The organism is Hallella mizrahii (genome assembly GCF_009695775.1).
Taxonomy (GTDB): domain Bacteria; phylum Bacteroidota; class Bacteroidia; order Bacteroidales; family Bacteroidaceae; genus Prevotella; species Prevotella mizrahii.
The window spans coordinates 1-57,671 of record NZ_VUNG01000019.1; the positions used below are offsets into that span (position 1 = coordinate 1).

Consider the following 57,671-nt stretch of genomic DNA (forward strand, 5'->3'; position numbering starts at 1 on the left):
TAATCGTTTATGTATCAATGATTTATTTGCACTACAAAGATACAAAAACTTTTGGACATTCCTTCTCTTTTCTCTTGATTTTTAAGACTTTAAGGGCGAGCTATTTGCAAGTGGGAAACTTTAGTAATTGAGCTATATTCTCTTTAGTATCAGCAATGTCTTCTTTGTTCTGTCGTAGAGCTGACAAAAAAGTACTGATGCTTCTATATTGATATACAAGAGAATCACCAGCGATTTCTATGGTCTGATTGTTGAAGTCTGTGCGATTTTCTACCACGACCTCATGGTCTACCATTCGCTTGATATAATTCTTCGTGGAGTAATCAAAAGATGAGCCAACATTGATTTTCATCATTCTGATGGCAACATCAGAGTATTTGTGCACGAAAGTTCCAAAGTTCTTTAGCGATCCAATTTCTCTTGGCGTAACGCTACGATTTGTAAACCAGAAAGATTTCTGTTCTCCATCATAATTACAATGGACTCTGGCAATTGGATAGATGTAACTTCCTTTTCTTGCCTTACTACATTTATCTATGTCAGTGACTATATTTAAGAGATCCTCTGTCATTGTTTCTTGGGTTTCATTCTATATTTTGAAGTAGATCCGTTTGCCCCCACCATTGATATCCGTCCTAGGGGCATCCGGATCATTTACTTCGATTACAAAATTACAACTTTTTTCTTGATATCTACCATAAAGTTCCCGCCTATAGTACGTTTTCTGATTGTGGTAACTTGTCAAGAACAGAGAATATCTTTTCTTTTATCTCATCGTAGTTCGCTTTTTCGTAATTAAACGCTTCAGAGATCTGATACCTTTTTGGATTGGTATTCTCTACTTCGCGTACATTCGCTTCGCCAAACACATTGTTAAGTTCTTGAATGTCTCCATCATAGATTACGGATATATAGCATAAGTTGTTGTAGGAGAAATTTACACGCACCTGCCATCCTCTGTATTCCTTAAGTAAGGGAACTCTATAGCCGAAGAAGATGCCATATTTTTTGAAGTCCTCAACCTGTGTCTGGTTATGGTTGCCGCGGATGTTCTCATCAATAAGCGTGAATCCATCATTAAGCATGAGTTGCTTGATGAATTCATTTCTGTTTGTATCCAACAAAATAAGGTTATACGAAGAACCAGTCTCAACGGAGTAATAATTGGAATAGCGCCAATACACTCGCCAAGCACCATTAGCCTGAATCCACCGCTCATACTCTGGATGCTGGTAGAGCCGTTCATGAATTAGACGCTTCCGGTCAACATCCCAGTATGCATCCAAGTTTAGATGACTCGGCTCATTCACTGCCTTATACATCTCCGACAACATCTCTCCTTTAGTGGGCTTGTCGAGAACATCACACATGAAGTCCCTTAAAGGCTGATTGTTGGGAGTAGTCAGCATGATCTTCAATGCATTATACTTTTTCTCCACTTTATCGGTGAAGTACCTGTTGTTGAAATTTTCCCAATTCGTTATTCTGCTGATCAGCGAGCGAAGTAAAATGTAGTCTCCTTCCTCACTATATTCTGCTGTTACACCTTTCTCATCAAACATGTTCTTGACAGTAGCATATCTGTGGGCAAAGATTTCAGGCGTATCACCCTCAGCCTTTAAGAAGAAACGCACCATGCCTTTGCAGAATGGATGCTGTTCTGCTTCAAGAAATAAAGGAAGCCATCTGTCGTCACTAATGATATATCTCGCCTTGATGATCTCTTCCTGGATGGCACCAGATCGCTCGCCATTACTATCCTCATCGTTTGCCTTGCTGCTGTATTCTGACAAATAATGATAGAACTCCTTCTGACTTTGGGCAGCTCCTCTTATAATGCCACTTAAGCTTCTCTCGAGAACTGTCAATGCACTGATGCTATCGATATCCGTGTTGGAAACGACATTCCATACGACTCGCATCCATTTACCAAATGTCTCCAGGTCGAATGTCTCATAAGCTTCGATGAACTCACAGATAGCAGCGAATATTATTCTACGCTGCAAGTTGAATCCCGTGGGTTTCATGATCGAATAGAAATCCCACGAATCTTCTTTCTCTTCTTCGTTCTTATTCCATACTGGTGTCAGCAACGGCTTGATATCCTTTTCGTAATGGTCATACAATGTATCCAGTATCTTTTCCATGTTACAAATATGATCAGGCTGAGCATCAAGCATCGTCTTGTAGTGATCAAAACGGAGATAGTTGTTCAGCTTCTGACTTTCTGATACCTGATGGAAGAAGAGATACATCTTATCTTGTCTCATGGGGTCGCTCTTAACATCGAGAGCATACTTCAAGATATAGGTAGAAGCAAAGTAACGATAGAAGAATCTAAAGTACTTTACGTTGTAGTCTTCATTGTCTTCTATATACTCTGCGCTGTCTATCGTCTCATAATCGTTGTTGTCCCAAAAGAGATCTACCCATTTGCCATCAATCTCAGAAGCAATCTTCAGATAGTAAGGAATACTTCTGCCATTGTATTCTGTAATCTCGTCAAAGCGCCCACTCGTCTTCATGTAATTGATGAGGTCGGCTTTGAAATTTTCAAAAGGTGTAAGAGACAGTCCACGAGCGTTCATTTTGATATACAGTTCTTCCGTGAGCTTGAACTTATCCAGACGGAGTACATAGAACTGGATATTTTCGAGTTGGGCATATAAGTCACTCTTTCCCGCTTTATTATATTTCTCATCAATAGCATTGAGCATGACGAGCATCGAATCTACCGTTGGGTCAAGGTCGAACGACTTAAAGTACCATTTCAGCTGTTTGCGGATGTTTTCGCTCGGTGTTTCTCCCTCGTGATGAACATAATGGTATCGCGACAGTCCATTACAGAAGTCAGTAGATGTGTGGCGGGTCTCATACCGAAAAACCCCAAGCAGTTTGCTGAGGTCTTCAGTTAGATGGTTCTCACGGCAGGCAATATACCATTGAAGAAGCCACAGCGTAGTGGTCCTTTGCTGACCATCCAATATTTCAAACACTTGATGGTCTTTCTTGTCGATAAGGGTACCATAGATAAAGTTGAGTTCTAATGTCTCTCCCGTCAGTAAACTATGGAAGATATCGTCCAATATCCCTTCCCTAACGAATTTCTCGTTCTTTCTGCCTTGTGCGTAAGCTCTCTGGATCCTGGGAATGACAATTTCTCCGGGAAGGTTCTCATTGCCATTCTTGATCTCGTTAAAGAAGCTGAGCAAGCTATATTTGTTATTCATTTTCCAAGCCCTCCTTACTGATATAATCGCCTAAGCTCTTCAGTATGTAATTATGATATTTCACTTTGTCATCATGCCTCCATTTGGTGAGATCTTTGCCGGACTCGTCAAATAGTTTTGCAAAGACATACAGCGTCGTTGACGGCACGAAGATACCACCTTTGATTCTATTAAGAATACGGTTACGCTTTAAGATGAACAGATCATTGTGGTATTGCCTGTTAGTCGTGCTATCAAGAAGAGTTAGGTTGCCGATGCTGTTCTTTTCCTCTTCCGTAGCATCCATGTCCTCGTCCAAAGCCTTTTGTAATGTTGCTATTGCTTCTTTATACTTAGCCTCAGACATCAACAGTTCAACTTCTGTCTTGTCCTCTTCTTTCAATTCATCGCCAAGACCATTTATCTCTGTCTCCAGCCATTTCTTCTGATCTTGTTGCTTTTTCAAAGGATTGGTTGTATATGAGTCAATATGTTCAATATCCCAGTTTTGGCTGACAAACACATCAAATGGGAACTTGTAGATATTGCTGTCATGTGAAGTAGCATTCTTCAATTGCTGATTCATCATGTTGATGTTCAAGAATAGCAGTGCATTGTAGATTCCTTCACGGCCACCTTTATAGCTGTTGGCAATCATACCATGAGGAAACTCCATTTTATTCTCAGAAGGCTGAACTTTCACCCCACGTAGGGTATACTTAACCTGTTCCTTAAGATAACGTATAAAGTCATCTCGCTCTTCCGTGTCATCCATCATGACATAGTGATGGTAGATGGCAGATATCTCAACTCCGCACTGGCTCAGATAACCTACATAGTTATAGATCTCTGGATCATTATACCAGTCCTGCAAGGTTCTAAAACACACAAGGACTTTTTGCCATTCTTCGTGAATCTTTTTATGGAGAGCATTACCCTCTAAACCTTCAAATTTCTGATTATAGTAAATAAAGAGCCTATCCTTGTCTGAAAGTTCCTGGTTCAGTCTCTTCAAGTTCAGATCATCGTTATCCTTCTCAACAGTAGACTGACCTATCCAATTTTTTTCGTCTGTCTTATATTCTATCGAGAATAGATAGTCAATGCGGTTAGGCAGCACTTCGTCAGGTGCTGTCTCTTTCTTTCGGATATAATACCAGAAATCGTCACGATGGAGCTCATTTTCAATATTTTCCCATTCCATGGCGATCTCAATCTGCTTCAGATCTTCCTCTCCGGAACCGAAATTCTTTTTTTGCAGAAACAAGCCCTTTATGAGCTCAGCATTTGTGAGGGCGATCTTTCCGTTGTTGATACGCACGAACTCATCGATGGGATTCTTGGGCTTCCCGTCTTCCTGCTGTCTGCTAAGTTCGTACCAGATAAACTGTACAGAACGCCCCTTGTTGTCACCATCATTCAGAAGAAGTTTTAACAGCTCTTCCGCATACCCTTTCGGACTATTGATACTTGCCGGTTTATAATGCTCATACAAAGCAGCTGCACCTTTCGGCTCACTAAACCATTCATCTATGTGGTGATAAGCATTGATGATATAGGCATAGTCGATGACATTAGTCTTACTAATATCCTCGTCCATTTTATCAAAGAACTGCTCTGATCCTTGACGTGTCTCATATTCCAGATGGAAGAGTTTCTTCCTATAGTCATCATAAAACTCCTTCTCGTCGTGATATCTCAATTTCCTAAGGATATAACGCAAGAGGATATAGATTGTGGTAAGACGTTGCTGTCCATCCACAACTTCCCACTTACTCTCACCATTCTCTTGAACGATGATAGGTTGAAGACAATAGAACTCCCCATCCTCGCCCTCACTTTTGCAGGCAAAGGAGTATAGGTCATTCAGTAAGTCGATGACCTGTTTTTTCTTCCATCGATAGCCACGCTGATAGGACGGGATAACAAATGTCCGCCCGTCCAGCAGTTCTCCTACCGCTTTCCGTTGTATATCATTATTTTGTTCTTCCATTGCAATTTTTCTAATCAAGTCAATTCACCGAATCTAACTTTCTCCCCGCCTCCGCAGGGAGAAAGTTTTATTCATCCTCTATCGTCACATCATATTTGATGCTCTGATTTCTAAAGATCTCTATGGAGGCATCATAGGTGATGTCCGATGTCGTGCAGCGCTCACTGACAGGCTTCGGCACGATGAACCAGCCATTCATCAGTCCACCATCCGGGTAGATGGAGAGCTTCTTACCGGCACACTCGAAAGAGAGTACACGCCAATGCGTCAGACTATGACGATGCTTCGAATCGATGACGAGGTCCTTGCATTTGAGTTTGCTCTCTGCCTCGAAGTCATCAAGCCACTGATTGCTCAGACTCTCAAGCCATTTGTCTCGCTTAGTCCAGTCTGTGAGATTGGCAGTGATACTGTCATCCCGGCCGTTATCATCATGATACATCTCAAGAAGGAATTCCACACTGAAGTCATGATCCAATTTCTTGATGAAATATTCCATCGTCTGAATCGTCAGAGACATTCCCAATATACTCTTCAGATGTTCATCCTGATAGCTGATCTTGATCAGCTCGCCTTTATGCTCGTGGCAGTAGTCTGCAAACTTCTTGAAGAGTTCCGGAGCCTTGCCTTCGATAATTCCAGCAAGTTCGTCAGTCTTGATCTGCTTCTTGTCCTCTTCGCCGAGTTCAAAGATCACAGTGTTGTTCTCCGGAATGCTCATATCTACCTTGGTTGCCAGAGCCAAAGGATTGTCAGCCTTCTGATAGTACATTGTGCCGTTAGCCCAGTGATCATTCATCGTGATATGATCCTGGTTGTTGGTGAAGTAGAGTCTTCCGTCAATATATGCAAGCGGGTATACGCCATCTTCCGCATAAGGATTTTCCATATGCACGACACCCTTTGTCCATCCCTTGATAGACCGGAGCATATTGAGACAAGGCTCCGTTATCTGATCACCAGACCGAAGCTCAGCTATAGACTGCCGTTTGTTTTCTGCTACACAGAATGTAGTCTGCTGGCCATGAGCAGCAAAATAGTTGAAAAATTGTCCTCGCCAACTATGATCAGATGCATCATAATCCCACAGCTCATAATCATCATCCACAAAGAGCACGGCATCGTTGGCCGACTGCGCGAACGCACGCTGCATCTTTGCCAGTGACGTCTCCGTAGCATTCGGGAACACCTTCTCGATATTCTTTGGAAGGCTCTTGCGAGCAGAAATCTCTTCCTCTATCCAGGCCTTTGCTGCTGCTATGTCGATGTAGTTGATATAATAGAGCGTGCTTCTGTCGATCAGCGCATCTTTTGACTTTGATGCTTCCGCAGCCTTCAAGATGCTGAGCGACCGGTCGATAACTGCTTTCAACAGATCCATGGCTGCCAACTGATTCGCATAGCCTGAGCCACCGGGATTAGCATCGAACACGCAGATATGGCCGTTGGGTGTAATGGTGAAATCAATATCATTACGCTCTACATTCAGTTCCTCTGCCAATGATTGGGTAAAGAGTATACCCAACGTAATTAGTAGATTTTCATGGCCATGACGCATGTTGATCCAGTCTTCGTTGAGATGACGGATTCTGATCTCTGTATAATCCGTCTGAATGGTATCTCCCAAGACTACGTTTCGTCTGATAGCATCAGGATCACCACAACCTATACACTTGTTAGGTCTCTTCCCCTTACGAACGAGGGAGAAGTGATAGTTCTCCTTATCGGAGTCTTCCGGAGAAATATTATTCATCTCTGCCGGCAACTTCTCGGGGTTGCTTGAAGAGGCTGCAGCCCAGTTCTCTAACACGGTACGGCCACACTTCGTACAATGGCAATACCCAAAACCAATGCCTTCATTGTAGTACAGAATCTGCCCGTTTCCACTTTCACGACTGCTGCGGGCGTCGAACAAATGAGGCTCAATACGATCTTGCTTCCATTCATCAGCACCTATCAACTGAGCATTGACACGAGTGTATGTATTCTGATCGAGAATTCTGCTTGCCGACTCATTCATATCGGGTATAAACTCAGAAGGCTGCATCAGATCCAAATCAGTCTTTTGATTGACAGGCCACTTCTGCAATCCATCCAATTCATCCTTGGAGTCAATGACAACCTGCTCCCGGTTGAAATAGAGCTTCTTAAAGGTGACATAGGGCTTGAAGAAGTTGGTATACCGGATACCTCTGACAATCCTTACGATTCCATCCCGCGCTATAGGATTGCCGGGTGCATACTGTGACAAGGCCGTACGCAGAGGGTAAGATGGATTAGATGGTGTCACCGTCGTATAGTAGTTTTGTGTTGCCGAGTTGATATCAAACTCGATAATATTCACAGGCATATTTGCATTCGGCGTGAAGCGATGAGTAGCCCAGTAAGAGATAAGTTGGGTGTTCAGTGGCTCGATAAACTTCATCTCAAAGAAAGCCTGTTGCTTGGCACTCTTGGCTTTACGGTAGGGCTCAGCATAATCTCTGATGCGGCGCTCTAATCCAGCATAGCATTTCTCATTGGCTTCTTTGGCCAATTCAACCACACGGTTAGGCTTGCCGTCATAAACGGTATCCTTCAGCAGTGTAATCAGTTTCTCTCTAAGATTGTCACTGAGTGCCTCCATGCATTTGTTATTGAAATACTCATAAGGCGTATCCTTCTCTGATCCAAGACCATCGAGGGGACTTACAATGCTGTGATCGTCTATTCGTTTTACTTTGATATGTGAACTCTCGCCATCTGGAACAAACTCATACCGAGTGTAATAGTTCAATACCTTCTCTGTGATGCTGCCGCCAGCCATCTTAAACACACCAAACTCCCTGACGAGGAAGGCATTAATGTGTCTCTGGATGACCTGGGCACTATGCAAGTCAACAGTAGGACTGGGAACAGCCCGCAAAATGACATTCTGCATGGGATTCAGCAACGTCCTGATTCCGACCGCATCGGAACCACAAAGTGTGATACATCCACTACGTACCTGTCCGCGTCGTCCACTACGTCCGGCACGCTGCTTATAGTTAGATGGATGTGGTGGCACAGAGGTCATCATTACAAGTTCCAAGTCACCCAAATCCACACCCATTTCCATGGTTGTAGAGCATGCAAGGATGTTCAAGGCATGATCCTTGAAGTCTTCCTGTACTTGGCGTGATACCATCTTGTCCACTTGAGCTGTGTGCTCAGCTTGGATGAACAAATCAGGGAACTGATAGATGGTGTTCAGACGGTCTGCGAATACACCACTTTCTCCCCAGAGATCATTGTCCCACAGAAGTTTTCTGTTTTCTTTGGCCCAGTTTTCAACCTTCTCAAGCGATGGCTTCCCTTCTGCGTTTCCTTTATAATAAGGATAAACCACCCATTTATCATGCATCTTCTGGTCCACCTTTACGGGCTCTCCGCCAATGATGTACGGAGAATATTGATGGAAGAGCGTTGCACAAGGGCGCAGACGCTCTACATGATGATTGTCCTTGCTGACATTGGTATCACAAAGCCAGACATCATCATAGAGCTTGAATCCCAGGTTGGCCAGATTCAGACGATACGGAGTATAATGTACGCCATCTTTGACTTCATCCTTATCCTTCACATGTTGCATCACGTTCTTGTCGTCGTCATAGTGAGTACTATGATTCAACAGGCCATACTGATTTGTCAGGGCGTTCCACATGCAGTCAATCACATCCTGTATCGACTTTTTGTAACCCTTGATGGCATCGACGATGGAGATATGTTTATCTCTTGCAATCAGGACAGCTATGAACCGGATCACACGAGAGATGTTCGTACCCTTGTCTTGTACGATCGGCTTATGAACAGGACGGCGCCGCTCCTTCTCTGTAGCAAAACGGACACACTGGAAGATATCCATAGGATCCTTATCATCCATCTTCAGGAAGACGGACTGATTAGAACGCACCGTGAAGTCGAGGAAGATCTGCATCAGGTCATGCCAATCTTGTTGGCTGATGCGATTTTCTTCTGATAATCCGTTGTTGAAAGCTTCAACAGTATCCGGCAACTTATCTGTCAGAACTTTATCCAACTGACTGTAATAAGACGTGAACAGGCCCATGGTCTCAGGTGAGGCTGCCGACAACGGCCGTTTTGAAAGATACTCCGTCATGATGGCAAGAATATACTTCCGCTTCGTCTCCGGCTTAATATTTCCTCGCTCGTCTACCTCCGGACTAAGCTCTGAACGCTCGGCAAACTGAGTACAGAACACGTCTGAGAATTCATCATCATAGAGCAAGTCGAGAATATTTTGCCAGGAAAGATACGGATTGGGCTTCATCTTTGAGAGAAGTTCATCGATGGCTTTCTGATCTTCTCCCTCAAGAATATCGAGACATTCACCTGCTTCGAGTCGCTCAGCACGAGGCAGGGAGCGGTCATTGAATTGTCCCTCGTAATAGGCCTTGGCAGCATCTATTGTCATCTTATCAGCAGAGGCCAATCGGCACAGCTCATGGAAGATAGTCCCATAGACCCACTGTCGTTCCTCCTCCAGATTCTGCTTGATTGTGGAACGGGCGGCCATCTGACGACTGTCTACGAAACTGATATATTGCTGACCATGGTGCATGCAGATCTTGTTCGGATCCTTAGGCTTTGCCTCTGTCATCAGGTCGAGAGTAGATGGGGCTATCAAACGAGAAATGAAGTCAGGAGCTACGCGAAACTTCTGCAGTTTCTTAGCGTCTTGCTCGTCAGGTTGGATGACATCAGGGTTAGCTTCATCCTGTTTGGTTTGCTTCGTCAGTTTTGAACCGCAATAAGGACAACAACACTGCGAATTGGCTATGACATGCCAGCCCTTCTCCGCAGGATTCGAAGCTGTTACATTCAGCATTTTGTTCCCTCGGATGATATAAGGCACATTGTTGTCATAGTCAGTCCCTTCACTCTTTGTCGTACCGAAGACATACAGGGGCTTGCCGCTGTTCTCTTCCACATCAAGATCGAACATGTCGCTGTCATCCGTGGTGATAGGCTGATAAGTGATTCCTTTCTCCTTATCATCTTCCACCTCTTCGGCGATAGCAACATATTCTCCACAATGCTTACAACGGCTCAGTTCCAGCAGTGGTGCCTTGCCTTCAACACCTGCATCGGGACGGTTCTCTGAATAGATCTTGAAACTTCCATCTTCTCTATAGTGTGGGTCGGAAATATCAACGAACAAGCCCTGATTCGGCACGCGATAGAAATAGTGGACCTTCACCCTGAGGTCCGTCAGTTTCTCATCTTCCGCCTTGGAGCACATGCGGTCAAGATGTTCAAGCATCTCTTCAATCGTGCCCTCATGGTCAAAAAGCTCATCCAGTTTGATGTATCCATCCTTGTTATCGTTGATGAGACGGAGCCAATATTTCTTGTCTTCATCCTCCGGAAGTTGGTCTATTCCTTTTCGTTTTCCGTCGACGACTCTCACCTGGTCTTCCTGGAGTCCTGTGATACCAGCGATGAAACGCTTGAGGTCTTCCTCTGCTGCTTTGCCTTTGTTGCTGCCAATGGTTGCTGATGACGTAGCGAATCTCACTTCATCGGTAGACACGCCATAAGCCATCAGTACACGGCGAAGCAACATGGCAATCTCTGCGGCACCGGCTCCAGTGTAAGTATGTGTCTCGTCGAGAGCGATCCAACGCAGGGTCTTCTTCTCTGTCTGAATCAAGGTAGAATCCTTGTCCCTCAAGAGAATATACTCCAGCATCGTAGGGTTCGTCAGAATGATGTTGGCAGGATGACGGCGAAGCTGCTCACGCGTGGCAATGACATGAGGGAACTTCTCTTCGATAATTATTCCTTTCTCATTGCGTTTGACGCCACGGATGGCATCGACCTTGCGTAATACCTTGTCGTAGTTCCTGTCATCAGGAGCCGGAAGCCGTTCCGGAAGGTCGCCATTGTATACGGCAAACTTTAGCTTTGTGCCTTCAAGAAGTTTTTCCATACGTGCCTTCTGATCTTCCATCAGTGCATTGAGCGGATAGAGGAAGATAGCCTGTACCTGCTCATCCTCGTGATGGTCAATGAGGTCCTGAACCAACGGAAGCATGAAGCATTCGGTCTTACCGCTACCTGTACCCGTCGTAACTACAATCGATTTGTATCTTCCATCTTCTGTCCGATCTTTCAACAAGGTCTTCCAGCACTGATACTGATGCTCGTATGGTTTGTAATAGGTGCCCTTGGTCATGGTCTTGCGCCAGAGGTCACCCACCAACTCTTCAGCCTCTTCCTCATGTTCCGGATAGATGGTCTCATAGCTGTTCATACATTGCACGAGCGGCATGGCATCTTTCGGCGCAAAGATATTAGGAATGATCTTCTTGAGTTGACCTATATATCCTTTCTGACTCTCGTTGTGAGCTTCACCACACCACATTGACGACAACGTCTTCTGAACGGCGGTCTTATTATTTCTATAGAGTTCAGCAAATTTAAATTTCTGCTTTGTCATATCTTGTAGTCTTATTTTCTTATTCTAACTTCTAACTCGAAAGGGAACTCCTAACTTTTTTTGAAGGCTTTGGACAGTTCTATGAACTTGAATCGGCATTCATCCCATTCTTTGAGATAGTCTTTCATATCCTGCCCGTGAAGCGCATCAAGATCTCCGAGAATCATTCGAAGTGCTTTCTCTGCAATATCATCGACCTTAGGGTAGGCATTGAACTCCCAATATCTGTCTAAAAACTCATTCAGACATGCCTGTTCACGCTCATCCGTTACTTTGGGAGTCTGACGGAAAAAGTCGATCACGGCATCTTCAATCTTCAGTTTCTCTTCGTCATCATGTATGATACCTTCTATCTGCTCATTCCACTTCTTCCTACTGATCAGCATCCAGTCGAAGTGGAACTCAACGGCAAAGCGATAGAGCTCTCGAACAGTATATTCCGGCAGATGATATTGATATTTCTGCATCAAGGGGAGCAGTAGACGTTTAATAACGTCTCCATCATGGACGATATCGATGAACGGCTGAAAGAGAAAATAGTAGACCTTATGCTGGGCTATCATCTCAAAACAAGCCATAGGGTCTTCCTCTTGATGAATTTCTTCTTCGGCAGTGTCTCCCCAGTCTTCATCTCCCCAGTCTTCACCACTATCATCTGAATCGTCAGCTACATCTATTTCTTTAGGCGATGCATAGTGGCGTGGAGCTGGATTGTCTTTCAGACTCTGGAAAACGATACCTTTATCTTTCATGTCATCTACGCTATCCACCGGCTCCGGCTCGTCGTGATAGTTCCATGCATAAAGATTGTGAGGTTGATCTTCAGGCTTGCATATATAAATGAACAAGTCTTTCAACGGAATCTCCGGTGTCAGTTCCGCAGCAGATTTCTTGAAGAGTGAATAATTGCTAATAGCCATATTCGGATCATCAAACGTCGGAAAGCCATAATAGACGGTACTCCGCTTTGTCAGCCGATAGGTTCGTACTCCCTTCTTGGAGAAATCACGAACAGAGAACTGATCACAGTTGATGAGAGGAATTTCTATCTTCTCGTCAGCCCCATAATACTCAATGACATGATTTCTAATCGTTCCATCACTGTCTGGCTTCTTCTGTGAGAGTTCTTTGAGCAATACCGGCCGATAGACATCGATGAGCACTTTCTCTTGGTCTGTGCCGACTGTGAGTTGTTTAGTGTCCGGCTCTTCCTTATCTAATTTCTTATTAAATTCATCTTGGATATCATTTACACCTTTGAGCGCCGTGCAGATACGTGTATGCTGAAAGTCACGCCAGATAGGGTCCGGAGTGTCAGCGGAAGGAACAAAGGGCACATAGAACACCTTGTATTTGAACACGATGCCTTGGACAGTGACTCTCAAACGGACAACGCCCTGACGTGGCTGCTCTTCGTTCCAATCCATGTATCTGCCATTGGGTTGTAGCCATTCCAAATCATACTTGTTCGATGATACAACCTCGCCTTCATTCGCTTGTCCGTTGGGATAATGCAGCACTTGAAGACCGTCACGCCCGAATAGAACAGGCAGGGTATCAGTAGACACTTCTGCATCTGCCTCGTCTCCATCCTCATCAAGTTCCTTCCATTGATAAGTGACATAGAGGTTCTCCTGATATTTGATGGTCTCAAGATACTTCTTTGTCACCACCTGATAGAGGCCATTGCGGTTGAAGAACGGTGGCAACAACGGTTTGCCGTTAGCGTCTTCGAGCACCACCTTATCGTTGATCGGGCACCAACAATAGTCTTCGCTCTCCTGATCTTGGTTACGATAGTGGGCATATACCACAGGGAGGTCCTGATAGTCCTCTGCAAGATGGTAAGCCGAAGAGAAGATGACGACGGTTGCTGCCTGAGCGTTTCTTCTACTTGACCATTCATTATGAGCTTTCGCAAGTTTGTAGACCTGCAGATAGTCTTTTACCTCAAGCGTCTGAACGGTCCTAAGCGTATCATCATATTTCATGACGACCTGGACCTTGTCGAACCGGCTCGTCGGTACATCGAGACAGTAAGCTTCATCAATCTTGTTGATAGATACGAAGCCGGTGGCCGCACTTCCGGTATTGTGATATTTGAACAAGGGATCCTTGAAAGAAGCCTCTTTCACGCAGTGGCTTCCATTCATGAACCTCAGTGCAAACAGGAGTCTGCCAATCTCTTCCGGATGTGGAACCTTCCATGTATCTTCCAAGCGGTCGTAACCAATGTACTGTCTCTTCTGACCACCAATAGCTTCCGGCTTCAGCTTGACCTTGAGTCGGCGCACCATCTGGTTATTTCGAGCGGTATAGGTCACGATCCACTCAAAGTCAAACTTATCCTTCTTGGCTTTCTTGTCAGCATTCAGAATCCGATCGAGGAGCTGGTTGACAAGAGAGTTCTTGTCAGCAAGATCTGCCTTGGAGAAAGGGAGTTCCTTGTCCTTATTGAGAATACAGTCAAGATATTCATAAAGGCTATGCTTGCGCTGGATAGACTCTTGGAAAGCCACGGCACGGTAGCGGTCTTTCAGTTCACTAAGGTCGATATCCTCACCATGGAAAATCTTGCAGAGCAAGGGTAATAGCTTATCCGACTCTTCATCCTTCTTGATCTCCGCCTGAATAGCAAGACCACCAAGCACCTGCAACGACTCAAGCCAACGGTAGGAGGTCTTGTCTGGATTCTTCGATGCATTGTAGACGAACGTGTGCGTGTCAATGCCTGCAAGGTCATAGAGCTGCTGTAGTTCCTTGGAGTTTAACCGGATGACCTTGTTATCCGCCATCGTCTCTGCGCCTTTATAGCAGCGCTTATACCATTCGGCAAGATAGATGACGAGGATCAGGGCAAAGTCTTTGCTGAGCAGATAGTGGTAGTCGTCTCCATGGGAATGGATACTGTCTTTCAGACGAGTTTCCAAATCATTAAACTCATCCGCTGACAGTCTCAGTTCCCACACGTAGGGTCTGCCGACAGCTATCATGGCTTTCAGCCTTTCTGTCTGTGGCTTCAGACAGTTGAGGAGGTTGATATCTTGTTGCGTTAATGTCATAGCTTTAGTTTTATTCTGCAGGCATCGGATAATGCTTACCTTTGAATCGCTTCTTCAGGTCTTCCAACGACATGCAGTCACCGGGACCACCGATGCGATGAATCATGGAGTGACAGTTAGAGCAGAGCGGTACGAGGTCTTTCTTGGGATCAATCTGGTAGTCACCACCTCGTTGAGAGACAGGGTGACGATGGTGGATCTCTATAAAGTCATCACCCAGCCCGGGATAGGCGATGGAGAAATCGAAGCCGCAGCACTCGCAAACCAAATGGCCATGATGTAGAGAGCGATAATAAGCTTTACATTCTTCCACAGCCTCACGACTACGCTCATAACGGCTTGCATGTTGAAGTTGTACCTCAGCACCTTCATGAAGATCTTTCTCCCCTGGTGTTATCTCCGACTGATCGAAGTTATCGTCACCCTGATCATTACTATTCTCGCCGGGCACTGGCAATGGTTCTGCTACATTGCCATCTGGATATTCACGAGATTTCAAGAAGCGACGATAGTATGTCAGCACCGTCGTGTAACTTATTTCATCCATGTTGCGGTCTACCGCTTTCAGCACAGCGTTTGTCGTGATGTGGTCTTGATAAGTCAGCAACAAACCACCATCATGGACATCATAGAGCGACGTGAACTGATTATCGACATTCTCACGGATGAATGTAGGCAGATCATGCTCAGCTACATTGAGTAGTGCAGCAACACGATGGTCGTCTCCTACGTTCTTCTTGAGTAGATAACGCTTAAACGCGTCATGAAAGGTCTGATATGTTATATCGATTTGTTCCATATTGAGGATTCATTTCACTTCTTAGGGTTGAGTATTCAAGCGAGATTACAGCAGTACTAAAGTGAGATTACAGTAGTACTAAAGAACGATTACTCCAGTATTTCATTGAAGTACTGGTGCAATTCCATTGTTTCTTACTTTCCGTCCCAGTTGATTCGGTCTTCGTAAGCGTCGAATTCGAGATCGTCCGGTGCACCTACTTGCTTCAAAACCTGGCGGATGAAAGCCTGCTCCGAGGGCGGCAAGGGAGTCTCGCCCCGCCGTCGCATGAAGTAAGGGTTACGGCCAAACCGGGCAACGCAAGCATACATGAAACTCTTATATTGGCCGGGATACATCCGTTTCTGGAAGTTCTCAAACCCTCGTGCATAGCGCTGAGGCTGATCATCATAGAAATACTTGCAATTGCCATCCTCAGCAGTGAAATCGGGATTGAGCACATCCACGAGCCATACTTTCGGATCGCGGTGCTGCCACGCCCAAGCGTGAAGGCAATGCTCACGCTTGGGACAGGTAGTTGAGATACACGTCGGATAATACGACGGCTTGGTTGTTAGATCGATGTCCATTGGCTAATCCATGGGTTTAACTGTGTTCTCAATGAAGTTTATTTCATCCTCCGACAAGTGATACTTCTTGTATAACTGCTTATCGATGTCTGCAATAGACTGAGTCCAATCAATATCACTAATTGCAGTGAAATTCTGAAGAGGAACGAATTGGAATACTTTTGCTGTTACCTGCATAGTACCATGACCAAAATATATCAAGGCCCTAGTAAATTTAGTATGGAGATAAGTATGACAATGTTTCATCTCTTCTTCAGAGCTAAAAGGTCCGATGACAATGAAAGTCTCTGTACAAGCAGAACCTGGCAATGACTCTATATCTTCAGGTGGTACAGAAGCATTGGTAGAATATGAAGTCGTAAAGAATAGCTTATACATATCAATCCATTCTACATTTTTATTGATGATGGATTTATTTACATAAGCATATTTTCTTTTAGCCCCTCCTTTGATTCCTTTTACGCCCCAGATAAGAACTGAATTATTATAGGGGGCATTTGATGGATTAGCATCCGGATATCTTTCTGGTTTATTAAAAAGATCTTTCCTAATTCCAAACGGCTTCGTCTTGGAAATAATGGTAGCTAAACTTTGGGAATTTGAGACCACTTTCGATATAATAGGTCCTCTTTGCGCATCACGCACTACTATATCGCTATCTTTACTTTCAAGTTTCTTGAAAGTTTCAGATACATTACCATTCAAATCCTTGAAATGATAAAGCAATTCCCCTGATTTGTTATATTGCTCATCCCAGAGAATATAACAAATGCCACCATCATTATGTGCGTTTTCAAAAATCTCACGATCATTCTCATAATCATAGATTTTTGACAAATGCACATCAGCCATCATTTCCTTCTTGAACTTCCTCAGAACAGGCTTACCACCAATCATCCATTTGGAAGGCATAATTAAAGATAAATAAGATGGTTTTAATGCTTTGGAGACTCGTACGAACTCTTGATAAATTGGATTTGCAGCATCATCGGAAGCACCACTACCATCATTTATTTGATACGGCGGATTTCCTACAATCGCTTTGAATTTCATATTATTGATATCTTCATTGGGAGTAGTAGGAATAGCGTTATAGACCTCCCAGTAGTCTTTGCCACGCACTACTTCCTTACGGAAAATCTCTGGATCGACACGCAAGACATCGATGAGATCACACTCCTTAGTTGTTATTCCTTTTTCTACGTATGGTGTTTTATCTTTGATAATACCGGCATGCGCCAAATCGTCCACAGGGAGGTTCTTGCGGTAACACTTCACGTTCATGCGGACATCCTTGCGGAAGCCTGCCAATGTACGGCGCGTGATGCTGGCTGCCATCTTTGTGCGGCAGATGACAAAGATATTGTCTTCGAGAACATCCTTCCAGATCTCCGTATCATCGTCCGCCTGGCGGTTGTAGCTCTCTGCATCGGTACTCTTTCCACGCTCTCCCGTAAGGTTGAGGTTCTGGAACGCCTGCTGCTTCGACATGCGGAAGAGTGAGTAAGCCATGTAGAGCGGATAGAGACCGGTCTTGGAGTTGATCTCAAGGATACGAGCATAATAGTCGCCAAAAATATCCTTGGTGATGTTCTTCTCCGTGCCGTCTTCCGCTGTCTCTTTCTGCTCCACAAGGCGCGTACTGTTCACATTCTCACCATACTGGTTCTGCTCGGTGTAGTTGCCGTCAAACTCCTCGTTGAAGAAGCAGTAGCCGCCGACGGTATCGCTGAGCTGCATGTTGACGACACGCCACGGCGTCAGCACGGTCTCCTTGTCCGGATTGTGGAAGTAAGAGAAGATCGTTGCAATCTTGTTGATACGGTCCTCGGTATTCAGGTTGTCAGCCTCCTTCACCATAGAGCGGATGCGCTTGGCGGCACCGGTGAAGATAGAGCGGTCGAAACAATCCTTGAGGATGTTGAAGGTCTCTTTCTTGAAACCTTTCGGCATGAACTCTGTCCAGGAAGCATCATCGACCAGGTCGGTGAAGTTGTCGATCGTGATTTCTTCGCCGGCATCATCATTGATCTCAGCGCCATAGACAAGCAAAGGGATACGGATAGCAACACCACGAAGAACGGACATGCGGGCACGCTTCTCCTTGTTCTTTTGGTCGCGCTCTTTCTTGGCTTTTTCCTCATCCTTGTCCGGCTCCTGGTATTCACGCCACAGCACAGGCTTGGAGAAGGATGTCCACTCACCGTCGATCAATTTAGTGTGAGATACGAAGAGGTACTTGAACATCGGAGAGACATTGTTCATCTCGTCGTTCCAACCTTCAGAATTTGTCTTCGGCCGGTTCTCGTCATCCATCTCGCCGGAGAGAACAGGTGTTGAAGGCACTGTATTCGTTGCAGAGAGATAGAAGACATACTTCACCTGCTCGGCATCCTTCGTATCGCCGAGGCCGTTCTTATTGATCGTAATATTTTCCGGTTTCCAGATATTCGGCATGCTGCCTAACAAGTCATGGACATCACCAAGCGCCTTTTCCTGCTCAGGAGTAAGGTCAAGCAGTTTCTCCGGATTGTAGAGGCTGTTGTCGGCATAGCCACTACGCACGGCACGCTCGATATAGACATTGTTGAGTTTCTCGAAGATCTGGTTGGCAGAGAACTGGCGCCCCATCTCACCCTCATCCATAGAGAGCACAGGACAAAGCTTGATGAAGGCTTCGAGATGCTCTTCCTCTTTCTTCTGAGAGAGTTTAAGCTGTTGACCATACTTACCTTTACCGCCGGAGATAACTGCCATCTTCGAGGTCTCAGCCACTGCCGTCAAAGCACGGTCAGGAGCGAAGTCAAAGACATAGCAGTCTGACTTCTGTCGTCCGTTCAGCACGGCATGTGTCTGTACACGGAAGATGGTCTGCATATAGTTGGCAGCTGGCGTATTCTCCGAGCCTTTCATACAGAGCACAGCCGTCCATTCAGGCACAGACACACCGGTTGTCAGCTTACCGCAAGAGAGCGTGATCGTGCGCTTCTTGGCGGTGATATTCTTTTCTGCATTGCCCCGAATGTTATCCAACACGTCAGCAAGTGCACTGCCATTCGGATCCTCGATATTTCCGTCACCGGCTGCGTTGATGATATGGAAGCCTAAGTGTCCTACTTTGCCTCCAAAGACGTCATCCTCCCGAAGTATCTGCTCCATAGCTGCAGCCTCGGGCACACCCGGCAAGAGCCAGAACGTATGGCGGAACTTTTCCCGGAACTCCTTATTGGAGAAGGGGTACATACTTGTATTAGAGGAGGTATGCAATTTCTTTACGAACCGACGGACATCGGCCTCATGAACAAACTTACCCGGAACGATGTCATTGAGTTTCGCTTTCAGCTCCGCTTTTTTCAGCTCGTTCTTCTCACGGTCAATACGCGACTGCATGTGCGTCTTGTCTTCTTCGGTCCAGACACGGAAGAACTCATGGAACTTGAAGGTCTCATTGTTCTCTACCTTTTCATCGCGAACCATCTTTGGCAGCGTGAAGGTAAGGATCTGCATACGCGGGAGCACAGCATAAGGATTGGGATCACCGTAATGCTTATCATCCCATTCCTGTTTAGCACGCTGCTCCATGACATAGTCCCAAGTATAGATGGCATCCTCATCGAACTTGTCAAGCAGGTTGAAAGGCGTACCCGAGAGGGAAAGAATGTTCGGATTCTTCTCCTTGATCTTGTTGAGCACACGCACCCCGGCAGTAGACTCGATGCCTTCGTGAGCCTCGTCGATGAGCACCATGTCCCAATCAGCCGTCATGATCTTCTCTTTCAGAGGATCACGGTGCTTCTCCTTGCCGTGAACGAGCTGGGAAAGACGGAGATACTGCATGGATACAAACAGAACAAGGCGTTTCTTCTCTGCCTTGACATCGGCAGCAAGCGACTTGAACTGACCCAGTGTGATGTTCTGAACATGATTGGGCTTGGAATTCTTAGCGTCAACTTCCTCATCGGTGTCCATACGGGTAGCATAATAGTCATGCTGCTTGTCTTTGAAGATCTTGTCGAAGTCTTCGCTCCAACCCTTGTCGACAACCGGACGATGGGTGATGATGAGTACAGCCTGATAATCCAACCGACGGGCTACCTCAAGCGCACAAAGCGTTTTACCGAAACGCATCTTGGCATTCCAAAGGAAAGACTTGCCAGTCTTATCCTTGAAATGCTTGACCGTTTGGTCGATGGCATCTTTCTGCTCAGGGCGGAAGATGATTTTTCCATGACCGGCACCTTGGCCGTTTTTGATTTCCTTGATAGCTTTCAGAATGGCATCCAAGCCGCAATTGAACCATATGTCAGCTTCCTCTTTGTTTACTTTCTGGAATGATTCATGCGCCACGCCATCGCGCGTCAGTGTACGATAGACATCTTCAGCGCTATAGCATCGGGTGTCAGCAGCATAGGTCGTACACTCCACATACTCCAGATGATAAGTCACACCCTTCATATAGGTACGCTCATCGAGAATCTTACGTACCACGGGATACAACTTATCGTTGGGTAGATTGGCAAGATCATTATCCACAAAGACCTCTCCTACCTTGAGGAGGTCTTTATGCTTCCTGTCACCGATAGAATAGACATACAGGAGGCGGGACTGTGTGATCGTATATTTCATATCTTGATGATTTTTAATTTCTAATCGTCATTTTCTTCGTCAGAGCCTCCGAATGCGGTAACAAAAGGAATCTTCTGCCAGGGACTTGATCCTTGGTCTTCCCATTCATTCACTACCCAGTCTTTAGGTCGTTTCTTGTTCCAGTCGCGGATGAGGCACTTTACACCAATGTGCCCATGTGTATCACCACGTTTACAAGCCGGACATTCTCTTTTCGTCTTGTTGCCCCATAAGTCAGTAGTATAGACATGATCACAAGAGTCAGGTATGACCATCTTCAAGCCATCCATCTGCCAGATGTTCCAGGAGATGATACGAGCTATGCCTATAACAGAAGGTTTAGGAGGAACATTCTTAACAATGAGCCTTCCTTGCTCATCCCTCTCCTTGTTAAACTTATGGATAAAGTTTTCTATATACGTAAAGAGTAAGGCTTCGCGGGCAAGGACAATATTATCTCCTTGCCACTCGTAGCCATAGGTGTGCTTGTAGGCCTCACGGGCCATGTTCAGCCATTCACCGGTGGTCTCTGTATTCTCATTAATTACGCGCAACTTTCGATCAAGAAGTCCGATGCGACGGTCAATAGGGATTGGTTCTCCGGTTGTCGTATCGTAACGGCTGACCAGATACGGAGCTTCTCCACAAGTGATCTCCAAGCGGTTCTCCCGGACATACTTCTTCCAGGTCTTGTTCTTGTCGTCTTCAGGGAACTCAATGCGGCCTTCGGTCGGTATCCATGTATGAACACCATCCTCAAAATGTTCTTCATTGAAGACATTGTCTCGTCCAAACCATGCATCGTCGATCAGGTTGTTCTGAGCGTTGCAGACCCAGGATGGTGTGAACACTTCTGCTTTATCCTTGGATCGGGCTATCTGCAGTTGACGGTCTTTCAAGACACGTGGCATAATGACACGTCCATTCTGCCCCGTGATATTCTCAGGAAGAATCTCATCGTAATATTGATAGCCTTCTCCCTCACGGTCGCTGTAGTCATTGGTTGCCCAGAAAATGTTGGCATGCAGAGATTTATCATTCTTCTCCTTGCGTAGCTTAGCCGACATCGTATGGTCAATCAACAACTGATCGAGCACCTCAGGGGAATATTCATAAATATCTTCCTCTGAGATGTCAACATCAGTGATATGATCGAATAGTCTATATTGCGTCGTTGTCATGCCCCAAAATTAACAAAAATATTTTAATTCAACAATGCTTGGCGAAGAAAATTGCGGTTTATGAATATTATTTCCTTAATAGCTTTTCAAACTTGATTGAATTCTATCTTTAATCTTGTCTCTAAGTTCCTGAGGACCGATCACCTCGACATAGTCTCCCCAGGAGAGGATCTTCTGCTCAAGCTCATAGTTGAGTACAACATCGAGTTCAATCGTTACGCTTTGTTCGTCTTCCGCCACCTTATGCTGACTACCATGCCATGGTTTGGTTGCAACGTATGGGTATTCATTCTTGGGGAACTTAAGCAATACCTTCTCGGCATGCTGTCCTTCCCGTTTTGTCACACCAATGACATCTTTGAAATAATCGTCGAAGTTTATATCGGTGTCACGGAATGGCACTTGAGCAGGCTTGATAGCTAATATGCGATCCAAGGGATAGTTGCTGAGATTGGTGTAGTCACCGGTGCAACAGAAGAGGAACCAACGGTTGTTGTACTCCTTCAGATAGTAAGGGTGAACGATGAGCGTCTGCGGCTCCTTCATCTTGAAGCTCTGATAGCGCAACTCTACGGTCTGCTTCTTACGGATAGCATCGAAGAGCGGTGTGAAGTACTCCATACCTTTATTATATAAGGAGCTCTCAAAGCCTACAGTGGCACGCGCCTGCTTGGCATTGTTCATACAAAGGTTCATGCGTGCACCAAGTTCCTCCATCCATTCGAACTGTGGCATGCCTTTGAAGCGACGAAGGATGCTGAGGGCCTGACTGAGATGCAGGAAGTCATCCTCGGAAAGTTCCTCGGAAAAGATCGAGAACTCAGGATCCTCATAATAATAGGTCATCTGACGACCACGCTTCTTACGGATGATAGTTGTATGATACTCGTTCTCAATGTTCAGCAGATCGTCCATGAGCGTCGTGCGAGACGTGATCTTCGGTTCACCACGAAGCTCAAGCGCCTCGTTGATGAATGCCGTAAGTTCATTGCCCGTATAGGCATGTCCGCTGCGCAGACATCGATCGAGGACGCGCAGCCGCGTGGAATAGTTCTTTGTATTTGGCATAGTTCTTATTTTTTTCTGCAAAGATAAGGTATTCACGTTCACTCTATGCGGACGTGTCCAACTTTTTTCATTTTCTCGGAAAATAATTGCATCTGTCCGTATAGGGCGAACATATGGGTTGTATCTTTGCGGGTGAAAACGATAAAGTATAACTCTAAAAAGTAATTCTATGAAAAAAATCGGTGTTTTACTCTTAACGCTTCTTGTTGTAGCCATATTTGGCTCATGCAGCAAGGATGATGATGTCTCAGTTACGGGAATCAGTCTGTCACCAAAGACTCTAACTTTATTGAAAGGTGAGTCACAGAAACTCAATGTGACAATTACTCCTCAGAACGCCACTGACACAACAGTGACATGGAAGACTTCTGATCCTTCTATTGCCACTGTCAGTACTTCTGGTGTAGTCACTGCTGTCGGAGCAGGCTCAGCTACTATTACAGTTACGTCAACAGACGGACAATTCTCGGCTTCCTGTAATGTAACCGTTAATGTCAATGTGGCAAGCATTACACTGTCTGAGACCTCTTTGAGAATCGAAAAAGGTGATTCGAAGACTCTTGGAGCTACAATCTCGCCGGATGACGCCACTAATAGGACAATCGTATGGAGCTCTAGTAATGAGAAAGTGGCATCTGTTGACCAGAACGGAAAGATAACAGCCTTGGCTGGAGGTTCTGCTACCATTACAGCGACATCTGCGGATGGAAAAGCAAAAGCTCAGTGTGAGGTGAATGTCTTCGTTAGTGTGAATGGAATTTCATTAAACCAATCTACACTGACTTTAATCAGAGGTCAAAAAGAAACATTGGTCCCGACTATCACGCCTTCCGACGCAACAACTACAGATATTGATTGGTCCTCAAGCAATAACCAACTTGCTACAGTTAACAAAGGTGTTGTCACGGCTCTTAAAGCTGGTAAAGTAACTATTACGGCTACGACTGTTGACGGTAAGAAGACAGCATCCTGTGAAATAACCATCAAGCCATCTGAAGTGATTGATTATAACCCCTTTGGAGACGGACAAAATTGGTAGAACTTTTAATATCGAACGATTATGAAAAATATTTTCAGAATACTATTCTCCTCATGCTTATTCATGACTATACTCATGATGATAGGCTGCAGCGAAACCGATGAGCCTTCCATTAGTCAGGCTTCATCATTCAACGACTTGAAATTTGTCGTAAATGTTACTACTGGCAGTAACGGAACACGTGCCGCATCTTCGAAAAAAGACTGGACTGTCGGTGACAAGATCCTTGTAGCCATTGATGGCAATGAGGATGACCTATGTAACCTCCAGTATCAGGGAGATGGTGAATGGGCGGTCACAAAATACAATGACCAGTCCAACTTCCAAAACGACAAAGGAAAGCTGACTGCTGTTCATGCTGATAGCTTATATAAGGATGCCAATACGACCATCACTGGTGGTGACGTTCTCTACACCAAGGAAGGCAGCTATACGAAACATGGTGATGTTGTAGAAATTAACCTCAAAATGAATCAAAGACCTGTAAGTAGAATCGCCATTGTTGGTATGGATAAAAGTTGCTGGATTGATGGATTGGAGGAGTATTCCCATCTGAATAGTTTGGTCTCAATGACATGGGATACAAGTTATCATTCAAATGGCGAACTGTGTAAAGAAGTCTATGGTGATACTTGCGTGTTCTACGGAATACTGCCATCTGAAAATGGTAACACTACAATCAAACTGGTCAATAAAGATGGTGCTACTTATACACGTAGTTTTGAAGGTAAATCTGCGAATGCAGGAGATTATATTCTAATAGGCGGTCCTGAATCAAAGGATGCCGATAAATGGACGAGTCATGTGCCTGTTATTGGGATAGAGGCAAAAGAGAAAACTGTGAATCTTTTGGTAGGTGATGCAGGTAGCGTTAAGGACTGGTATAGTCTGAAGCCTTCTAAACCAACCAACAGCAATGTGACATATACATCTTCAAATGAAAACGTTCTCTCTATTGCTTCCGATGGTAGTTATACCGTTAAAGGTACAGGAAAAACTGACGTAACTATAACAACAGAAGATGGTAATTACTCCTGCAAAATACAAGTCACTGTACAAGATATCACAGATCTTGTTGATTTAGCAGAGACAGGTACCTCTGTTACTATTACAGGCGGTGGTGTCTACTATGGAAGGTATTTTACTGTCACAAATAGAAGTGACTACGATATTACCGTAACCTATCTCGATGGAGATGTAGATGGCGGTAGCGTTGAAATCAAGGCACATGAATCACATGAATTCCAGAACTATTACAGGGTAAGTGGATGGATGAAAACCATTACCTTAAAGTTCACATGCAATGGTAAGCAGTATGAAAAATCTGGTAGCTTCGAGATTTAACAGAACTCGCTCTTAGACTGTTTTTTCTATGAAAGTAGGATTCAGAAAACCTTCTTTGAAAAGAAGTATAAGTGCACGAACCACGGGCCGTTTAAACCGAGCCGTTAAACGAGCCTTCATCCCTGGCTATGGCAAACGTGGCATGGGATGGCTTCATCCGAAGAAGGCTTTATATAATCGAGTGTATCGCCGCACCACTTTTGGTTTAGGTGACCTCATTAAATTATTCTTCAAGTAAGCCTATGGGTAACTTAATCTGTCCTGAATGTGGGTGCCCCGATATTGTAGTTTACGATGACGGCACTGCTGAATGTCAATGCTGTGGCTTCGTGAGCAGCATAGACGTGTTCAAAGATTAATCTAAAAATTTGTTCCTTTAATGTCGGCAGACATTAAGGGGACAAAAACTATCATGATTTTTAGTATTCTTCAGTTTCAACCGGCAAGTCCTTCCATTCAATGGGGAGATCATGCATGACGGCACTCATTTCGCTCAATCCTCCCCCTTCAAAGTAGCTGTTTATTGTTAGAACATCAATTCTCTTAGTTGAAGTCGGAATTTTCTCGAATGTGATAGTTAACATCATACCTTGGTTGTTTTCTATGAGGACATTGTTGCCGAGTTGACCAAAGGAGAAATAGAAAGTTTTATAGGGAACTTGATCGTAACCTTTCAAAATCGCCATAGAAAAATATTTGCTTCGACTTTTGCCAGTGTTACGGACATAGACCGTGATGTCAATGTTACCGTTTTTCAGGTTACCTACGGCTTTCTGAAACTGATATCGATAGCCATCTATATCCATTGTATCGACTACCTGTCTAATGTCGAGTTCCTTCTTGTACTCTGCGTTCCTGTCTGCAAGTTGGTTGAGTCGGTTTTCAAGGTCAGCGACAGTCGACTTAAGTGTACTGTTGTCATTGTTGAGCGTCTTTACCTCTTTTTCCAAGGCAACGACTCGCTGATCAGTCGTGGGTTTAGTGGTTTGAGCCGATACGCTCATGGTCGATAGCAACGCAAGCGTCGCAAAGATGGAAGTAATCTTTTTCATAGTTGGGTTGTTGGGTTATTACTCTAATGCAAAATTAGTGAAAAGATTTAAGAAAAGCTAAGGGATTACCCTATATGGATGTAGGGAATCCCTATTATCTACCTGTTACACGATTATCACGCATCATACACGAAGGTGAACTTCTCTTCGGTCTTCAGCGAGTTGCCAACGGTGCAGCCATTCTTCGTGAATGCCTCAATGCGACGTCGCTGAGCCTCGGGAACTTCACTACCGAAGTGGAACTCAATGGCGATGGCAGTTACACTCGCGTGTCCTTCTGCAAACTCAATGCCTTTCAGTTCAGCATGCCATCCGTCGGCATTGATGCCTGCCTTAGCTGCTCCCATGGAAGCGGTGGTCAAAGCACAGGCCATTAAAGACTCAGCAAACAATTCGACAGGTGTAATCAGCTCTCCTTTACCACCATGGGAAGCAGGAGCGTCTGTATGTGTCTGTTCTTTCTCGTTACTGATTTCCATCCGGAAACCGCCAATGTTCTTAATAGTGATGCTCATAATAGTAGAATTTGGTTTAACTTTATCAGCGACAAATATACGACTTTTATCTGAGATTGAGTTCAAAATTCACTTAATTTTCTCTTCTGCTGCCATCTCGAGACGGTCTTCGTCGTCCTTCCGCTGATAAACAGCGATGATCTTCCCCTGTAGCCGTTCCTTGAGGAGGGTGTTGCGCTGGGTGACTGTGTTGTGGTTGACCGCATACCACAATGCTTTGCGGGTACCGATGAGAATGCAGATCTTCTTGGCACGGGTCACGGCAGTGTAGATGAGGTTCCGCTGTAGCATGACATAGTTGGTGAAGTGGACGGGGATGATGACGATGGGGTATTCCGAGCCTTGACTCTTGTGGATGGTTGTAGCATAGGAAAGGCTCAACTCATCGAGCTCCGAGGATTCATATTCAACAGACTTGCCATCAAAATTGACGGTCAATGTCCGGTCTTCCATGTTTACGAGCGTGACGATGCCCATATCACCGTTGAACACTTCCTTCTGGTAGTCATTCTTGAGCTGCATGACGCGGTCGTTCTTCCGGAAGGTGTAACCGCCTCGCTGCAAGCCTTCACCGACAGGGTTGACAGCCTGTTGGATGGAGATGTTGAGATTGCTGGCTCCAATGACCGAGCGTTGCATCGGTGTGAGAACCTGTATGCTTGTCGAAGGCACATGATAGGCTTGTGGAAGACGGGACTTAACGAGACTGACGATAGTCGAAGCTATCTGCTCCGGATCTTCTGATTCCATGAAGAAGAAATCGGACTGTCTACCATTACTGATGTCGGGGAAGCGCCCCTCGTTGATGGCGTGGGCATTCATGATGATTCGGCTTGTCTGTGCCTGACGGAAGATGCGGGTCAGACGGACAACGGGGACAACATTAGAAGATATGATATCACGCAATACATTGCCGGGACCTACAGAAGGCAACTGGTCTACATCGCCAACGAGGAGCAGGCGCATGCCTTGGGGAAGGGCTTTGAGGAGCGAGTTCATCAATACAATGTCAATCATCGAGCTCTCGTCAACAATCAGTGCGTCACCTTCAAGGGGATTGTCCTCATTATACTTATATCCTTCGGATGGGTTGAAGCCGAGCAGTCGGTGGATGGTCTTAGACTCCATGCCTGTTGCCTCCGTCATTCGTTTGGCGGCACGGCCGGTAGGAGCAGCACAGAGAATCTCCAAGCCCATGGTCTGCCAGGCAGCGATGATACCTTGCGTGACTGTTGTCTTGCCCGTACCTGGGCCACCGGTCAACACCATGACCTTTGACTTCACCGCCTGACGGATAGCCTCCGTCTGTAAGTCGTCGTAGGTGATGCCCGTACGTTTCTGAATCTCCTTGATGTTCGGTTCCTTCTGGAAGAGCGTCTTGGAGGTGTCCTGCATCAGCAGTCGCAACTTGTTGGCCACACCGACCTCACTATAATAGAGTGGAGGCAGATAGATAGCTTCACCTTCTATCTTCAGGTCCTCTGAGGCTATCATCTTGTCAAGCACCTGTTCGATAGAATCCTTGTCAGCTCCGAGCAGTTGGACGCCGGCATCAAGCAGTTGGTTGCGTTCAGCATAGACATGCCCCTCATTGGACAGTTGGTTTAGCGTATAGACGATGCCGCTCTTGCAGCGCCTCGAGTCGTTCTTCGTATAGCCCATCTTCTCAGCAATGCTGTCAGCTGTCTTGAAGCCGATGCCCCAGATGTCATCGGCAAGGCAATAAGGATTGTCCTGTACCTTCTGGATACTTTCCTTACCGTAGGCTTTGTAGATCTTTGCAGCGTAGGCGGTGCTGACGCCGTTACCTTGGAGGAACACCATCACTTCCTTCACATCGAGCTGCTTCATCCACGAGTCGTGGATTTTCTTGATGCGCTTGGGACCGATGCCGGGCACATCACTGAGTTTCTTCGGCTCCTTCTCAATGACATCAAATGTGTCGAGACCAAAGGTAGAGACAATGAGCTTGGCATATTTCGGACCGATACCCTTGACCAGACCGCTACCGAGGTACTTCTCAATACCAAACTCCGTGGCAGGCATGGCTTCCTCATAGGTGCTGACGACGAACTGGGAGCCATACTGCTTGTTGACTTTCCATTCGCCCTCAGCCACCATCACCGTGCCGACGGTCACTTCCGGCATATTGCCGACCAGCGTGACGAGATCGTTGTATCCCTTCACGTTAGCCTTCAGGATGCTGTAACCGTTCTCTGCACTCTGATAGGTGATTCGTTCTATGACTGCTCGAAGCTTGCTCATTGTTAAATGTTCAACCATCTACGTGGTTGTCCATTAATGCTAAGTATATTTGCAAAGATAACGCTAAATTGGCAGACAAACGAATGAATCGTAGCTTTTGTTCCTCTTTATGACATTTGGCATTATGAAGGATGATAACAAGTGTTACCCCGACATTAGGCAGATTACCGTTGGAACAGACTTTGCTTTGTCCTTAATAGAAAATAACCACATAAATATTACGACAATGGATACAAAAGGAATTGAGACAAAGAAGGTGTTCGACTACAAGAGTCTGATCGACTATAAGCCGGGAGAGGTCGATGAGAAGATGGTGACGTTCGTCAAGGGCGGAGGCGTTGAACTGAAGGCTGCTGATGCCGGAACGGATATTGCTGAGCACAGTGTTCCTTATCAGGCTACGCTCTATGTTCTCGATGGTGAGGCAGAGGTGACCATTGACGGTCAGGTATTCAATCCTCACGAGGGACAGCTGCTCGTAGTGCCGGCCAATGCCAAGCACAGTCTGCATGCCAACAAGCGTTTCACTGTCTTACTGTCTGTGATATCAGCATAATAAGCTACGCATAGAGCGTAAAGGCAGAGCCATGTGAGCCTTCACCCTCATAATCGGCTGACATAGGTAAGTGGGAGAGGAGAACGGATAGTTTCTCTTCTTCCACTTTTTCGTTGAGTTCCAAGCGAAAGGCAAAAGAAAGTCGGTCAAAGTGGAGATTCCAAATACTATATCCCAATGCATTGACAGCAGCAGTTATCTCGTCTTGAAGTTGCCAGACATCCTCGTAATTCATGCTCTTATTATGATTTCTGTCTCAATTTCATGTAATGCTTCCGCTTGTCAGCCGATAATTTCTCAAGACTGTAGCGGAGCATGGTACGCGGCATCTCAGCAGCATGCTGGTCGAGGAAGAAAGTAAGACCGGCAAGGTCACGTTTCCCAGCTTCCCGTAACATCCAGCCTACGGCTTTATGAATGAGGTCGTGAGGATGATGGAGTAGGATAGAGGCAATAGCGTATGTATCGGCAGTATCTCCATTGCGGATGAAGGCATAGGTGGAAACGATGGCTATACGCTGCTCCCATAGATTCTTGCTGTGAGCGAGTTGATAGAGCGGCTGCCGGTCTTTGTCTGACAGGTAGGATCCGACAATATATAGGGCGGAGCTATCTACCAAGTCCCAGTTGTTGACAGAAGACGTATGGTTCAGATAGAACTCATAGATCTTCCGCCTTGTTTCTTCTGTTTCCTCCGGTGAATGGGTCTTACTCCATGAACGTTTCTCGGTCTGCTCCATCTGTCCGACGAGGATGAAGATTCCGGCAAGGCGAACCTCATGAAAGGGTGACTGCAGCAGACCGTCGATGTCCTCAAGTGAAGTATCCTTGTGATTGGCTACTACTTTGCGGACATCGGGAACGGAGACGCCGACGAACTGGTCGCCCTCGGCATACTCGCCCTTCCCGGACTTAAAGAAAGAAGCATTATGCTCCTTTCTTACAGGATTGGCATACGCCTCGAGCTCAGAAAGGATTGATTCTACTGTCATAGCTTATTCAGTGCTTTGTTCTCTTCCGCTTTTCAATCTTCGGCGTATCCAACAACTCCTTACGCTCATCATAGATGGAACGATAATGGTCTATGAGAGCCTGGAGAGAGTTAGTACGGTCAGCCGTTTGCTGATATTCAGCAGAACCCTTCTTACCAGCTTTCTCCAAGGCATCAAGTTTGGAACTATAGAGTTTCAAAGCGTTTTCGGCAATCGTAATTTGTCCCTGTAATGCCTTGAGTGCTGTCTGTAATGCTTCGTTGACCATGTTACTTGCTTCCTAAGTCTCTTTTGACATCTTCATCTGATGACTTATCTTTGCGTTCCGGAGCAATTTCTCCGAAGGCAATACCAAAAAGCATTCCTATTGATATACCTAAGGCTATATCCCACTTAGCTATAGCAGCAACGGCTGCACCGAACATTGCACCTAAGGAGATGCCTGTGGCCAGGCTCATTGCTTTGTGTTTCTTTCCTTCTTTCATATTAGCTGTCTATTAGATGAAGATACCTTAATATTATTTGCCTACAAATTTAATTATTTCTTTTGACAAATCCGTGTCATCCAATAGATTTTTGTATCTTTCCTCTATAAAACCTAATAGATTTCCGGGTAGGAGTAACTAAAACAAAGGATTTTGGTCAAGTATTTCTTAAAATGGCACATAACATCCTACACCCACGTTTACGCGGGTGTAGGGGATTATCATACTTTCCTCTTCGAGCTCAAGGCTCAAACTGGCTTCCATGGCCACCCGTGGGATAAGTTAATTTGCCAGCGAGGTCAGAACCATCACAAAGATAATAGCCTTTCCATGAGTGGTATATCGTTGTCACCCGTTTGAAGCGGGCGATTGACGATCTTGTTTTTGGAAGTCTACGTAATCCGTCTTGTCGTGGATTACATGCCATGCGGCAACTAACAACTTTCTTGCCACGGCCACAATGACCTTCATTTTGTTTTTCTTTCTGACTTGTGTCTGGTGGTAGGAGAATCTGCTGAAAAAACAGTTCTTTGTCCTGCTTGCAGCCCATGCGCACTGAATGATGTTCTTACGCAAATAGACATTGCCGTGAGTTATGCGACGTGACTTGAACTTCCTGTTGGACTCGTCGTTTCTCGGTCTCAGCCCACTCCAAGCTGCAAGGTGGTTGGCCGTTTCGAACTTGCTCATGTCCGTTCCGATCTCTGCGATCAATGATGTGGCCGTACGCTCCTTTACTCCTGGTATGGTCTGCAACCGTCTCAACTCGTCAGGATATTTCTCCTGACATATCTCCAACATTCTCTCAAGGCACTCCTGCTTGTGTTCCTCGGCCAGGTCAAGCTCCTCACGCAACTGCCTGAGCACGTCTATCTCCGCTTGTGATATGACACCGGTCAGCGAGGCCAGTATTGTTTCCCTGCCGTGATGTTTGATGATGCGTCCGTGAATTTCCTCTATCAGAATCTCCGGGTCTGTCACACCCTCGGATATTTTCCGCACCACGTCCTTGTAGCTCTTACTGTCCACGTTGGACACATAATTGCTCAGTCGGATATTGCATCGCTGCATCACGGCATCAAGTTTGGACAACTTGCGGACGATTTCCTCGTCAAGGTCGAAGATACGTCTGTCGTACTGGCGGAGTTGCTGTATATCCTCAGGTGGCACGAAACTGCTACTGATAAGATTTTTCATCGTGCACTCGGCAATCCATTGCGCGTCAGCAACATCGCTTTTGTGTCCGGGCAGCTGTTTGATGAAATAAGGGTTGACGAGCTGCAGGTGAAAATGGGGTGCAAGAATTCGCCAAATGGGAATCCAGTAGACGCTCGTACTCTCCATGGACACTTCCTCCACATGATGGGCGAGCAACAAATCACGCATCTGATGCAGTTGAAATGTTAAAACTCCGAAAACTTTCTCGATTAATTCGCCATCCTCGCTCAAAATACAAAGATATACACTATCTTTGTCGAAAAAATAGTGTGAAAGTATGAGCACCCCGAATATTATACAGAAGGAGCAACTCTATTCAGAGTTAATTCCACAAGTCAAGTCTCTGATAGATGGCATTGACAATCATGTCGGTGCACTGGCCAATGTCGCAGCCTTGCTCCATGATACGTTGCCTTATTTCTTCTGGGTTGGCTTCTATATCGTGAGAAACGGTCAACTGGAGCTCGGTCCGTTCCAAGGTCCGGTTGCCTGCTACACTATCAGTAAGGGCAAGGGCGTATGTGGAACGGCATGGGAAAAGGCGAAGACGGTTGTTGTACCCGATGTTGAGCAATTCCCCGGTCACATCGCTTGTTCATCAAAATCCAGATCAGAGATAGTCGTTCCGATACGAAAGAATGACGATATCGTGGCCGTGCTGGATGTTGACAGTACCGGTCTGAACACATTCAGTGAGGAAGACAAGGAGGGACTGGAGAAAATTGCCGAGATCATAAGTGATTTGTTTAACTGCACTTACAATGGCTGAAGTAAATAGAATCAGAATACAAATGTTTAGGAAAATGATGGATAGATCGCCTCTGACCATATTTTTTCTTCTTATGGCGTTCATTTTTCTTTCTTTGTCTACATCAGCGCGAAATTGTTATGGCGCTTGCTTGATAAAGGACGGACAATTCTATGGCATTCATGAGAATAAGTATTTTCCGATGAACAGTGTCATGAAGTTTCCTCAGGCTTTGTTTGTAGCTGACTGGATGAAGAAACACAATATTCGTCTTTCTGACTCCGTCAAAGTTACCAAAGAGGAATTGATAGATGGCACCTGGTCGCCCAAGTTAGGAGACATACAAACATCCAAGTCGTTCACTTATGCAGAACTTCTCAGCTACTCCCTCATGCTCAGCGACAATAACGCGTGTGATGTTCTTTTCAAGCGATGTGGTGATCCGAAAACAGTAGAAGCATACGTCCGGAGCCTGGGATTTAAGAGGATTCATATCCGAAAGACGGAAAGGCAAATGCGTGAGGATCATTCGTGCTGTAGACACAACAAGACTACTCCCAAAGATATGACCTTATTGTTGCAGTGGCTCTCAAGTCACCATTCAGACACGCCGATTCTTCAGTTCATTTGGGAAACGATGATGAAATGTAAGACGGGTATGGAAAGATTGCCCGCAGCAAAACATGAAGGAGCGATGCTATTGCACAAAACCGGTTCGGGATATACCCATAACGATGGAACAGCAGATATTGGTGATGCAGGAATATACTTACTCAGCGATGGGAGCAAACTGCCTATATGTGTATTCGTCAAGGGTGCTTCGTCTGATCATATTATAGCAGAGATCTCTCAGCACCTCCAATACATGGCATTAACTCATGATACGAAGTAATTCATCTATACTCTTCCATCGCTTGATGCGTCAGCTGATGGAGTTCTGAAAGAACCGGATACTTGTGATAGGGAACGATCTTCACCGATACAGAGGTATGTCTTGGGATAAGTTCACGGCAACGGCTGATTAAGTCTGCATTGGCAGTATCGGGCGTAGGTTCCCTGTTGAAATTCTGAAGATAAGATACGTTTGTCATGAAGACGATATCGGAGGATTCCGGTAAAGTCTCCATGGCATGGATCATGGCAGTAAGCAGCATGCGGAACTCGGTGGTATGATCGTCGGAACAGATAAAACTGTCGATAACCTTACCATCAAGTTCGGCACGATAGGCACCGCTACTTACCCGCTCTTTATGGGCATAGTCGCAGCTAGCACCTAACCAAACGTAGTATGTAGTTGGGTTGAACGTCATGGTTGTTCAATCACTTATTTGTATCTTCGTAGTTGTCCCAATTGACATCGCTTTCGTTCCATTTGTCCTTCGGATGGCCTTCAGTCTTCGGATAACCGATAACGATTGTATTGAAGGGAATTAGATGCTGCGGTATGTCGAATAATCGGGTGATGGCTTCAACACGCTCCTCCACAGGGTAGGTGGCTGTCCACACGGCACCGAGCCCTAAGGCATGTGCGGCAAGAAGGATGTTCTCCGTTGCGGCAGATGCATCCTGCGCCCATAGCTCGTGGTCATTGCCGGTCAATGCTTTGTTCATATCACCGCAGACGATGATAGCCAGTGGTGCCTTGGCAGCCATAGCAGCATTGGGCGTAGCAGTCTTGATAGCTGCAAGCTTCTGCCGGTCAGTTACGACATAGAAATACCACGGGCGACGGTCAACGGCCGATGGAGCAGCCATACCCGCCTTGAGCAGAGTAATGATCTTCTCCTTCTCCACAGGCCTGTTCTCATAGCTCCTCACGCTAGTGCGTGTCATGATGTTTTCTATTACTTCTTTTGCATGCATAATTCTTATTTTATCTGGCATTATCCATCAGATATGAGGGCAAGATGCTGTGCTCATTGCTATTCGTTAATATAGCTCTGCTGAATAAAAAGCAGTTGTTCCTCGAGCATTCTCATCCGTCTCATCTCATAGCCGTGTGCCTGTGCTTCGGCGATGGGACGGCTGTAGAGATAATAGATCTCCATGGGGCGACGATGGTCGTAGTCGACCTTCATGCTTGGTGAATAAGGTCTCATCTTACGTGTCATATTCAGCATCCGGTCTGCATAATCTTCATTCAGACCTGCAACGCCACACGCACGGGCTCCCTCGATGACTTCCATCATCAAATCGCGGCACAACGTGTCAGTAGCCTCACAGTCAAGCAACTTGTCAACCTGTGTATTGAGAGCGACGGTGAGGCCGTTGAAGCACATGTTCCATACTGCTTTCTGCCATCGGGCTGTGTCATGGTCAACAAGTGAAGCATCGATGCCTGCATGGTTCATAACATCAGCAAGCTGGTGAAGGCGGTCGTCATCCTTACAATTGTAATTGCCGATATTCAGACGGCCAAGGTCCGTATGGTCAACCACTCCGGGTTTTGTTTTCGTACTGCAAATAAATGCCAACCCCGCCAGCACGCCCGTATGAGGGAATGTCTTGACAAAATCCTCTTCCAGGCCGATGCCATTCTGTATGAGCAGCACCCATGTGTCCTCTTTTAATAAAGGTGACAACAGTGTTTTCAGTAGATGCTCATTCGTCGATTTTAGGGCTACGATGACAACGTCGCACTTAGGCATATCCTGGGCATTGTGATAAGCCTGAACGGAGTCAAGATGAAAACTTCCGTTGACGGAGTTCACCTGAAGTCCGTGCTCACATACATAATCATAGTCACTGTGGAACAAGAAATGCACGTCTTCGCCTGACTTTGCCAACTTTGCTCCGTAATAGGCACCGATGGCACCTGAACCTATAATTCCAAACCTCATATCTGATTTCTTATTTGATCTTTTTCCTTTGCAAAGTTAAGAAATAATCTGAGACGAATGTTTCTCTCAGACGTCTTTTTATGTTTTGTTGAAGAGTCTTGATAGTCAGATTATACCTCGATTTTCACTTGCAGTAGCTGCTAAGTTCTACAAGATTGCCATCGGGATCTCGAAGATAGAGACTCAGCATAACGCCCTTTGATCCATGCCGTTCGTCAATTTCGCTTATGATGGGAGCGTGCTTGGTCTCCAGTTCAGCCTTGACTGGCTGCAGATCTCCATCTACAATTAGGCAGAAATCTTGCGAACCGTATTCAGGATGAATGGCGGCCGGGTGAAACTCGCCCTTACGTGTATGGATAGAAATCTTTCCACCGGGGAAATACAGGTTATGATGCCCATTAGTCTCACGATGTTCCATGCCGAGCAGGCCAACATAGAAGTCAAGACACTTCTGAAGGTTTGACGTCGTGATGACGAAATGGTCTATAGCTTTGAGTTTCATAGCTGGCAACTTACGCCTTCCCCCGCATGCTCGTCAAGAATATCCTTGTACTGAGGATGACGCTGATACCAAGTAAAAGCGTATGAGCATATTGGAAGGACCTTCAACTTATGGTTGATGGCATACTCGTTGGCAGCTTCGACAAGCAATGCTCCGATGCCCATACCCTTCTTGAAAGCCTCAGTGTGATTAATGAACATCACTTGTCCCTTGAACGTAAAGTCTAACAGGCCGACCTGCTCTTCTCCGTCATAGGCAAGGACTTGGCCTTTCGTGTTGTCTGCTACAATCTTAGTTTCCATAAGCGTCATATTTTTTTTGCAAAAATACGAAAAGTTATTCTCACTCCTCAGATATTTGCAGTAAATTTGCAATGAGAAATTTGAGAAGCAATGAGCAAGCAGAGTTTCATCAATGAGATAAAAGAATACAAGAGGAATGGTGGAGTTATAAGCTTCGCCTATGGGGATCATCGTCTTCCTGTTGTCTACCAAGAAGATTCAGATGTTATCCGTGTGAACATGTCTCAATATGATGTTTTCATGCCAGTTGATTATCAGATCAATCTGTTCGACAACCTGGCCAACCTTCAGGACAAGCTGTTGGAAAAGTACCCTCAATTACTTCAATGATATGAAACGCTTAGTCAGAAAAGCCATTGCTACAGATCTGCCGGTCGTGCTCAAACTGATTGAAAGCGGAAGGAAGATCATGCGCGAGAGCGGCAACCCAAACCAATGGGGAAAGAATCATCCTTCTACTGCTCAACTGCAGAAGGACATTGAGGATGGTCATAGCTATCTGTTGATGGATAGAGACAAGGCTATCGCCACCTTTGCTTTCATTCCCGGGCCGGACGTAACCTACGCTAAGATTTATGATGGTGCGTGGAAAGATACCGCCAAGCCATACTATGTCATCCATCGTGTTGCCAGTCTTCCTGATTATCATGGTGTGATGAAAGACATCCTTGACTATTGCTTCAGCATCACAGACAATATTCGAATTGATACTCACAGGGATAACAAGCCCATGCAACATTGCCTTGTAAAGTACGGCTTCCATTACTGTGGCATTATCCATCTGCTTGACGGTGACGAGAGGCTGGCCTACCAAAAACTTCTATAGAATGAAACAAAAACGCCGGTGCAGTCAGCTTCACACTGACCACACCGGCTAGGAGGTTTATATTGAATCGACAATGAAAAAAGGGGCTGACCCCTACTAAAAGAGGACAGTCCCTATGCCACTGAGCAGTGAAGCTTGTCGGTTATGCAACCTCAATCTTCTTAGTCTCTTTCTCAGCCTTCGGCGTACGAGGAAGCGTTACATGAAGCACACCGTTATCAACCTTTGCTTCGATCTTGTCTTTCTCAACGTCATCAGGCAGCGTCAGAGCCTGCTCGTAATTGCTGTATGAGAACTCGCGGCGCAAGTAGTGCTCCTTCTTGTTCTCGTCTTTCTTCTCGTCCTTGTGCTCCAACTTGATGGTCAGGCAACCGTCCTTGTCAACGTTCACCTTGAAGTCATCCTTGGTGGTGCCAGGGGCTGCGAGCTCGACTTCGTAAGCCTTGTCATTTTCCTTGACATTGATAGCAGGTGCTGTGACATTCATGCGCGCCATCCAACTCGTGTTCAACATATCGTCGAAATCATTGTCAAGCCAATTGTTCATGTCTCTTAAAACTGGATACAACATAAGTCAATACCTCCTAATTGTCAATTAATTCTTTGTTTCTCTTGGAGCTCTTCCATCGTCCTCAGGCTCTTTTCGTTGCCCTCGTCCGACGTCCGAACTTCTCTAACCCTCAGTGCAATATGCGTGCCCAAAGGCCAAAGATGGCAAATCGCGCCATCATTGGCAGTAATGCTTAAAATTTTTACATTTTACTGCCAATATTACCTTTCAAAGCCTATCTAATTCCTCTTTTTTTGCTTGACGACCATTACTTTGCCTCTCAGAAGACGCAAATTCCTATCGGTAATTTCACAAAACAGTTGTACCTTTGTACTCAAATATCTGAAACAGACAATGGACAAGACTACGTTCAAACAAGAAATCAGCGACTATACTGCTCGCGGAGGCAAGTTTGCCTTTGCCTTTGGTGACATCCATCTCCTTGTCTTATGTTGTGCACAACATAACCTGTCATCTATCACGAGGCGTTGAACATGTTGGGAGTGAAGATGCCAGCGCATGAGGTGTTTGTTCCTGTTGACTACTCGCGTGACTTGGACGACAACCTCGATGTGCTGATGAACAAACTCTTGGAGAAGTACCCGCAACTCACGGATTAATAAACCACAGACACTTGATAAATACCAGTTTATGAAACACTTCAGACTTTCCGTCCTGTCATTTCTGTTACTTACTCTTGCGCTAATGGCATGTAAGAACAAGACTACGGTCAAACCGACCGACATAATCGGTACATGGATTTATACCGGTAAAGAGCAATGCAATGAGTACAACATAGCAGAAATAGATCTTGACTACAGCAACGATATTTGGGTAAGTCCTATGTTAGGCGACACGATTTACCATTATGAACGATATGCCATTCACGGTGATACGCTTTTGCTGTACGACAAGAACAATGACGCATTGGCACTGAGAATGAAATATCTCGGGGGTGACAGCCTGATTCTTGAAAGCAGAAAGTTGCTCTCCAAAGGTCTGCTCTTTCGTAAAAGAAATTACTTGGATATGAAGCTTAAATCAATAAAAAGAACTGGCTTGCCTAAAGATACCTGCGACATCATCGTCAAGGCTTCTAATCCACGTGATTCGCTTGTTGCGATAAGCAAGAAAGACATGCTAAGGGCCAAGGCTATATTGAAGAAGCATTTTGAAACATTGGCTGCCAACAAGTTAAGCAGCCCTTATTCAAGAAGGCCTTTGCCATTCAATGAATACATACGTCAATATTATGGTCGACGTAGGGACGGTCATCTGCTAATTAATGTGGCTATGATGCAAAATGTGGATTACTTTCCCGATCGCCCCAACGCTTGGTATAAAAATCTGATAAAGCAACCTTACCATGTGTGTGATGGCGGACGATATTATGCGGACGTGCTCATCGATTTAACAACCGGCCTTTTGGTATGGTTCTATGTTCATGGAGAAGCTTAGCAAGTATGCCAGTGCTGGTAAGATAGCAGAACTCTTAGACCTTGACCGCAAATAGTGGACAAGGCTATGAAAGAGCTCAAAGCTGAGGGTGCTATCGTCTCTCCCGTCCGCTGTAAATGAGATACGGCACATAAGAATCACGGCCTCCTGAAATCAGTCATGTTGAAGTGCAGCCCCGCATTCAACATCTGAGACTTGATCTTATCGGCAATCTTCCCGTCGATACCTTCAACGGCACGCAGGTCATCCTCGCTTTTCTTGCACAGATTCGTTGTGTCGTAGAAGCCTCCGTGACTCAGTGCTTGTCGAATGCGCTTCTTCACACTTGGGCTAATGCTCAACCCATCAACGAAGTTGTAATAGGTTGAATACTCAATGTTGATTCTCTTCATAGGCGTTGTTGTCTACGACTTTTAGGTTGTGTTGTAGGTTAACTGTTTGTTTCAGGCTTTGCACCGTGAAGGAGCATCCGTATCATGCTCTCAATCTCGTCATTGACTTTCTTGAAGTTACGGTTCAGCATGATTTCTTTGTCGCGCTGACTTTTGAAGGCATATATCTTTGGCAGCTCCACATAGTGGGATTCCTCACGGCGTATCTTACCCATATCGAAATTAGTCTTGCAGAAATACTTCGTGGTCTTGAACTCTGGGCTATCCTCAAGGTTGATGTTTGCAAAGGATTTCTTCTCCGTGGGCGTAAAGTCGCGGGCAGCCTGTCCGGCGAGCCAGCCGGTGGCCATGTCGGCAATCTTGGCGGCAGGGACGAGGTTGTCCATCTTCTCACTGATAGAGGTACTGACCTTTGAGTCGTTGATGGTGATGGACTTCGATGTCTGCTTAGCCTTGCCGAATACATCATTCTGTGCCCATTCGAGGGTTTCTTTGTTGCGGGCAGCACCCATGAAGATATTGCCGCAGGTGGTGATGATCTTCTGCATGCCGTTCTTGCCATAATCGGCCTCCAACTGAGGTAATTCCTGGAAACCGAGGGTGACAGCCACCTTGTTGCTTCGTGCCGTACCGATAAGGCGGTCTATCTTGTGAAAATAGAGCGTGGGCAGCTCATCGACGATGATACTCACGGGCAGGTTCCCCTTGCTGTTGATACGCGTGACAAGTCGGTTGAGGATGAGGGCGTTGAGCGAGCCGATGACCTGTTCCTTCTCCGGGTCGTTGGCGATGACAAGGTAGCTGGGGTTGGACTTGTCGGAGATTTTCAGGTCGAAGTCGTCGCCGGTGAACACCCAATATGCCTCAGGGGGAAACAAGACGGGCGGCATTGACACGGAGCGTACCCACCATACCTTCCAACTGGTCATTGGCCTTGTTCTTGTAGGCACTTTGGAACGGTGCCATGAGGGACATGATCTTAGGGTCCTGCATGAGAATATCAAACACCTCGCTGTAACTGCGGCCTAAGAAGCTCAGCACATGGGGCATATCGCTGTACTCGCCCGTAATAGTGTCGGGCTCCACCTCGTTGCCATCCTCGTCCTCGTACCAACAGCGATCGATGCGTATCTCCTGCTTGTTGCCGTTGAGATAAGTGAAGCCATCCAAGTCAACAAACATATCATCACTGTCCGTGGAGACATTGTTGCTGTTGCAGTCGATGAAGTCGAGCACCACGTTACCTTGTTCGTCCAAAGCCTTGTAGTCTCTCCAGTTGTGGATGACAAGACGGAGTTTCCTATTATTCCACAGCACGTAGCGGTTCAGTTTCTTGCCGTTCTTGTAGCCTGTCGGGTGGAAGTTGACGAAGAAGTAGATGATGGCGGCAAGGAAGTTCTCAGCGGAGTTTTGGAAGAAGGCTTCTGAGCCGCCTTTCTTCTCACCACCGCCTTTGTTCAGAGAGGCAAGCAGTGTGGCTGCCGTCTCGGAGGCTGCCGCAAGGTCAGGAATGTACTTCCGCTGGATGGGGTTCACACGATTGGAGTACTCCACATCGGTGAAGTTGACGATGCGGAAACCGCAGTTCTTGGGCAGCTTGCCCTGCTTACGGTTCTTGCAGTACTGATAGAAGAGGTTTCGTGCCAAAGCCGGGAACTTATAATCATAGACCATCATGGCAAAACCTTTGGCTGAGTGTTGCCGGATGAACGGGGCGATGATACCGAAGGACTTTCCAGAGCCGGGCGTTCCCAAGACGATGGTGGCACGGAAGGGGTTGATGATGTTGATCCATCCGTGGTTCAGACGCTTCTTATAGTAGTAGACCATAGGGATATTGACACTGTACTCGTTCTCTTCCTTGTTCCGACTCTGCTCGAAGCTCTCGTTTTCAAAGTTCCATTTATCGTCGCCAATCTTCATGCCCAAGTATTTGGCAATGGCATCAAAGCCCTGGTGGATAAGCATCGTGCCGGTAACGGAGCAGAGGACATAGAGGCAACGGTTGAGGGAATAACCGGCGAATGAGCCGTTGAGTGGCATATCATAGAAGATGAAGCACATGACGATCATGGTAGCACCGGCAAGAACGGGATAGAGCACCATTGTCTTGAGGTTCCACTTCAGACTCTTGCGTGCTCTCGTTCCGATGCAGGTAACAGTGATACAGATGAGCTCCATCACCTTGCAGGCAGACACGGAGTCGAAGACCTTGAAGCGGTGAAAGAGCTCAAGGACAAAGGCGACCATGCGGTTGTCGGAGGTGATGGGCAGGTTCATCACAATCTCTATGATCAGTATCAGATAGATGCATGAGCGGAACATGCTGTACATCTGCTGTTGTTCACGGGTTTCTTCCATAGCAAGGGGATTATCAAGAATTTGAGAATTAGAGAATATCGCTCACAGGAGGTTATTTATTTCTCACAGATTGTACTGATAGCACGGATTTTCCCTCGCAAAGGCGCTAAGGGCGCAATGATTCCTCGGGATGCGGAACCTTAGCGATCTTTGCGGCTTTGCGAGAGATAAAGATGTTAAAGCGAGATTTAATGCAGGTTCATCAGCAGATCCGGCGAGAAGGAGTCGGCATTGAGGATGTCACGGTAGTTGATGTCGAGATAGCTGACACGGCCGCTGATCTGGTCCTCAGTTATTTCAAGACGAAGTTTCTTCTCTTCGGGGAAGGTGAGCTTCTTCAGTACGATGACATTGCGGTAGGACTTCGTGAAGTGGTCGGCATGGTTGACCATGTAGACGGGCGTGAGCTCGATGGTCTGTGAGTTCGTAGCTTTCAACTCTTTCTTGTCCATCAGCTTCAGACGGATCTCGGCAATGTCGTACTTGATGTTGCTCCTGTTCTCCAACGAGAAGTCGATGAAGAAGTAGTCGCCGACGGTGTAGATGTTGTTCACCTGCGCACGGATGCCATACTGTTTGCCATGCACACGGAAACACTTGCGGCGGCTCATGAAGATGGACCAGCAGAGACGCGACATATCACCCTGCGTCATGCTCACATCCGGGTTGGTATAGTCGCGGATGTTCTCCTGTCCGACGGTATAGACGGAGTGGGCACGCTTCGGGGCTTTCGTGTAGTAGACGGTGAACTGGGCGATATGACGCTCACCGATGACAGTTACCGTTCCCGCGAGTTCGTTATCCATCAGCGTGGCCTTGGGTTTCAGACGGACGATGTTGTCGGCGCACTGGTTGCCGACGAGATTGTCTGTGGAGATGTCCACGAGCTTGATGTTCTCCGGCATGATGAGGTGTGTCGTCACCTGGTCATTGACGTAGATGACCGTCTTCTGCAGGTTGCGCTCGAAGATGCGGGCGTCATCCTCCGTGAGACGGTGGATGTAGCGGATACGGACGGTGTCGTTTTTCTCTTTCTTCTCACACTTAGTGAGGCCGTCACCTTTAATGGTTGTAACGGTGCTTTCTGCATAGGTTGGCAGGATGGCGACAGCCATCAGTGCCATGATAATAATCTTTTTCATTCGTTCTGTGTGTTTATAAGGTAGACAATGGTGTTGTACTTGATTTTGGCTTTGTTCTTGCGGATGTTTTTCGATACGGCGGAGCTGGCGGACTGATACATGTTTTGCAAGGCCTGCAGGGCGATGATCTCCGGGGACAGACTGCCGGTACCGTTCACGTCGAACTGGACACTTTGGGCAGCGACATTGGAGCCTGCGTCCTTCACCATCTCACGGAAGGTGGATTCGGGAACGTAGAAGCCTTCCATGCCGTCGTTGTCGAAGACGCTGAGGTCGACCTTGATGAACTTGTTGCCGACAAGGATGCTGGTGATGCTCGCCTTGACACGCTGCTGTCCGAAGCCGGTGACGATGCCGTAGAGGTAGGAGCCTTTCTTTAGGCGGATGCCTTTTACTGTTACATCGTCGAGGAGCTTGAAGCGGAGTCGGGTGCCCTCATGTGCCTTGGTCGTGCGGTCTATCATCGCCTTGATGAGCGGCTCGTCGACATTCTCGGTACTGGCAACGGTGTTGAACTTCTCGGAGTTGTCCTCCTTGACTTTCTCGACAATCTCGGCCTTCTCTTCTTTTTTGCCTTTCTTCTTGGTGTTGCCGGTGAGTGCGTCAATCATCTCCTGCCGCTGGCGTCTTTCCTCGGCTTCCTCTTCCTTGTCACGACGTTCTTGTTCGGCCTGGTACTGCCGCTGGCGTTCCATGCTGCGGTTCTGGATGCGGTCGAGCTCACGGGCATAGGCGTTGAGGTCTTCCTGCTGGCTCCTGCCATTGTTGCCATAGCCTCCATTTCCATAGCCTCTGCCATAGCCGTTGATACGATTCATGTTGGCACGCTGACGCTCACGGAGGTCCTCCTCGGCTTTCAGCTGACGGAGGCGTTCGGCATTGACGGCATCGATGCGCTGCCGCTCTTCGTCGTTGTAGCCGCTGCCGGTGGTGTCCTTCTGCTCGTACTCGTCGCCGATGCCGTCGACGGCGGTAAAGGCTCCGTCCTCGGCAAAGTGCTTGTTCATCGCCGTCATCTTGTTGTCCATGCCCTCACCACGGGCATCGGGGATGCTCATGTTGATGGAGTCGGTGACCACGTTCCCGGTGGTCTTGCCGTTGCCCTTGAAGGTCTCCATGCCGAAGTAGATGAGCCCCAACAGGGGCAGGAAAATAACTAGAGGGAAAATATACTTGGGTTGTCTGAGGTTCAGACGCTTGAGTTTCTGTAAGTTCATATCATACTTTTTTATTGTGATTGGTTTATTGCTTATTGTCGAGGTATTTTACCACGAGTTCGAGCTGGCGGTACTTCACCATGATGTCCACGGAGTCCTTATGGCTCTTGACGGGCAGACGGACGAGGGAGTCGAGATCGTGCTTGAGCTGTTGGCCTTTGTTGGTGAGTTCTACGGTCTGGTCCACCTGCATGGACTTCAGACGCTGGATGCGGCGGATGCCGTCGAAGGCGGGCTTCACGTCAGACAGACCGGTCATCATGTCGGACTCGTTGTAGGTGGAGGTAAGGGTGAGCCATGTGCCGACAATCAGTGAGAGCATGAGCATACTGATGGTGATGACGGACACTCTCTTCTTGTGCTTGTCTGCCCATTGGTTGGCTTTGGCTATCTTGTCCTTGAGCTTGAACTTGTCGGTCAGTGACTTGATGCCTTCCGCTATCTTGGCGTCTTTCTTTGCTTTGGTGCGTTTAAAAATCTTCATGGTACATAAAATTATTTTTTATTTAATTGTACCGATCTACTCCCTTTTAGATGGTGAGTATCTTCGGTTTAATAATCCAAATCTTTGTTCTCGAGTGTTCTCCAGTTGGTGATGAGCAGTCCGTGGGGATTGTTCTGTGTCCTTGGCACGTTCTCTATCTCACCCACGGTGATGATGGAGCGTTTGAGGTCACGGCTGCGACGCTTGATTAGCTGCGTGCCGAAGTACTTGAACTTCTTGTCGTGCTCGTTGAACTGGATGGAGTCGCATTTGATGGTGCAGACGGCACTGCTGGATATAATGTCGGAGTAGAAGCCGTTTTCTTCCATGGCCTGTTTCTGTTTCATCGCCGTACCGTCTGCCATGTAGAGTGCCTTGCCGAGGGTCCACTTGATGTAGTCGTCATCGGGCGGAAGGTTGAAGAAGTACTGGTGAAAGAGCTGGATATGTGCCTTGGCCTCCATCACGAAGTTGGCTTCCTGCAGACTGCGCTCGGCAAGGAAGGGGATGTCCCCGTCAAGGATGTATATCTGACTGCGCTCCTCACTGATGAGCTTGGAACTCTGATAGACAGTGAAGATGCAGATGACCGTGCATGCCGCCAACGTGAGGACGACGGTCATCAGGGCCAGTTTGGTTTTCTGTTCTAAGGATTGGATCAGCATAATTGTATTAGTTATGAGATAGAAGTTTATGAGTTTTTAAGTCTGTGGATAGGAGCTTTTGAGTTAGGGTTAGGAGTCGGAGCTGTCTCGCATGGCTTGACAACTCCCAACTCCTATCTTTTTACTCCTAACTCCCCTCGGCTCCTCCGGGTCTGTAGTTGGAGTCGGACTTGCCAACATTGTTTATACTGCGGGCGGAGTCGGCACCACGACTGTAGGATGTTCCCAATCCAGTCTGAGCCATGATGGTTCTGGCGGTTTGGTTGAAGCCACTGCCACCGTCGCTGTGGGACTGCTGGGCGGCTCCGATGATGGAGGCGGTGCCGGTGGCAACGGCGGCTCCTGCGGCAACAGTGGTCGTTGCGGCACCCATGGCGTAGCTGGCGCCACCGAAGACGAGGGTCTGGGCCATACTGCCGGATGCGGTTCCGGCGCTGGAACTGATGCCGCCGGGGATGAGCCACGAGGCTACTTCGGGCACGAAACGGAGAACGTAGGCTCCCACGAGCATGCCCATGGCGTACATACAGTTGGAGCCGATGCCCTGCAAGCCCAAGGCGCCGATCTGCTGCCATGAGTTCACGGTGCCTTTCAGCAGGGTGTCGTAGGCCTTGATGTCCTCCATGAGATTGTACATCAGAATGAAGTCGATATAGTAGAGGCAGAAGTACACGACAAAGCCCCATAGGGAGAGCGACAGGTACTTACCCATCCACTGGGCCCAGGCGTTGCTCCATGGCGGAACGATACTCAAGGCGAACATGATCGGGGCAAAGGTGGCGAGGATGGTCATGAAGATACGCTGGGCGACGAGCATGCCGTAGTAGGACATCTGGAAGATGAGCTCGCCGACGAAGCGTATCACGTCGTTGATCCACTCGCTGACCTTGGTCTCGGCGGCAACGGCTGCACGCTGGGCGTAGTTGTTGATGGTGGTGCCGAGGTTCTCCATGTTATAAATAAGTTTATCCCACCAGTGGGCATCCTCACCGATCTCCTGCACCTGCTTGGCGGTCTCGATACTGTCCTGGACCTGACGGAGACGTTTGAGGTAGTCGTCCTGCTTTTGGGCGACTTTCAGCTCCAGTGCCGCCACTTCTCTGTTCTTGCTCTGTGCCATCTGACGGGTCACATCCTCCAGTCCCTTGCCGGGCATCTTAAGCGACTCGCAGATGTAGCTGCTGTAGGTGATGCACAGGGAGAGGCCGATGATACGGGCGAGTTTCATCACGTCCATGCCGCGGCGGCCGAGCATCATCATCCAGCACTCGTAGGAGCCCATGCAGAGGGCAAGCAACAGGCCGAGCATCTTGGCAAAGCTGATGGCACTGCCGAGGACGGCGGACTTGGGAAAGGTCTCCATAGCCGTCAACAGGCGCATCAGACTGTCGTCGATGGCAGGGAGACCCATCGTCAGCAGCTGGTTGATGAACATTGAACTTGATAATAGTATGTCTGTCATGATGTTCTGTGGTTTTCAAGGTTAATAATATTGCTGTGCCATGCCTACAAGGTGAGCCACGCGCGAGACGAGTTCTTCCATCTGTTTCTTGTACTCCACATAGGCTTCCTGTCGCTTGGAGTTTTCCAGCTCGTTGCCTATACCCTGTTTGTGGGTATAGGCGATGGACTGGCAAATCATGTCGTTCTGACGTTGGAGCTCGTTAACCTGAGGGTACAATTTTCCTTTACTTTTAGTAAGGCAGAAGGTAAGGCCCTCGGTGATGGCACCCTGCATACGGTTGAAGTCGTCCTTGAAGGAGGAGTAGACAAGGTCAACGTTACGGTCGGCGGCACGGAGGACTTCCTCGTCGTGCATCTCCTTGACCTTGGCACGTTCCTCCTCGGCTTTCTTGACTTTCTCCTTCTGCAGCTCCTCCTGGGCGATGCGGCGCGGCATGATGGTCTTGACGTTGGACTTGTGTTCCTTGAAGCGGACACGGTAGCCGGACTTGAGACCTGACCACTTCCAGTAGGTCTCGGCACCGGAGTAGTTCTTGTGGAGGAAGTAGTAGTACCAGCCGGGCTCGAAGTCCCAAGGACCGGTCTCCATGCTCCGCCACTGTTTCTCCTTCTGTGAGTCGTGCACTTTCTTCTGCGCATAAGCGCTCCCGCTTCCCACAAAGAGGAAAGCGAGAGCTGTACACATTATAAAGATTATGGAAGAATGACTGTGTTTCATGGCATTGTCGTTTTTTACTCGTTTCATATGTATGTTATTCTATCATCATTATATTGTTTTTCTTACTACGCCCCGTACCACTTGTCAATGACTTGTTTCGCGATCTCATCCTTGACATCACTGTTGAGAATGTCCCAAATGTAGTCATAATGAAAGCCGCCCATAGCAACAATACTGCACCAGAGATTGGCGGAATCAATGATGCCGAGCATGTTGGAAATATAGCTGTGGAGGGTGTTGACAAGCTCCAGTTTCTCGTCCATGCTGGCACGCATGAGGTTCAGTCCGCTGGCGGTAAGGGTGGCATAGAGAGCCTTGATGTTCTTGATCTCTCGCGCACAGGCGTAGTTGGCCTCGGTATAGTACCACATCACTGCCGGTTTCTTGAAGGCGTACTTGGCGGTGTTCTTCGTGAACGTGGCATACTGGTCGATGAGACGGTAGAGGTCGGTGCCGGTAGAGGCGAGTGCCGCGCCGAGGATGACGTAGCTGTAGGCGTTGTTGAGCTTCGAGTTCAGCGTCATGCGGACGTCGTTGAACTTCGTAGCGTCCTTGGTGACGAGGCTCTGCTCGCCATAGCTTACTGCCACTTTCTCCAGTGCCTTCTCCTCTTCCTTCTTGATGAGCTTGTGCAGCGAGATCAGGGCCTCGATGGTGGGCTGGTCGTTGGGGTAGTCGAAGGCATGGGCTTTCGACGGGTAGAGGATGGCTACGGTCAGGATGCAGATGATAAGGGTATGGTACTTCATTTTCAATCGGTTCTTTAGGGTAATGCTATTGGAGAGGAGCCGCCATGAGGCTTATATGCCGATTCCGTTCCAGTCTCTGATGATCCCGTCCACCATGCTGCTCGCCTGATAGACAGCGGCCCAGCTCTCGGGGTCGATGGCAAAGAATACTTCGTCCCAGCTGCCGAACTGGCACATCATCACCATTACATCCATCCGGTACTTCATCTCCAACAGACTGGAGTAGATCTTGTTGGCCATAGTCAGACGGGTGTAGCGGTCCATGAAGTTGTAGCCGTCGCCCTGTCCCATGTTGTAGCGTCCGCCGCCGCTGGGTATCTTCTGACGGATGATCGGATTGTCGGGCAGACGTATCTTGCCGTTGTTCACCACGTCGATGAAGTCATGGATAAGGCCCTCGGTCTCGATGACGACATCGGAGAGCTCGTTCAGGCAGAGGATATAGTTCTTCACGGGATGCGTGAAGATGTACTTCGTCACCGTGGGCACGGAGGTGAGGATGTCGGCACTGAGCTGGAAGATCTCCTTGTAGTAGGCGGTCTCCTCGCCGAAGCCGCGGACGTTGGTCATCGTCAGGTGGTAGAGTTCCTTGATGCCTTCCATGGTAGCGGTGTACTGCAATATTTTCTTCTGCTTGTCGGAGATGGTGTCCAGACGCTCGTTGTGCTTGTCCTCGATGGCTTTCTGTGCGGCGGCGTTGGCGGAGACCTGTGCGATGGTCTTGGAATCTACAACGACGCGCCATCCGGCAAAGGATGGAGTAGTAGCAAAGAAAAGCAAGGCAACGGTCATCACACAGCATTTCTTTTGTCTTCTGCGTGTCTTACTCTTTTGTCTTCTGCACGTATTTCCCGTTTTCAGTCTGATTTGTCCCATAGTGGCATGATTTTCTGTTGTTTGTTCACTTTGACCGCAAAGTCAAGGTACTTCTTGATTCCGAGTTTCTTGCGGTCTTCCTCGATTTTCGTGATGGCGGTCTGTATGTCACCATAGTGGCGCTCATAGACTTTCAGGGCTTCCTTCTCGGCGCGTTCGGTGGTATAGGCCCAGTAGCACTCGGGCGGTTCCTCCACGCCATAGACATCGGAGTACTGGCCACGGCAGATCCACACTTCCTTAAAGTAGCTGCGGCCGTCGTGATTGTTGAGGGCATTGACGGTGAAGATCTGCTGTTTCTGCACCTGCGTCAGTCCGAGGATGGCACTGATGGCATCGTAACGGTCCTTGAACTTGCTCTGGTCGAGGAGGATTTTTACGTCAGAGTTGTTGATGATGGCTTCCTTGACAATCGGTGAATCTATCACGTCGTTCAATTCCTGGGTCACCACTCCGGCGATGCCGTGGAACTTTCTCACGGTCTTGTAGAGGTACTTGATGTACTCTGCCATGGTAGGCGAGGAGATGGCCTTCCACGCTTCCTCGATGATGAGGGCCTTGCGGCCTTTCTTGATGCGCATCTTCTGCAAGAACACGTCCATGATGATGAGCACGACGATGGGGAACAGCACGGGGTCATCCTTGATCTTGTCGATCTCGAAGACGATGAACTTCTCGTCAAAGAGGCTGGCATCAACGTCGTTGTTGAGCGTGTGCTCGAGCTCACCCCCCTTGTAGAACTGCTCTAAGATGGCGGCAAAGTTGTCGATGTCGAAGGTGATGCTCTTCTCCCTCATGATCTGGGGGATGCGCTCAATGGCAAACTCGTAGTAGCTGTTGAAGCTGAGGTTGTCGACGTGCATCTTTCTTCTTTGTTTCTCCATGCGGTCGATGCGCTGCTCGATGGTGATGAGGTAGTTGCCCTCGATGAGCTGGGGCATCAGGCGCATGAGCTGGCGGTTGGCGGCAACCTTCTCGCCGTCGGTGGCGGCCTTGTCGTTGATAAGGTCGTGGAGCTTGTTCACTTTCCGCTGGATTCGTGCGTAAGCTTCCTTCTCCTGAGCAGAATGTAGAGAACCGTCACCGGCCAGACGAATGTCAGCAGCAGGATCGAGAGGATCATATTCACTATCTGGTCCGCCAAAGGCAGATGAATCTTCGGATGTTCCGGAGTTGGGGATGTCTGTTTCATAAGCGGTATGTCTGTATTTTTCTTCCAGTTCCTTACTGTGCTTCTCGTATGTGCCGTTCTTCTTGTCCTCTAAGAGCAGACGCTTGCGGAGCTGGTCGCGCTCTTCGTCGGTAAACGCCCTGAAGGGGGTGAAGTAGGACTCGTAGTACTCGACGATGGTCTGGTTGATGATCTTGTCCTCGATCTTCGTGGGCGCCTCGCTGCCCTTGAAGATGAGGAAGATAAGCGACTTGAGGAAGTTCTTCTTCTCGCCGAAGTTCTGGGCGTACTCAGTATCCGTGATCTTGAACGGGTTCATCGAGATGGGTTTCTCTTTTGAGTAGGTGATGTAGGTGCCTTTGAAATAGCGGCAGATTCCCTCATAAGAGTCACCGGTATCGACCATCACCACGTCGGTGTTCTGCTCCAGGAGCTGGCGGACGACGGTGTTCATGTGGAAGGACTTGCCGCTACCGCTGGGTCCGATGCAGAAGAAGTTGGCGTTGTCGGTCATCTTCACGCTGCCTTCCTTGCCGGTGATGTCGATGCACACGGGCAGGCCCTGACGGTCGGTGTACCAGGTCTTGAGGGGTGTGCTCTCGGAGTGCTTGAGGTGCTCCTTGAAGAAGAGGCAGAGGGCTGCGTCGTTGAGCGTCAGGAAGAGGTCGTAATCGGGGTTGAACGAGTATGCATTGCCGGGGAAGGAGTCCATGAAGAGCTCCAGTTGGTTGTAGGCACTCTTGCTGGCGAAGATGCCGCACTCGTAGAGCTTGGTCTCGATGAAACTCGTAACGGGGGTCAGCTTCTCGGCCTTACAGCTGACCAGCAGGTTGAAGTTGGTGTAGACAAGCAGTTTGCTGTCCTGGGCAAGGAGGTTCAGCACGGCTTCGATGTCGGCCTTGGCGATCTTGTTGCTGGGGTCGGGCATGGAGCCGTGGCGCTTGGCCTTGCCCTGGAGTTTTCTCAACAGTTTGCGCTGCTGCGGTATCTGTATCACTTGGTTGTAGATGACGCAGTCTGTATCGGGTATCTCGCTGAGGAAGGCCAGCAGGTCGGTGGCGATGACGTAGCCGTTGACGGCAACGGACTGGTAGGGCCTGATGAGCGATGGCAGGTCTATCTCGTCCACGTCGACTATGTCGAAGGATTTTACTACTTTGTCGCCCATCCTCAGGCAGTCGTCACCGGCCTTGAAGCTCTGCATCGAGAACGGACCGGCCTTGAAGTGGAACGCCATGAAGCGGTGGAGGTACTCGTTGACCTCGTCCTTCGTGAGCTTGCGGTGCCAGACACCGCGCTCCTTGAGAATGTCCATGACCTTGCTCACCTTTGTGTGGAAGTCAAGCCAGGACTTGGGGTCGTACTTCACGAAGGCGGACTTCACCGCCTCCTGGGTAATGATGAGGTAGGTGCGGATCTCGGTATAGGGGCGGCCGTTGAAGTAGCGGAAGTAGCTGCGCGTGAGGAACTCCATGTCTTCGGTGATGGCATGGTGGTAGCTCTGACGGCAGAGGATGTCCTGTTTCTGAAGGGCGTAGCCTTCGCCGAGGGTCTGGACGATGTTGTTCAGCACGTCGGTATAGGCGACGTACTGCACGGCATCGGTGGCATACTGCTGCACGGGGTTCTCTATCTCAATGATGACGGACGGATTGCCGTTCTTCGAGAAGAGGACCGTGTTCATCAGCTTGCCATTGGCATCCTTGATGTCCTGGAGCTGGGCGAAGAGACCGTCAAGCGGCTTGTTCTTGGTACTCATGAGTGTATTATCTTTCTTTTTAGGTCTTTATCTAATGTTGTTTTGGGCTAATGCTCATACATCTTACAGTAATAGAAGTTGCCGCGGTGCCGTTTCTTGCTGTGCAGTCCACTGCGCTGCTTCACATAGATGGAGATGATTCCTACGGCTATGAGGACGACCATGATGATGAAGCCCACGAGCTTTCCGAAGAGGATGGACGAGAGCAGAAAACCGAGGAAGCTGATGCCGATGGCGGCAGCGGCATAGGTCAGGAACCTGCCGCGGATACCCATGAACTCCAATGGTTTCTGGAGTCCCTTGAAGACTGGGATGCCGTTGAAATTGATGTCCATTAGGCTGATATTTTGTTTAGAATTATGTTTACGTTATATATAGTTCTTAAGGTGAATTTTCGAGTTGAAAGGTGTCCGAGCCGACTCTTAACTTCGGTCGGACACCTTGTAAGTAGCAGTGTATAACTACTTGAAGAACAAAGGCAGAGCCTCGCTCATTGCAAGGAAAGCTACACAGCCGCCAATCGTGAGCATGATGGCCTTCTTCACGTCCTGATCTCCGTTCTGCATCTTGAAATAAATGGAGAACGCGCCAACAATTGCGATAACTGCACCGATGGCCTTCATCAAGTTACTGACTTGGGTCTCGTAGCCTGATATCTCTCTAATGGCTGATTGGAATCCGCCGACACCCTTGCTCTGGGCGAAGGTCATGACGGTACAGAAAAGGAACATTCCGAGGAAGGCGGCTACACGCTTCACGGGGATTTTCTTGCATGCGCTCATGCAGAAGTTCATGATGGTTTTGGTTGAAATGGTTTGTAACATAAGTTTGTTAAGGTTTTTCTTAGTTACAATTTAAAGACCACATGAAAATGGAAGATGGGTGAGCGCCACTCACGTGGCCGTCTGATCCCCTTGCCTCACGGCGCAGCCCTCTTCCGGAAGCTGTCTTACGGATGTGCTTTTCGCTAAAAGCTGTACACTAACATCATAATACAAAAGACTTTTTCTAATGAGAAACAATTATCATATATTGAATTGTGGCGGAGCCTCACGGTTCGACCGTTCTGATTTTTCTATTGCTTGACGTTCGTCCTCATCAGGGACGCGTTCCGATTCTTTCTTTTCCCATAAACTGGTGATTTGTCTGAGTGCCATTTGGGCATCGTCAGGGGAGACTCGCTTGGCTTCCTTGCTGACTTGTTCGGCAGTCTGGGCTCCCTGCAACTTTGTGTGCTGCTTGGTGTCATCAATCTGAACTTTCAGGATGTCAAAGAATGCGTCGCTGTGGAACTCCGGTTGCTTCGGGGGTTTGGGAGGCTTGGCTGGTCTTGACTTCTTTGCGGGGGCAGGAGTGGGCGGAGTCGCTTCTTTGGAATTAGCCCCCGATGGAGCTTTCTCTTTTGAAGGCTCTTTGCCTACGGCATCCGACACATCAGGGGAAACAGTATGCTCAGGACCAATGATGCGGACATTTAGCTCATTAGGCTCAACGCCGTCCGTGGATTTTTCCTTCACTTCCGCAGTCTTATGACCAGATGCAGATGTACTGTCATCCTTTGAAGCGGTCATCTCATCGGTCAACATCTCACCACGTCTGAGCTTAACAAGCTCATTAATACGCTTCTGTGTTTCTGCGTCGGTTGGACGTGGACCAAAGTCTTCAGAGGTCTTGCCATCGGACTTAGCATCAGCTGACCCGAATGGAGTCGCTGAGGGTGGAGAAGGTGGTGCTGATTGCTCTCCGTCGTCTTTTCCACTGGGCTCTCCATCGGCAATGGGATGTGCTGTGACAATCTCTTCCGGTGTATGAGATGAGGTACTCTGAGCGGTTACAGACGGCTGCTTGGGCTCGGATTTCTCCACGGTGATAGGCTTGAACTGCCCCGCCTCGTCGGAGATGTCGATCTCTACGTCCTTGGGCTTGGGCATGAACTCTGTGGGATCCTTCTTGATGAAGAGGTCGTGGATGATCATGCCCGTATAACCCAAAGCATAGAGCACCACCACAATTATTACTATACTGGTGAATGCCATAAGCTACTCTGCAAAAGGTTGGGACTCGTCGCGCTCGATGCCGGTGACGCTGTTCTTGCCGAACACCTTGTCTCCGACTTCCTGGACTTTGGGGACGTAGCTCACTGTCAGCTGCTCGCCCTCGGTGATGGCATACTCGTCTATCTCCTTTTGGCCGAAGACTTCAAGGAGTATATCCCCGTCGTCGGTCTTGAGTACAAACTGCTGGGCGGCCCATGTGCTGCCCTTCTTGGACGTGCCTGTCCTAACGGGCAGGACTTTCTTGATCGTTCCTGTGGTTTTCATGGTTGGTAGTCTGATTATATGTCTGGATTAGTTGATAGTCTGTCCATTTACCGACACGGCCGGAGATGCTGAATCATGAATCGTTTCCTCCGTGCACGCTGTCGGCAATGGCATGAATTTGAAACCGAATTTCCTACCATGCTCTTCCCGTATGGGACGGCGACACAGGCCAGCATGATAGTAGAAGGTAGTACCGTCGTCATCGATTAAATAGCCGAGACGCTTGAGGTTTCCACGTAATCGTATCTTACGGATGTTGCTGCCCACCTTGAGGCGTGTTCTCGGTTCTAATCCGAAGAGGGCACGGCGGCGCTCGCTTCGGATAAGTTCCTTGCGACGGCGGCTTTTAATGGCACTCATCTGCTCACGGGTGCGGGACAGTCCTAATTCACGGGCTATCAGATAGATTGTGTTCTTGCAAAGGCCGGTACGCACTGCCATTTCCCCATAGGACAGATTTGGGAATTCCATCTCTACAAAGGCCCTGGCATCGAGATTTCGACCCGAGGGGTTTTCCTTTCTCAGCCCGAGAAGGCGGGCATGGCGGCTGACAGTGCTTGTCGTACAACAAAGATGGGAAGCTATCTCATGGATGTAGTCCGTATGAAAGCGCTCCTGCAGCACTTTGTCGTGCTCTATTCCCCATACGGTTCGCTTAGCTTTAGGTTGGGTAGTCGTGTTCATTTTTTATAGTCCAGTTTTTTTAGTTGATTTTTTATTGTAACAGGTTAATTCGCGTGGCTACAAGCTGGCGCAGTTCCTCTTTGTTGCGCTCTATGTAGGTCCTTGCAAGGGCGGTGAGGATGGCGGAAATACGATTGCTGCCATAGACTGTCTCCAGTGTGACATAGACGTCATCAGGAAGGAACACCATGTGCCGGTGACCGTGCTCATTGCCATAGCTGAAGGCCTCAATCATGGACTGAAGGTCTCTCTTTGATGGTGGGACAATTCCTTTACATGACGGTTTATAATCTCCAGTCTTTTCTCCGGCCCTTCTATCTGTTTCTCCTTCAGCCTTACGCTTGGGAGTCTTGGTCAATTTCTTGCCGCTATCCTTGTTTGGCTGTTCAGGAGCTTTCGAGGGGGCTTCTTTCTTTATCTCTTCCTTCGGCTTGTCACTCTGCCACATGTAGGCTGGCTCGCTCTCACCGTTGACTTTCCGGAGAAGTTCGTGAATATCTCCGAAAACCATTGGCTGAGAAGAGTTGTCAGTCATGCTGCCTTGTTTTTATTATAGATGCAGTCATGGAGCATTCCGTATGGCCTGTCGATGATCTCATGTTGCTTATCTGTTAGATAGAGTGTGCTGTAGCGCTGGATCTCGGCACTGTTGGGTACCTTTGGCAGGACGGTGCCAAGTCTGGCAAAGTTATCGAGAAAGCTCTGCTGCTCGGTAATCTCATCTCTACGCCCCCATTTCTTATTAAATTGATTTGGCAGGAAATAGAAATCTGGCAGTCTGTTACCACCGTTTTCCTTGGCGACCATGACGCACATTTCAATAAAGGAGGTGGTGGAATTGATGCTGGTCTTTTCCAACTGAATGGGGACGATGACGGCATCAGCCTCGAAGACAAGTGGAAGCAGGCCTTGAAGGGTAAGGCTGCCCGGAGTGTCGATGACAAAGTCGAAGTCCTCGTTGCGCATGGCGCGGATAAGGTTTTGTGTATCACTTTCGCTGTTGAGCTGGGTACAGGGGACAACTTGGTACAGGGGCTGGAGCTGCGGCCATCGTTCAAGGTCCTGTTCATGCTTTTTGACGATGCTGCGCTGCGGATCGGCATCGAGCATGACAAGGCGGTGATGGAAATTCTGGACAAGCAGGTCGGCGAACATCACGCAGTTGGTGGTCTTGCCGCAGCCGCCTTTCTGGTTGGCGAATACGATGATCTTGTTTTTCTTGGGGTTCTTCTCAATGTTGAAGAATGGAATGCTCATAAGGCTGATTGTTGGTAACTCTTGTCATGGAGTTTTGGTCACCGCTGTTATGTCCGCCTCGTGGCGGCATAAGATAGTTCCGTGTGACGGTAAAAGACGCGCTCCTTTTCTTCAGGCCGGTATTCCAGGGGAGCTTGGCCCTGCAATGGTTAGTAAACCTTGCGTTGTGATTTTTCTGGTGCAAAGATAGTGACTATACTTCAAAATCGCAACGGTAGACAAGGATAAACTACTGTTTTATCGATATTTCTAAGGGAAAAATGGTTTAAATTAAAAAAGACCGCAACTTACGGAAACGGTTTAGATATTAGCAATGTCTCAATGGACTTATTGACTGCAAACACATCTCTCTTTGAGTGATGATTACAGCTGGCTGACGATCTCACGAACCCTTCTGACATAGTCCTTTGAGGTCGAGTAGCCGATGCGTCTCAGGAAGGCATAGTAGTTCTCGTTTTCGCGGTGTTTGTACTGCACTTTGTTCTTGTAGGCGATGACACTCTCTTCCCAATGGTCAAAGACGTAGTAGCCATTCGAGTGCCGGAGACCGAAGAGGTTGTTGTTCTCGTTGCAGACACGGGAGCGGAAACGGCCGGTTTCGAGGATGGCCTGGGCAAGGACAATCTTCGGATATTTGATGCCATGCTTCTTCAGAGCGGCATAGAGGTTCTCTATCGTCAGGTCAGTTTGGCTTGCTTTCTCATTATTATATATAGGAGAGTCTTTGT

The 57,671-nt window shown here is 47.5% G+C and carries 51 protein-coding genes and 1 pseudogene (1 of these 52 running past the window's edge); 9 read left to right on the forward strand and 43 right to left on the reverse strand.

Annotation, left to right across the window (positions count from 1 at the left end):
- Positions 1-100: 100 nt before the first annotated feature.
- The 10 genes from FYJ73_RS08170 to FYJ73_RS08215 form a co-directional block, all read right to left on the reverse strand.
- Positions 101-571, reverse strand: a complete 471-nt coding sequence (locus FYJ73_RS08170; RefSeq protein WP_154534229.1) for a hypothetical protein — start codon at positions 569-571, stop codon at positions 101-103.
- A 139-nt stretch (positions 572-710) separates the two neighbouring features.
- A complete protein-coding gene (locus tag FYJ73_RS08175) occupies positions 711-3,230 on the reverse strand; it encodes a DUF262 domain-containing protein (protein WP_154534230.1) in 2,520 nt (839 codons plus the stop codon).
- Positions 3,223-5,202, reverse strand: coding sequence for a DUF262 domain-containing protein (locus FYJ73_RS08180; RefSeq protein ID WP_154534231.1), 1,980 nt, complete (start codon positions 5,200-5,202; stop codon positions 3,223-3,225). Before FYJ73_RS08180 ends, FYJ73_RS08175 begins: the two co-directional genes overlap by 8 nt.
- Before the next feature lie 67 nt (positions 5,203-5,269).
- A complete protein-coding gene (locus FYJ73_RS08185) occupies positions 5,270-11,683 on the reverse strand; it encodes a DEAD/DEAH box helicase (protein WP_154534232.1) in 6,414 nt (2,137 codons plus the stop codon).
- Positions 11,684-11,733: 50 nt separating this feature from the next.
- On the reverse strand, positions 11,734-14,745 hold the full coding sequence (locus tag FYJ73_RS08190; RefSeq protein ID WP_154534233.1) for a hypothetical protein: 3,012 nt from the start codon (positions 14,743-14,745) through the stop codon (positions 11,734-11,736).
- 10 nt (positions 14,746-14,755) lie between these two features.
- The gene (locus FYJ73_RS08195) at positions 14,756-15,544 is read right to left on the reverse strand and encodes an HNH endonuclease (protein ID WP_154534234.1); all 789 of its coding nucleotides are present in this window, start codon (positions 15,542-15,544) and stop codon (positions 14,756-14,758) included.
- Between the two features lie 134 nt (positions 15,545-15,678).
- A complete protein-coding gene (locus tag FYJ73_RS08200; protein ID WP_206081734.1) occupies positions 15,679-16,113 on the reverse strand; it encodes a DUF6078 family protein in 435 nt (144 codons plus the stop codon).
- Between the two features lie 3 nt (positions 16,114-16,116).
- Complete coding sequence (locus tag FYJ73_RS08205; protein WP_154534235.1) at positions 16,117-20,739, reverse strand: Eco57I restriction-modification methylase domain-containing protein; 4,623 nt, start codon at positions 20,737-20,739, stop codon at positions 16,117-16,119.
- Between the two features lie 20 nt (positions 20,740-20,759).
- On the reverse strand, positions 20,760-21,920 hold the full coding sequence (locus FYJ73_RS08210) for a restriction endonuclease subunit M (RefSeq protein ID WP_154534236.1): 1,161 nt from the start codon (positions 21,918-21,920) through the stop codon (positions 20,760-20,762).
- Positions 21,921-21,995: 75 nt separating this feature from the next.
- The gene (locus FYJ73_RS08215) at positions 21,996-22,988 is read right to left on the reverse strand and encodes a helix-turn-helix transcriptional regulator (RefSeq protein ID WP_206081735.1); all 993 of its coding nucleotides are present in this window, start codon (positions 22,986-22,988) and stop codon (positions 21,996-21,998) included.
- A 169-nt stretch (positions 22,989-23,157) separates the two neighbouring features.
- Between FYJ73_RS08215 and FYJ73_RS08220 the strand changes: the two genes are divergently transcribed.
- Both FYJ73_RS08220 and FYJ73_RS08225 read left to right on the forward strand, forming a co-directional pair.
- Positions 23,158-24,027 (forward strand): Ig-like domain-containing protein, encoded by an 870-nt coding sequence (locus tag FYJ73_RS08220; RefSeq protein ID WP_154534238.1) that lies wholly within the window; start codon positions 23,158-23,160, stop codon positions 24,025-24,027.
- A 21-nt stretch (positions 24,028-24,048) separates the two neighbouring features.
- The gene (locus tag FYJ73_RS08225; protein WP_154534239.1) at positions 24,049-25,371 is read left to right on the forward strand and encodes an Ig-like domain-containing protein; all 1,323 of its coding nucleotides are present in this window, start codon (positions 24,049-24,051) and stop codon (positions 25,369-25,371) included.
- A 419-nt stretch (positions 25,372-25,790) separates the two neighbouring features.
- Here the strand turns inward: FYJ73_RS08225 and FYJ73_RS08230 are convergent, their stop codons facing one another.
- From FYJ73_RS08230 to recD2, 3 genes are all read right to left on the reverse strand, one after another.
- Positions 25,791-26,423, reverse strand: coding sequence for a hypothetical protein (locus FYJ73_RS08230; protein ID WP_154534240.1), 633 nt, complete (start codon positions 26,421-26,423; stop codon positions 25,791-25,793).
- A 116-nt stretch (positions 26,424-26,539) separates the two neighbouring features.
- Entirely contained in the window at positions 26,540-26,938 is a 399-nt protein-coding gene (locus FYJ73_RS08235) for an OsmC family protein (RefSeq protein WP_154534241.1), read from the reverse strand.
- Positions 26,939-27,007: 69 nt separating this feature from the next.
- Positions 27,008-29,203, reverse strand: coding sequence for an SF1B family DNA helicase RecD2 (gene recD2, locus FYJ73_RS08240; protein ID WP_154534242.1), 2,196 nt, complete (start codon positions 29,201-29,203; stop codon positions 27,008-27,010).
- A 226-nt stretch (positions 29,204-29,429) separates the two neighbouring features.
- Between recD2 and FYJ73_RS08245 the strand changes: the two genes are divergently transcribed.
- Positions 29,430-29,759 (forward strand): cupin domain-containing protein, encoded by a 330-nt coding sequence (locus FYJ73_RS08245; RefSeq protein WP_154534243.1) that lies wholly within the window; start codon positions 29,430-29,432, stop codon positions 29,757-29,759.
- 4 nt (positions 29,760-29,763) lie between these two features.
- Here the strand turns inward: FYJ73_RS08245 and FYJ73_RS08250 are convergent, their stop codons facing one another.
- The 5 genes from FYJ73_RS08250 to FYJ73_RS08270 all read right to left on the reverse strand — a co-directional run bounded on the left by FYJ73_RS08250 (position 29,764) and on the right by FYJ73_RS08270 (position 32,739).
- Positions 29,764-29,994: a hypothetical protein gene (locus FYJ73_RS08250; RefSeq protein WP_154534244.1), complete on the reverse strand. Its 231-nt coding sequence runs from the start codon at positions 29,992-29,994 to the stop codon at positions 29,764-29,766.
- Between the two features lie 7 nt (positions 29,995-30,001).
- Entirely contained in the window at positions 30,002-30,751 is a 750-nt protein-coding gene (locus FYJ73_RS08255) for a DNA alkylation repair protein (protein WP_154534245.1), read from the reverse strand.
- A 7-nt stretch (positions 30,752-30,758) separates the two neighbouring features.
- Positions 30,759-31,019, reverse strand: a complete 261-nt coding sequence (locus tag FYJ73_RS08260; RefSeq protein ID WP_154534246.1) for a hypothetical protein — start codon at positions 31,017-31,019, stop codon at positions 30,759-30,761.
- 1 nt (position 31,020) lies between these two features.
- Positions 31,021-31,236, reverse strand: coding sequence for a glycine zipper domain-containing protein (locus FYJ73_RS08265; protein ID WP_206081736.1), 216 nt, complete (start codon positions 31,234-31,236; stop codon positions 31,021-31,023).
- Positions 31,237-31,584: 348 nt separating this feature from the next.
- The gene (locus FYJ73_RS08270) at positions 31,585-32,739 is read right to left on the reverse strand and encodes an IS110 family RNA-guided transposase (protein WP_336509590.1); all 1,155 of its coding nucleotides are present in this window, start codon (positions 32,737-32,739) and stop codon (positions 31,585-31,587) included.
- Between FYJ73_RS08270 and FYJ73_RS08275 the strand changes: the two genes are divergently transcribed.
- Positions 32,732-33,223: a GAF domain-containing protein gene (locus FYJ73_RS08275; RefSeq protein WP_154534248.1), complete on the forward strand. Its 492-nt coding sequence runs from the start codon at positions 32,732-32,734 to the stop codon at positions 33,221-33,223. The genes FYJ73_RS08270 and FYJ73_RS08275 overlap by 8 nt on opposite strands.
- 34 nt (positions 33,224-33,257) lie before the next feature.
- Positions 33,258-34,094, forward strand: coding sequence for a serine hydrolase (locus FYJ73_RS08280; protein WP_206081737.1), 837 nt, complete (start codon positions 33,258-33,260; stop codon positions 34,092-34,094).
- A gap of 1 nt (position 34,095) precedes the next feature.
- Here the strand turns inward: FYJ73_RS08280 and FYJ73_RS08285 are convergent, their stop codons facing one another.
- The 5 genes from FYJ73_RS08285 to FYJ73_RS08305 form a co-directional block, all read right to left on the reverse strand.
- On the reverse strand, positions 34,096-34,512 hold the full coding sequence (locus FYJ73_RS08285; protein ID WP_154534250.1) for a ribonuclease H family protein: 417 nt from the start codon (positions 34,510-34,512) through the stop codon (positions 34,096-34,098).
- Positions 34,513-34,522: 10 nt separating this feature from the next.
- Positions 34,523-35,035: a nitroreductase family protein gene (locus FYJ73_RS08290; protein ID WP_235899289.1), complete on the reverse strand. Its 513-nt coding sequence runs from the start codon at positions 35,033-35,035 to the stop codon at positions 34,523-34,525.
- 89 nt (positions 35,036-35,124) lie between these two features.
- Positions 35,125-36,042: a putative 2-dehydropantoate 2-reductase gene (locus FYJ73_RS08295; RefSeq protein WP_154534252.1), complete on the reverse strand. Its 918-nt coding sequence runs from the start codon at positions 36,040-36,042 to the stop codon at positions 35,125-35,127.
- A 124-nt stretch (positions 36,043-36,166) separates the two neighbouring features.
- Positions 36,167-36,547 carry a VOC family protein gene (locus FYJ73_RS08300; protein ID WP_154534281.1) on the reverse strand — a complete coding sequence of 127 codons (381 nt, stop codon included), beginning with the start codon at positions 36,545-36,547 and terminating at the stop codon, positions 36,167-36,169.
- A complete protein-coding gene (locus tag FYJ73_RS08305; RefSeq protein ID WP_154534253.1) occupies positions 36,544-36,849 on the reverse strand; it encodes a GNAT family N-acetyltransferase in 306 nt (101 codons plus the stop codon). Before FYJ73_RS08305 ends, FYJ73_RS08300 begins: the two co-directional genes overlap by 4 nt.
- Before the next feature lie 90 nt (positions 36,850-36,939).
- Here FYJ73_RS08305 and FYJ73_RS08310 point away from each other — a divergent pair, with 90 nt between their 5' ends.
- The gene (locus FYJ73_RS08310; RefSeq protein ID WP_154534254.1) at positions 36,940-37,179 is read left to right on the forward strand and encodes a hypothetical protein; all 240 of its coding nucleotides are present in this window, start codon (positions 36,940-36,942) and stop codon (positions 37,177-37,179) included.
- A 1-nt stretch (position 37,180) separates the two neighbouring features.
- Complete coding sequence (locus tag FYJ73_RS08315) at positions 37,181-37,675, forward strand: GNAT family N-acetyltransferase (RefSeq protein WP_154534255.1); 495 nt, start codon at positions 37,181-37,183, stop codon at positions 37,673-37,675.
- A 142-nt stretch (positions 37,676-37,817) separates the two neighbouring features.
- On the opposite strand, the gene FYJ73_RS08320 is transcribed toward FYJ73_RS08315, so the two are convergent.
- Positions 37,818-38,246: an Hsp20/alpha crystallin family protein gene (locus FYJ73_RS08320; protein ID WP_154534256.1), complete on the reverse strand. Its 429-nt coding sequence runs from the start codon at positions 38,244-38,246 to the stop codon at positions 37,818-37,820.
- Between the two features lie 473 nt (positions 38,247-38,719).
- Between FYJ73_RS08320 and FYJ73_RS16140 the strand changes: the two genes are divergently transcribed.
- Positions 38,720-38,845: a hypothetical protein gene (locus FYJ73_RS16140; RefSeq protein ID WP_262885122.1), complete on the forward strand. Its 126-nt coding sequence runs from the start codon at positions 38,720-38,722 to the stop codon at positions 38,843-38,845.
- Between the two features lie 31 nt (positions 38,846-38,876).
- Positions 38,877-39,683: a hypothetical protein gene (locus tag FYJ73_RS08325; protein WP_154534257.1), complete on the forward strand. Its 807-nt coding sequence runs from the start codon at positions 38,877-38,879 to the stop codon at positions 39,681-39,683.
- Positions 39,684-39,820: 137 nt separating this feature from the next.
- On the opposite strand, the gene FYJ73_RS08335 is transcribed toward FYJ73_RS08325, so the two are convergent.
- From FYJ73_RS08335 to FYJ73_RS08425, 19 genes and pseudogenes are all read right to left on the reverse strand, one after another.
- A complete protein-coding gene (locus tag FYJ73_RS08335) occupies positions 39,821-40,075 on the reverse strand; it encodes a ComEA family DNA-binding protein (RefSeq protein ID WP_154534258.1) in 255 nt (84 codons plus the stop codon).
- Positions 40,076-40,113: 38 nt separating this feature from the next.
- A pseudogene (locus tag FYJ73_RS08340) lies at positions 40,114-42,436 on the reverse strand (type IV secretory system conjugative DNA transfer family protein).
- A 188-nt stretch (positions 42,437-42,624) separates the two neighbouring features.
- Positions 42,625-43,578 (reverse strand): conjugative transposon protein TraN, encoded by a 954-nt coding sequence (gene traN / locus FYJ73_RS08345; protein ID WP_235899290.1) that lies wholly within the window; start codon positions 43,576-43,578, stop codon positions 42,625-42,627.
- Positions 43,575-44,795, reverse strand: coding sequence for a conjugative transposon protein TraM (gene traM, locus FYJ73_RS08350; protein ID WP_154534259.1), 1,221 nt, complete (start codon positions 44,793-44,795; stop codon positions 43,575-43,577). Before traM ends, traN begins: the two co-directional genes overlap by 4 nt.
- A 25-nt stretch (positions 44,796-44,820) precedes the next feature.
- Positions 44,821-45,279: a hypothetical protein gene (locus tag FYJ73_RS08355; RefSeq protein WP_154534260.1), complete on the reverse strand. Its 459-nt coding sequence runs from the start codon at positions 45,277-45,279 to the stop codon at positions 44,821-44,823.
- Between the two features lie 68 nt (positions 45,280-45,347).
- Positions 45,348-45,944, reverse strand: a complete 597-nt coding sequence (gene traK, locus FYJ73_RS08360; RefSeq protein WP_154534261.1) for a conjugative transposon protein TraK — start codon at positions 45,942-45,944, stop codon at positions 45,348-45,350.
- A 127-nt stretch (positions 45,945-46,071) separates the two neighbouring features.
- Positions 46,072-47,379 carry a TraJ family protein gene (locus FYJ73_RS08365; RefSeq protein WP_419471139.1) on the reverse strand — a complete coding sequence of 436 codons (1,308 nt, stop codon included), beginning with the start codon at positions 47,377-47,379 and terminating at the stop codon, positions 46,072-46,074.
- A 48-nt stretch (positions 47,380-47,427) separates the two neighbouring features.
- Positions 47,428-48,093, reverse strand: coding sequence for a DUF5045 domain-containing protein (locus FYJ73_RS08370; protein ID WP_206081738.1), 666 nt, complete (start codon positions 48,091-48,093; stop codon positions 47,428-47,430).
- A 98-nt stretch (positions 48,094-48,191) separates the two neighbouring features.
- Positions 48,192-48,875 (reverse strand): hypothetical protein, encoded by a 684-nt coding sequence (locus FYJ73_RS08375; RefSeq protein WP_154534263.1) that lies wholly within the window; start codon positions 48,873-48,875, stop codon positions 48,192-48,194.
- Positions 48,876-48,926: 51 nt separating this feature from the next.
- Complete coding sequence (locus FYJ73_RS08380; protein WP_235899291.1) at positions 48,927-49,751, reverse strand: hypothetical protein; 825 nt, start codon at positions 49,749-49,751, stop codon at positions 48,927-48,929.
- The gene (locus FYJ73_RS08385; RefSeq protein WP_154534264.1) at positions 49,733-52,681 is read right to left on the reverse strand and encodes a TraG family conjugative transposon ATPase; all 2,949 of its coding nucleotides are present in this window, start codon (positions 52,679-52,681) and stop codon (positions 49,733-49,735) included. Before FYJ73_RS08385 ends, FYJ73_RS08380 begins: the two co-directional genes overlap by 19 nt.
- Positions 52,682-52,728: 47 nt before the next feature.
- Complete coding sequence (locus tag FYJ73_RS08390; protein ID WP_007574234.1) at positions 52,729-53,016, reverse strand: DUF4133 domain-containing protein; 288 nt, start codon at positions 53,014-53,016, stop codon at positions 52,729-52,731.
- A 126-nt stretch (positions 53,017-53,142) separates the two neighbouring features.
- Positions 53,143-53,505 (reverse strand): DUF4134 domain-containing protein, encoded by a 363-nt coding sequence (locus FYJ73_RS08395; RefSeq protein ID WP_154534265.1) that lies wholly within the window; start codon positions 53,503-53,505, stop codon positions 53,143-53,145.
- Positions 53,506-53,706: 201 nt separating this feature from the next.
- Positions 53,707-54,717, reverse strand: a complete 1,011-nt coding sequence (locus tag FYJ73_RS08400) for a prolipoprotein diacylglyceryl transferase (RefSeq protein ID WP_154534266.1) — start codon at positions 54,715-54,717, stop codon at positions 53,707-53,709.
- Between the two features lie 3 nt (positions 54,718-54,720).
- The gene (locus FYJ73_RS08405) at positions 54,721-55,002 is read right to left on the reverse strand and encodes a DUF3127 domain-containing protein (protein WP_154533273.1); all 282 of its coding nucleotides are present in this window, start codon (positions 55,000-55,002) and stop codon (positions 54,721-54,723) included.
- A gap of 27 nt (positions 55,003-55,029) precedes the next feature.
- The gene (locus tag FYJ73_RS08410) at positions 55,030-55,686 is read right to left on the reverse strand and encodes a hypothetical protein (RefSeq protein ID WP_154534267.1); all 657 of its coding nucleotides are present in this window, start codon (positions 55,684-55,686) and stop codon (positions 55,030-55,032) included.
- 31 nt (positions 55,687-55,717) lie between these two features.
- Complete coding sequence (locus FYJ73_RS08415; protein ID WP_154534268.1) at positions 55,718-56,221, reverse strand: hypothetical protein; 504 nt, start codon at positions 56,219-56,221, stop codon at positions 55,718-55,720.
- A complete protein-coding gene (locus FYJ73_RS08420; protein WP_154534269.1) occupies positions 56,218-56,943 on the reverse strand; it encodes a ParA family protein in 726 nt (241 codons plus the stop codon). The genes FYJ73_RS08415 and FYJ73_RS08420 overlap by 4 nt, the downstream gene beginning before the upstream one ends.
- Before the next feature lie 363 nt (positions 56,944-57,306).
- Positions 57,307-57,671, reverse strand: partial view of a peptidoglycan DD-metalloendopeptidase family protein gene (locus FYJ73_RS08425; protein ID WP_235899292.1) — the 3' end only. 430 nt of this gene lie beyond the right edge of the window; only the last 365 of its 795 coding nucleotides appear in the window; its start codon lies beyond the right edge, outside the window; it ends in the stop codon at positions 57,307-57,309.

What these genes read in the sequence shown, in the direction of transcription:
- FYJ73_RS08170 (WP_154534229.1), bottom strand. Translation starts at nt 571, where the DNA reads ATGACAGAGGATCTCTTAAATATAGTCACTGACATAGATAAATGTAGT.
- FYJ73_RS08175 (WP_154534230.1), bottom strand. Translation starts at nt 3,230, where the DNA reads ATGAATAACAAATATAGCTTGCTCAGCTTCTTTAACGAGATCAAGAAT.
- FYJ73_RS08180 (WP_154534231.1), bottom strand. Translation starts at nt 5,202, where the DNA reads ATGGAAGAACAAAATAATGATATACAACGGAAAGCGGTAGGAGAACTG.
- FYJ73_RS08185 (WP_154534232.1), bottom strand. Translation starts at nt 11,683, where the DNA reads ATGACAAAGCAGAAATTTAAATTTGCTGAACTCTATAGAAATAATAAG.
- FYJ73_RS08190 (WP_154534233.1), bottom strand. Translation starts at nt 14,745, where the DNA reads ATGACATTAACGCAACAAGATATCAACCTCCTCAACTGTCTGAAGCCA.
- FYJ73_RS08195 (WP_154534234.1), bottom strand. Translation starts at nt 15,544, where the DNA reads ATGGAACAAATCGATATAACATATCAGACCTTTCATGACGCGTTTAAG.
- FYJ73_RS08200 (WP_206081734.1), bottom strand. Translation starts at nt 16,113, where the DNA reads ATGGACATCGATCTAACAACCAAGCCGTCGTATTATCCGACGTGTATC.
- FYJ73_RS08205 (WP_154534235.1), bottom strand. Translation starts at nt 20,739, where the DNA reads ATGAAATATACGATCACACAGTCCCGCCTCCTGTATGTCTATTCTATC.
- FYJ73_RS08210 (WP_154534236.1), bottom strand. Translation starts at nt 21,920, where the DNA reads ATGACAACGACGCAATATAGACTATTCGATCATATCACTGATGTTGAC.
- FYJ73_RS08215 (WP_206081735.1), bottom strand. Translation starts at nt 22,988, where the DNA reads ATGCCAAATACAAAGAACTATTCCACGCGGCTGCGCGTCCTCGATCGA.
- FYJ73_RS08220 (WP_154534238.1), top strand. Translation starts at nt 23,158, where the DNA reads ATGAAAAAAATCGGTGTTTTACTCTTAACGCTTCTTGTTGTAGCCATA.
- FYJ73_RS08225 (WP_154534239.1), top strand. Translation starts at nt 24,049, where the DNA reads ATGAAAAATATTTTCAGAATACTATTCTCCTCATGCTTATTCATGACT.
- FYJ73_RS08230 (WP_154534240.1), bottom strand. Translation starts at nt 26,423, where the DNA reads ATGAAAAAGATTACTTCCATCTTTGCGACGCTTGCGTTGCTATCGACC.
- FYJ73_RS08235 (WP_154534241.1), bottom strand. Translation starts at nt 26,938, where the DNA reads ATGAGCATCACTATTAAGAACATTGGCGGTTTCCGGATGGAAATCAGT.
- recD2 (WP_154534242.1), bottom strand. Translation starts at nt 29,203, where the DNA reads ATGAGCAAGCTTCGAGCAGTCATAGAACGAATCACCTATCAGAGTGCA.
- FYJ73_RS08245 (WP_154534243.1), top strand. Translation starts at nt 29,430, where the DNA reads ATGGATACAAAAGGAATTGAGACAAAGAAGGTGTTCGACTACAAGAGT.
- FYJ73_RS08250 (WP_154534244.1), bottom strand. Translation starts at nt 29,994, where the DNA reads ATGAATTACGAGGATGTCTGGCAACTTCAAGACGAGATAACTGCTGCT.
- FYJ73_RS08255 (WP_154534245.1), bottom strand. Translation starts at nt 30,751, where the DNA reads ATGACAGTAGAATCAATCCTTTCTGAGCTCGAGGCGTATGCCAATCCT.
- FYJ73_RS08260 (WP_154534246.1), bottom strand. Translation starts at nt 31,019, where the DNA reads ATGGTCAACGAAGCATTACAGACAGCACTCAAGGCATTACAGGGACAA.
- FYJ73_RS08265 (WP_206081736.1), bottom strand. Translation starts at nt 31,236, where the DNA reads ATGAAAGAAGGAAAGAAACACAAAGCAATGAGCCTGGCCACAGGCATC.
- FYJ73_RS08275 (WP_154534248.1), top strand. Translation starts at nt 32,732, where the DNA reads ATGAGCACCCCGAATATTATACAGAAGGAGCAACTCTATTCAGAGTTA.
- FYJ73_RS08280 (WP_206081737.1), top strand. Translation starts at nt 33,258, where the DNA reads ATGATGGATAGATCGCCTCTGACCATATTTTTTCTTCTTATGGCGTTC.
- FYJ73_RS08285 (WP_154534250.1), bottom strand. Translation starts at nt 34,512, where the DNA reads ATGACGTTCAACCCAACTACATACTACGTTTGGTTAGGTGCTAGCTGC.
- FYJ73_RS08290 (WP_235899289.1), bottom strand. Translation starts at nt 35,035, where the DNA reads ATGACACGCACTAGCGTGAGGAGCTATGAGAACAGGCCTGTGGAGAAG.
- FYJ73_RS08295 (WP_154534252.1), bottom strand. Translation starts at nt 36,042, where the DNA reads ATGAGGTTTGGAATTATAGGTTCAGGTGCCATCGGTGCCTATTACGGA.
- FYJ73_RS08300 (WP_154534281.1), bottom strand. Translation starts at nt 36,547, where the DNA reads ATGAAACTCAAAGCTATAGACCATTTCGTCATCACGACGTCAAACCTT.
- FYJ73_RS08305 (WP_154534253.1), bottom strand. Translation starts at nt 36,849, where the DNA reads ATGGAAACTAAGATTGTAGCAGACAACACGAAAGGCCAAGTCCTTGCC.
- FYJ73_RS08310 (WP_154534254.1), top strand. Translation starts at nt 36,940, where the DNA reads ATGAGCAAGCAGAGTTTCATCAATGAGATAAAAGAATACAAGAGGAAT.
- FYJ73_RS08315 (WP_154534255.1), top strand. Translation starts at nt 37,181, where the DNA reads ATGAAACGCTTAGTCAGAAAAGCCATTGCTACAGATCTGCCGGTCGTG.
- FYJ73_RS08320 (WP_154534256.1), bottom strand. Translation starts at nt 38,246, where the DNA reads ATGTTGTATCCAGTTTTAAGAGACATGAACAATTGGCTTGACAATGAT.
- FYJ73_RS16140 (WP_262885122.1), top strand. Translation starts at nt 38,720, where the DNA reads ATGTTGGGAGTGAAGATGCCAGCGCATGAGGTGTTTGTTCCTGTTGAC.
- FYJ73_RS08325 (WP_154534257.1), top strand. Translation starts at nt 38,877, where the DNA reads ATGAAACACTTCAGACTTTCCGTCCTGTCATTTCTGTTACTTACTCTT.
- FYJ73_RS08335 (WP_154534258.1), bottom strand. Translation starts at nt 40,075, where the DNA reads ATGAAGAGAATCAACATTGAGTATTCAACCTATTACAACTTCGTTGAT.
- traN (WP_235899290.1), bottom strand. Translation starts at nt 43,578, where the DNA reads ATGAAAAAGATTATTATCATGGCACTGATGGCTGTCGCCATCCTGCCA.
- traM (WP_154534259.1), bottom strand. Translation starts at nt 44,795, where the DNA reads ATGAACTTACAGAAACTCAAGCGTCTGAACCTCAGACAACCCAAGTAT.
- FYJ73_RS08355 (WP_154534260.1), bottom strand. Translation starts at nt 45,279, where the DNA reads ATGAAGATTTTTAAACGCACCAAAGCAAAGAAAGACGCCAAGATAGCG.
- traK (WP_154534261.1), bottom strand. Translation starts at nt 45,944, where the DNA reads ATGCTGATCCAATCCTTAGAACAGAAAACCAAACTGGCCCTGATGACC.
- FYJ73_RS08365 (WP_419471139.1), bottom strand. Translation starts at nt 47,379, where the DNA reads ATGTTCATCAACCAGCTGCTGACGATGGGTCTCCCTGCCATCGACGAC.
- FYJ73_RS08370 (WP_206081738.1), bottom strand. Translation starts at nt 48,093, where the DNA reads ATGTGTACAGCTCTCGCTTTCCTCTTTGTGGGAAGCGGGAGCGCTTAT.
- FYJ73_RS08375 (WP_154534263.1), bottom strand. Translation starts at nt 48,875, where the DNA reads ATGAAGTACCATACCCTTATCATCTGCATCCTGACCGTAGCCATCCTC.
- FYJ73_RS08380 (WP_235899291.1), bottom strand. Translation starts at nt 49,751, where the DNA reads ATGGGACAAATCAGACTGAAAACGGGAAATACGTGCAGAAGACAAAAG.
- FYJ73_RS08385 (WP_154534264.1), bottom strand. Translation starts at nt 52,681, where the DNA reads ATGAGTACCAAGAACAAGCCGCTTGACGGTCTCTTCGCCCAGCTCCAG.
- FYJ73_RS08390 (WP_007574234.1), bottom strand. Translation starts at nt 53,016, where the DNA reads ATGGACATCAATTTCAACGGCATCCCAGTCTTCAAGGGACTCCAGAAA.
- FYJ73_RS08395 (WP_154534265.1), bottom strand. Translation starts at nt 53,505, where the DNA reads ATGTTACAAACCATTTCAACCAAAACCATCATGAACTTCTGCATGAGC.
- FYJ73_RS08400 (WP_154534266.1), bottom strand. Translation starts at nt 54,717, where the DNA reads ATGGCATTCACCAGTATAGTAATAATTGTGGTGGTGCTCTATGCTTTG.
- FYJ73_RS08405 (WP_154533273.1), bottom strand. Translation starts at nt 55,002, where the DNA reads ATGAAAACCACAGGAACGATCAAGAAAGTCCTGCCCGTTAGGACAGGC.
- FYJ73_RS08410 (WP_154534267.1), bottom strand. Translation starts at nt 55,686, where the DNA reads ATGAACACGACTACCCAACCTAAAGCTAAGCGAACCGTATGGGGAATA.
- FYJ73_RS08415 (WP_154534268.1), bottom strand. Translation starts at nt 56,221, where the DNA reads ATGACTGACAACTCTTCTCAGCCAATGGTTTTCGGAGATATTCACGAA.
- FYJ73_RS08420 (WP_154534269.1), bottom strand. Translation starts at nt 56,943, where the DNA reads ATGAGCATTCCATTCTTCAACATTGAGAAGAACCCCAAGAAAAACAAG.